This window comes from Geodermatophilus sp. YIM 151500 (assembly GCF_025716945.1).
GTDB lineage: Bacteria > Actinomycetota > Actinomycetes > Mycobacteriales > Geodermatophilaceae > YIM-151500.
Genome location: NZ_JAOVZT010000006.1, coordinates 92,648 through 149,782 on the forward strand (window position 1 = coordinate 92,648; position 57,135 = coordinate 149,782).

Annotated in this window: 54 protein-coding genes (1 of these 54 running past the window's edge); 33 read left to right on the forward strand and 21 right to left on the reverse strand. The window is 75.7% G+C overall.

What is annotated here, in order from left to right; all coding sequences use genetic code 11:
- Positions 1–156: 156 nt before the first annotated feature.
- Complete coding sequence (locus tag OF117_RS12035; RefSeq protein ID WP_263553079.1) at positions 157–966, reverse strand: DUF3097 domain-containing protein; 810 nt, start codon at positions 964–966, stop codon at positions 157–159.
- Positions 967–1,249: 283 nt separating this feature from the next.
- Here OF117_RS12035 and OF117_RS12040 point away from each other — a divergent pair, with 283 nt between their 5' ends.
- The 8 genes from OF117_RS12040 (at position 1,250) to OF117_RS12075 (ending at position 12,272) form a co-directional block, all read left to right on the forward strand.
- A complete protein-coding gene (locus OF117_RS12040) occupies positions 1,250–2,149 on the forward strand; it encodes a PRC and DUF2382 domain-containing protein (protein WP_263553080.1) in 900 nt (299 codons plus the stop codon).
- A gap of 194 nt (positions 2,150–2,343) precedes the next feature.
- Positions 2,344–3,276: an AAA family ATPase gene (locus OF117_RS12045; protein WP_263553081.1), complete on the forward strand. Its 933-nt coding sequence runs from the start codon at positions 2,344–2,346 to the stop codon at positions 3,274–3,276.
- Between the two features lie 130 nt (positions 3,277–3,406).
- Complete coding sequence (locus OF117_RS12050) at positions 3,407–4,450, forward strand: vWA domain-containing protein (protein WP_263553082.1); 1,044 nt, start codon at positions 3,407–3,409, stop codon at positions 4,448–4,450.
- 92 nt (positions 4,451–4,542) lie between these two features.
- On the forward strand, positions 4,543–5,664 hold the full coding sequence (locus tag OF117_RS12055; protein ID WP_263553083.1) for an XdhC family protein: 1,122 nt from the start codon (positions 4,543–4,545) through the stop codon (positions 5,662–5,664).
- Positions 5,665–5,930: 266 nt separating this feature from the next.
- Entirely contained in the window at positions 5,931–7,418 is a 1,488-nt protein-coding gene (locus tag OF117_RS12060; RefSeq protein ID WP_263553084.1) for an FAD-linked oxidase C-terminal domain-containing protein, read from the forward strand.
- On the forward strand, positions 7,418–8,605 hold the full coding sequence (locus OF117_RS12065; protein WP_263553085.1) for an FAD-binding oxidoreductase: 1,188 nt from the start codon (positions 7,418–7,420) through the stop codon (positions 8,603–8,605). Before OF117_RS12060 ends, OF117_RS12065 begins: the two co-directional genes overlap by 1 nt.
- 3 nt (positions 8,606–8,608) lie before the next feature.
- Positions 8,609–10,240, forward strand: a complete 1,632-nt coding sequence (gene glcF, locus OF117_RS12070; protein WP_263553086.1) for a glycolate oxidase subunit GlcF — start codon at positions 8,609–8,611, stop codon at positions 10,238–10,240.
- 88 nt (positions 10,241–10,328) lie between these two features.
- Positions 10,329–12,272, forward strand: coding sequence for an L-lactate permease (locus OF117_RS12075; protein WP_263553087.1), 1,944 nt, complete (start codon positions 10,329–10,331; stop codon positions 12,270–12,272).
- An 85-nt stretch (positions 12,273–12,357) separates the two neighbouring features.
- Here OF117_RS12075 and OF117_RS12080 read toward each other — a convergent pair whose 3' ends face one another.
- Complete coding sequence (locus OF117_RS12080; RefSeq protein WP_263553088.1) at positions 12,358–12,810, reverse strand: SRPBCC family protein; 453 nt, start codon at positions 12,808–12,810, stop codon at positions 12,358–12,360.
- Between the two features lie 174 nt (positions 12,811–12,984).
- On the opposite strand from OF117_RS12080, the gene OF117_RS12085 reads away from it, so the two are divergent.
- From OF117_RS12085 to OF117_RS12100, 4 genes are all read left to right on the forward strand, one after another.
- Positions 12,985–13,251, forward strand: a complete 267-nt coding sequence (locus OF117_RS12085; RefSeq protein WP_263553089.1) for a helix-turn-helix domain-containing protein — start codon at positions 12,985–12,987, stop codon at positions 13,249–13,251.
- Positions 13,248–13,973, forward strand: a complete 726-nt coding sequence (locus OF117_RS12090; protein ID WP_263553090.1) for an ATP-dependent Clp protease proteolytic subunit — start codon at positions 13,248–13,250, stop codon at positions 13,971–13,973. Before OF117_RS12085 ends, OF117_RS12090 begins: the two co-directional genes overlap by 4 nt.
- A 61-nt stretch (positions 13,974–14,034) precedes the next feature.
- Entirely contained in the window at positions 14,035–14,604 is a 570-nt protein-coding gene (locus OF117_RS12095) for an MOSC domain-containing protein (protein WP_263553091.1), read from the forward strand.
- Positions 14,601–16,022 (forward strand): bifunctional 3-(3-hydroxy-phenyl)propionate/3-hydroxycinnamic acid hydroxylase, encoded by a 1,422-nt coding sequence (locus tag OF117_RS12100; protein ID WP_263553092.1) that lies wholly within the window; start codon positions 14,601–14,603, stop codon positions 16,020–16,022. The genes OF117_RS12095 and OF117_RS12100 overlap by 4 nt, the downstream gene beginning before the upstream one ends.
- A gap of 141 nt (positions 16,023–16,163) precedes the next feature.
- On the opposite strand, the gene OF117_RS12105 is transcribed toward OF117_RS12100, so the two are convergent.
- Both OF117_RS12105 and OF117_RS12110 read right to left on the reverse strand, forming a co-directional pair.
- Entirely contained in the window at positions 16,164–16,355 is a 192-nt protein-coding gene (locus OF117_RS12105; RefSeq protein ID WP_263553093.1) for a hypothetical protein, read from the reverse strand.
- Between the two features lie 573 nt (positions 16,356–16,928).
- The gene (locus OF117_RS12110) at positions 16,929–17,369 is read right to left on the reverse strand and encodes a hypothetical protein (protein ID WP_263553094.1); all 441 of its coding nucleotides are present in this window, start codon (positions 17,367–17,369) and stop codon (positions 16,929–16,931) included.
- Positions 17,370–17,667: 298 nt separating this feature from the next.
- Between OF117_RS12110 and OF117_RS12115 the strand changes: the two genes are divergently transcribed.
- On the forward strand, positions 17,668–18,870 hold the full coding sequence (locus OF117_RS12115) for a cysteine desulfurase-like protein (protein WP_263553095.1): 1,203 nt from the start codon (positions 17,668–17,670) through the stop codon (positions 18,868–18,870).
- 6 nt (positions 18,871–18,876) lie between these two features.
- Here the strand turns inward: OF117_RS12115 and OF117_RS12120 are convergent, their stop codons facing one another.
- Entirely contained in the window at positions 18,877–19,356 is a 480-nt protein-coding gene (locus OF117_RS12120; RefSeq protein ID WP_263553096.1) for a pyridoxamine 5'-phosphate oxidase family protein, read from the reverse strand.
- A gap of 202 nt (positions 19,357–19,558) precedes the next feature.
- Here OF117_RS12120 and OF117_RS12125 point away from each other — a divergent pair, with 202 nt between their 5' ends.
- The gene (locus OF117_RS12125; RefSeq protein ID WP_263553097.1) at positions 19,559–20,872 is read left to right on the forward strand and encodes a GAF domain-containing protein; all 1,314 of its coding nucleotides are present in this window, start codon (positions 19,559–19,561) and stop codon (positions 20,870–20,872) included.
- A gap of 126 nt (positions 20,873–20,998) precedes the next feature.
- Positions 20,999–22,255 (forward strand): MFS transporter, encoded by a 1,257-nt coding sequence (locus tag OF117_RS12130; protein WP_263553098.1) that lies wholly within the window; start codon positions 20,999–21,001, stop codon positions 22,253–22,255.
- Positions 22,256–22,346: 91 nt separating this feature from the next.
- On the opposite strand, the gene OF117_RS12135 is transcribed toward OF117_RS12130, so the two are convergent.
- Complete coding sequence (locus OF117_RS12135) at positions 22,347–22,961, reverse strand: GNAT family N-acetyltransferase (RefSeq protein WP_263553099.1); 615 nt, start codon at positions 22,959–22,961, stop codon at positions 22,347–22,349.
- 252 nt (positions 22,962–23,213) lie between these two features.
- Here OF117_RS12135 and OF117_RS12140 point away from each other — a divergent pair, with 252 nt between their 5' ends.
- The 4 genes from OF117_RS12140 (at position 23,214) to OF117_RS12155 (ending at position 28,399) form a co-directional block, all read left to right on the forward strand.
- A complete protein-coding gene (locus tag OF117_RS12140; RefSeq protein WP_263553100.1) occupies positions 23,214–23,774 on the forward strand; it encodes a (2Fe-2S)-binding protein in 561 nt (186 codons plus the stop codon).
- Positions 23,771–26,266, forward strand: coding sequence for a xanthine dehydrogenase family protein molybdopterin-binding subunit (locus OF117_RS12145; RefSeq protein WP_263553101.1), 2,496 nt, complete (start codon positions 23,771–23,773; stop codon positions 26,264–26,266). The genes OF117_RS12140 and OF117_RS12145 overlap by 4 nt, the downstream gene beginning before the upstream one ends.
- 28 nt (positions 26,267–26,294) lie before the next feature.
- Positions 26,295–27,152, forward strand: coding sequence for an FAD binding domain-containing protein (locus OF117_RS12150; RefSeq protein ID WP_263553102.1), 858 nt, complete (start codon positions 26,295–26,297; stop codon positions 27,150–27,152).
- Between the two features lie 128 nt (positions 27,153–27,280).
- Complete coding sequence (locus OF117_RS12155) at positions 27,281–28,399, forward strand: SRPBCC family protein (RefSeq protein WP_263553103.1); 1,119 nt, start codon at positions 27,281–27,283, stop codon at positions 28,397–28,399.
- 85 nt (positions 28,400–28,484) lie between these two features.
- Here the strand turns inward: OF117_RS12155 and OF117_RS12160 are convergent, their stop codons facing one another.
- From OF117_RS12160 to OF117_RS12175, 4 genes are all read right to left on the reverse strand, one after another.
- A complete protein-coding gene (locus OF117_RS12160) occupies positions 28,485–29,630 on the reverse strand; it encodes a Fic family protein (protein ID WP_263553104.1) in 1,146 nt (381 codons plus the stop codon).
- 175 nt (positions 29,631–29,805) lie between these two features.
- Positions 29,806–30,477: an alpha/beta family hydrolase gene (locus tag OF117_RS12165; RefSeq protein WP_263553105.1), complete on the reverse strand. Its 672-nt coding sequence runs from the start codon at positions 30,475–30,477 to the stop codon at positions 29,806–29,808.
- Positions 30,474–31,193 carry an HAD-IA family hydrolase gene (locus OF117_RS12170; protein WP_263553106.1) on the reverse strand — a complete coding sequence of 240 codons (720 nt, stop codon included), beginning with the start codon at positions 31,191–31,193 and terminating at the stop codon, positions 30,474–30,476. The genes OF117_RS12165 and OF117_RS12170 overlap by 4 nt, the downstream gene beginning before the upstream one ends.
- Positions 31,190–31,852 (reverse strand): DedA family protein, encoded by a 663-nt coding sequence (locus OF117_RS12175; RefSeq protein ID WP_263553107.1) that lies wholly within the window; start codon positions 31,850–31,852, stop codon positions 31,190–31,192. The genes OF117_RS12170 and OF117_RS12175 overlap by 4 nt, the downstream gene beginning before the upstream one ends.
- Positions 31,853–31,927: 75 nt before the next feature.
- Here OF117_RS12175 and OF117_RS12180 point away from each other — a divergent pair, with 75 nt between their 5' ends.
- From OF117_RS12180 to OF117_RS12190, 3 genes are all read left to right on the forward strand, one after another.
- Positions 31,928–33,220 carry an amidohydrolase family protein gene (locus tag OF117_RS12180; protein WP_263553108.1) on the forward strand — a complete coding sequence of 431 codons (1,293 nt, stop codon included), beginning with the start codon at positions 31,928–31,930 and terminating at the stop codon, positions 33,218–33,220.
- Positions 33,217–34,767: a phytoene desaturase family protein gene (locus OF117_RS12185; protein WP_263553109.1), complete on the forward strand. Its 1,551-nt coding sequence runs from the start codon at positions 33,217–33,219 to the stop codon at positions 34,765–34,767. Before OF117_RS12180 ends, OF117_RS12185 begins: the two co-directional genes overlap by 4 nt.
- 78 nt (positions 34,768–34,845) lie before the next feature.
- Positions 34,846–36,255: a radical SAM domain-containing protein gene (locus OF117_RS12190; protein WP_263553110.1), complete on the forward strand. Its 1,410-nt coding sequence runs from the start codon at positions 34,846–34,848 to the stop codon at positions 36,253–36,255.
- 64 nt (positions 36,256–36,319) lie between these two features.
- Here the strand turns inward: OF117_RS12190 and OF117_RS12195 are convergent, their stop codons facing one another.
- The 5 genes from OF117_RS12195 to OF117_RS12215 form a co-directional block, all read right to left on the reverse strand.
- Entirely contained in the window at positions 36,320–37,708 is a 1,389-nt protein-coding gene (locus OF117_RS12195; RefSeq protein WP_263553111.1) for an HNH endonuclease signature motif containing protein, read from the reverse strand.
- A 177-nt stretch (positions 37,709–37,885) separates the two neighbouring features.
- Positions 37,886–38,986, reverse strand: a complete 1,101-nt coding sequence (locus tag OF117_RS12200; protein ID WP_263553112.1) for an ABC transporter ATP-binding protein — start codon at positions 38,984–38,986, stop codon at positions 37,886–37,888.
- Positions 38,983–39,837 (reverse strand): ABC transporter permease, encoded by an 855-nt coding sequence (locus tag OF117_RS12205; RefSeq protein ID WP_263553113.1) that lies wholly within the window; start codon positions 39,835–39,837, stop codon positions 38,983–38,985. Before OF117_RS12205 ends, OF117_RS12200 begins: the two co-directional genes overlap by 4 nt.
- On the reverse strand, positions 39,834–40,643 hold the full coding sequence (locus OF117_RS12210; RefSeq protein ID WP_263553114.1) for an ABC transporter permease: 810 nt from the start codon (positions 40,641–40,643) through the stop codon (positions 39,834–39,836). Before OF117_RS12210 ends, OF117_RS12205 begins: the two co-directional genes overlap by 4 nt.
- Positions 40,644–40,764: 121 nt before the next feature.
- Positions 40,765–41,979, reverse strand: coding sequence for an ABC transporter substrate-binding protein (locus tag OF117_RS12215; RefSeq protein ID WP_263553115.1), 1,215 nt, complete (start codon positions 41,977–41,979; stop codon positions 40,765–40,767).
- Positions 41,980–42,167: 188 nt separating this feature from the next.
- On the opposite strand from OF117_RS12215, the gene OF117_RS12220 reads away from it, so the two are divergent.
- Positions 42,168–42,794, forward strand: a complete 627-nt coding sequence (locus tag OF117_RS12220) for a CDP-alcohol phosphatidyltransferase family protein (protein WP_263553116.1) — start codon at positions 42,168–42,170, stop codon at positions 42,792–42,794.
- Here the strand turns inward: OF117_RS12220 and OF117_RS12225 are convergent.
- The gene (locus OF117_RS12225) at positions 42,776–44,236 is read right to left on the reverse strand and encodes a dihydrolipoyl dehydrogenase family protein (protein ID WP_263553117.1); all 1,461 of its coding nucleotides are present in this window, start codon (positions 44,234–44,236) and stop codon (positions 42,776–42,778) included. The genes OF117_RS12220 and OF117_RS12225 overlap by 19 nt on opposite strands.
- 152 nt (positions 44,237–44,388) lie before the next feature.
- Between OF117_RS12225 and OF117_RS12230 the strand changes: the two genes are divergently transcribed.
- The 6 genes from OF117_RS12230 (at position 44,389) to OF117_RS12255 (ending at position 50,289) form a co-directional block, all read left to right on the forward strand.
- Positions 44,389–44,754 (forward strand): ArsR/SmtB family transcription factor, encoded by a 366-nt coding sequence (locus OF117_RS12230; RefSeq protein WP_263553118.1) that lies wholly within the window; start codon positions 44,389–44,391, stop codon positions 44,752–44,754.
- Positions 44,751–45,236: an SRPBCC family protein gene (locus OF117_RS12235; RefSeq protein WP_263553119.1), complete on the forward strand. Its 486-nt coding sequence runs from the start codon at positions 44,751–44,753 to the stop codon at positions 45,234–45,236. The genes OF117_RS12230 and OF117_RS12235 overlap by 4 nt, the downstream gene beginning before the upstream one ends.
- 96 nt (positions 45,237–45,332) lie before the next feature.
- Positions 45,333–46,847, forward strand: a complete 1,515-nt coding sequence (locus OF117_RS12240; RefSeq protein ID WP_263553120.1) for a TldD/PmbA family protein — start codon at positions 45,333–45,335, stop codon at positions 46,845–46,847.
- Positions 46,844–48,244 (forward strand): metallopeptidase TldD-related protein, encoded by a 1,401-nt coding sequence (locus tag OF117_RS12245; RefSeq protein ID WP_263553121.1) that lies wholly within the window; start codon positions 46,844–46,846, stop codon positions 48,242–48,244. The genes OF117_RS12240 and OF117_RS12245 overlap by 4 nt, the downstream gene beginning before the upstream one ends.
- A gap of 321 nt (positions 48,245–48,565) precedes the next feature.
- A complete protein-coding gene (locus OF117_RS12250; protein WP_263553122.1) occupies positions 48,566–48,868 on the forward strand; it encodes a hypothetical protein in 303 nt (100 codons plus the stop codon).
- 380 nt (positions 48,869–49,248) lie between these two features.
- Positions 49,249–50,289, forward strand: a complete 1,041-nt coding sequence (locus tag OF117_RS12255; protein WP_263553123.1) for a C40 family peptidase — start codon at positions 49,249–49,251, stop codon at positions 50,287–50,289.
- A 60-nt stretch (positions 50,290–50,349) separates the two neighbouring features.
- On the opposite strand, the gene OF117_RS12260 is transcribed toward OF117_RS12255, so the two are convergent.
- Positions 50,350–50,928: a YdeI/OmpD-associated family protein gene (locus tag OF117_RS12260; RefSeq protein WP_263553124.1), complete on the reverse strand. Its 579-nt coding sequence runs from the start codon at positions 50,926–50,928 to the stop codon at positions 50,350–50,352.
- Positions 50,929–51,061: 133 nt separating this feature from the next.
- Here OF117_RS12260 and OF117_RS12265 point away from each other — a divergent pair, with 133 nt between their 5' ends.
- The 3 genes from OF117_RS12265 (at position 51,062) to OF117_RS12275 (ending at position 53,306) form a co-directional block, all read left to right on the forward strand.
- On the forward strand, positions 51,062–51,808 hold the full coding sequence (locus OF117_RS12265) for a histidine phosphatase family protein (RefSeq protein ID WP_263553125.1): 747 nt from the start codon (positions 51,062–51,064) through the stop codon (positions 51,806–51,808).
- Entirely contained in the window at positions 51,783–52,679 is an 897-nt protein-coding gene (locus tag OF117_RS12270; RefSeq protein WP_263553126.1) for an NAD(P)H-hydrate dehydratase, read from the forward strand. Before OF117_RS12265 ends, OF117_RS12270 begins: the two co-directional genes overlap by 26 nt.
- A gap of 99 nt (positions 52,680–52,778) precedes the next feature.
- Positions 52,779–53,306 carry a gamma carbonic anhydrase family protein gene (locus tag OF117_RS12275; protein WP_263553127.1) on the forward strand — a complete coding sequence of 176 codons (528 nt, stop codon included), beginning with the start codon at positions 52,779–52,781 and terminating at the stop codon, positions 53,304–53,306.
- 126 nt (positions 53,307–53,432) lie between these two features.
- Here the strand turns inward: OF117_RS12275 and OF117_RS12280 are convergent, their stop codons facing one another.
- Positions 53,433–53,918, reverse strand: coding sequence for a hypothetical protein (locus OF117_RS12280; RefSeq protein WP_263553128.1), 486 nt, complete (start codon positions 53,916–53,918; stop codon positions 53,433–53,435).
- A complete protein-coding gene (locus tag OF117_RS12285) occupies positions 53,915–54,829 on the reverse strand; it encodes a mechanosensitive ion channel family protein (protein ID WP_263553129.1) in 915 nt (304 codons plus the stop codon). Before OF117_RS12285 ends, OF117_RS12280 begins: the two co-directional genes overlap by 4 nt.
- Before the next feature lie 177 nt (positions 54,830–55,006).
- On the opposite strand from OF117_RS12285, the gene OF117_RS12290 reads away from it, so the two are divergent.
- Positions 55,007–55,987: an EamA family transporter gene (locus OF117_RS12290; protein ID WP_263553130.1), complete on the forward strand. Its 981-nt coding sequence runs from the start codon at positions 55,007–55,009 to the stop codon at positions 55,985–55,987.
- Positions 55,988–56,018: 31 nt separating this feature from the next.
- Here OF117_RS12290 and OF117_RS12295 read toward each other — a convergent pair whose 3' ends face one another.
- Positions 56,019–56,741 (reverse strand): hypothetical protein, encoded by a 723-nt coding sequence (locus tag OF117_RS12295; RefSeq protein WP_263553131.1) that lies wholly within the window; start codon positions 56,739–56,741, stop codon positions 56,019–56,021.
- Between the two features lie 40 nt (positions 56,742–56,781).
- On the reverse strand, positions 56,782–57,135 hold the 3' portion of the coding sequence (locus OF117_RS12300; protein WP_263553132.1) for an HAAS signaling domain-containing protein. 147 nt of this gene lie beyond the right edge of the window; 354 of the gene's 501 nt are visible here — the last part of the coding sequence; the start codon falls outside the window, past its right edge; it ends in the stop codon at positions 56,782–56,784.

The window sequence follows — 57,135 nt, forward strand, 5'->3', positions numbered from 1 at the left end:
TCCCCCGGCGGCGCTGAGCCGCTCCGTGCCCCGCGGCGGGAGGCCTCCGGCCCCCGCGCCGCGGGGCACACCGCCGCCAGCTGCCGTCCCCCGGCGGCGCTGAGCCGCTCCGTGCCCCGCGGCGGGAGGCCGCCGGCCCCCGCGCCGCGGGGCACATCAATCCGTCGTGACGAAGTCGATGAGCTCCTCCACCCGGCCGATGAGTGCGGGCTCGAGGTCGGTCCACGTGCGCACCCGCGCCAGGATCCGCTGCGACCAGACGTAGCCCGTGTCGTCCTCCCAGCCGAGGGCGGTGCAGACGCCCTCCTTCCAGGGCCGACCCTTCGGCACGACCGGCCAGGCCCGGATCCCGACCACCGACGGCTTGACCGCCTGCCAGATGTCGACGAACGGATGGCCGACGACCAGGGCGTGCTCCCCGGTGACCTGGGCGGCGATGCGCGACTCCTTCGAGCCGGTGACCAGGTGGTCGACCAGCACGCCGAGCCTCCGTCCGGACGCCGGCCGGAAGTCCCGCACGATGCCCGGCAGGTCGTCGACGCCGTGCAGCGGCTCCACCACCACGCCTTCGATGCGCAGGTCGTGGCCCCAGACCTTCTCGACCAGCTCGGCGTCGTGCTTCCCCTCGACGTAGATGCGGCCCTCGCGGGCGACCCGTGCCCGGGCGCCGGTCACGTAGGTAGACCCCGACGCGCTGCGCGCCGGCCCCGCGGGCGCCGCCCGCTTCGGGCGGACCAGCACGACGGGCCGGCCGTCGACCCAGAAACCGGGCCCGAGCGGGTAGCCGCGCACCTTGCCGAAGCGGTCCTCGAGGTGGACGACGTCCTTCTCGCAGCGGACGACGGCACCCACGAAGCCGCTGCTGGGGTCCTCGACGACCAGGTCGAGCTCGGCCTCGACCTGCTGCACCGGCTTCTTCACGGTGCGCGGGTGGACCAGGTTGTCGTACGGCGAGCGGGGAGGCACCCCGAGACGCTACGCACGGCGCCTCACCCGCTCGTCGACGACACGCCGCCTACGACCGCGGCCGACGGCCCGTCACCGACCGGGTGCGCAGCGTTGGCGCCACGTCCCGAGCCCGCTTCACCGCGCTGACCTGCAGTTCCGTCCAGCAACCGAACCGAGCGACAGCAGGCGGGACCCGTTCGTCACGCCGCATCGCCCGTGCGCCGGCGTTTCCGTCCGGGGACCGCGGTCAATCCGGTACGGGCCAGTTGCAGACGCAAGCACTCCGGAACGAGGGGGATCCATGATCGGCACAGAGACGCTCGACCGCGTGATCGGCAAGGACGTCTACGACGAGTCCGGTGACAAGATCGGCGCGGCGTCCGAGGTGTACCTCGACGACGCCACCGGCCAGCCCGAGTGGATCACCGTGCGCACCGGCCTGTTCGGCACCAAGGAGTCCTTCGTACCGATCCACGACGCCGACCTGACCGACGACGGCGTCCGCGTGCCGGTGAGCAAGGCCACGGTCAAGGACGCGCCGAAGATCGACGCCGACGGGCACCTGTCCCCGCAGGAGGAGGACGAGCTCTACCGCTACTACGGCATGGGCGCCGGTACGGCCGGCACGGACCTGCGCGACGACGCCGGCACGGCCGGCACGGACCTGCACGACGACGCCGGCACGGCCGGCACGGACCTGCGCGACGACGCCGGCACCAGGACCCGCACGGACGCCGGCATCGACACCCACATGGCCGACGACGCCCGGGGCACCACCGGCCGCGACACCACCGGCCGCGACACCACCGGCCGCGACGCCCCCGATGACGCGATGACCCGCTCGGAGGAGCGGCTGGACGTGGGCACCCGCCGCGAGGAGGTCGGCCGGGCGCGGCTGCGCAAGTACGTGGTCACCGAGAACGTCACCCAGACGGTGCCGGTCTCCCGCGAGGAGGTCCGCGTCGAGCGCGAGCCGATCACCGACGCCGACCGCGGCGCGGCGCTGGACGGGCCGGCCATCAGCGAGGAGGAGCACGAGGTGACGCTGCACGCCGAGCGGCCGGTCGTGGAGAAGGAGGCCGTGCCCGTGGAGCGGGTCCGGCTCGACCGCGAGACGGTCACCGACGAGGCCAGGATCAGCGAGGACGTGCGCAAGGAGCAGATCGACACCGACGGGACGGACGCCGGCCGCCGCATCTGACGCGGCCGCCGCACCGGACGCCGCTCCCTACCCGCGGACGGGTCCCTGATCGACGGCGGCCGGCCGACCCACGACCCGGCCGGCCGCCGCTCCCCTGCGCGGGATCCGCAAGCCCACCGACATCCGGACCGTGATGCGGCGGTGTGCGGAGCTCGGCGGCACGGACCATCGGCGCAGGTGGGATGCTCGGCACCGTGAGCGAACCCGTCGTGGAGCGCACGGTCGCGCCCGTCCCGCCGCGCGCCGGAGCCGTGGGATTCGCGGGCCCCACCGAGCTCGCGGCCGCGCTGGAGTCGACCGGCTACCTCCCCGACGAGGGCCTGGCCACCGCCGCCTACCTGGCGCTGGTCATGCACCGGCCGCTGTTCCTGGAGGGCGAGGCCGGCGTCGGCAAGACCGCGCTGGCGCAGGCGCTGGCCGACGTCACCGGCCGGCCGCTGCACCGGCTGCAGTGCTACGAGGGCCTGGAGGCCAGCCAGGCGCTCTACGACTGGGACTTCGGGCGCCAGCTGCTGCACCTGCGCGCGGCCGAGGCCGCGCACGTCGGCCAGGACCCGGCCGCGCTGGAGGCCTCCCTCTACGACCGGCGGTTCCTGCTCGCCCGGCCGCTGCTGCGCGCGCTCGAGGACTCGCCCAGCGTGCTGCTCGTCGACGAGGTCGACCGGGCCGACGACGAGTTCGAGGCCTTCCTGCTCGAGGTGCTGTCGGACTTCACCATCTCCATCCCCGAGCTCGGCACCATCCGCGCGCAGACCCCGCCGCTGGTCGTGCTCACGTCCAACCGCACGCGCGAGGTGCACGACGCGCTCAAGCGCCGCTGCCTCTACCACTGGCTGCAGCACCCGGACTTCGACCGCGAGGTGGCGATCCTGCGCCGCCGGCTGCCCGAGGTCTCCGAGCGGCTCGCGCGCGAGGTGGCCGGGGCGACGGCCAGGCTGCGCACCCTCGACCTGCTCAAGCCCCCGGGGATCGCCGAGGCGATGGACTGGGCGAGCGCGCTGCACGCCCTCGGCGCCCGCGAGCTGCACCCGGACCTGGCGGCGCGCACGCTCGGCGCGGTGCTCAAGTACCGCGAGGACACCGACCGCGTGCACGCCCTGACGCGGGAGGCGCTCTTCGGTGCCTGACCAGGGCATAGGAAGCTCTGCCCCCGTCTCGGAGCCCGCCGAGGGGGGCGTAGCTTCCTATGCCCGGGGAGGCGGGCGGGACGTCGTCGACGCGGTCCTCGGCTTCGCGCGCACGCTCCGGCACGCCGGCGTGGCCGCCTCGCCGGACCGGGTCGAGGCCATGCTGAGCGCGGTCGCGGCGCTCGACGTCCTCGACCCCGGGCACGTCTACTGGGCCGGCCGCCTGACGCTGTGCGCCGGGCCGGACGACCTCGACCGGTACGACGCCGCCTTCGCGGCCTGGTTCGGCGGAGAGGTTCCCCGGGCGGTGCGTTCCGCCGGGCAGCCCCGGCTCCGGACGTCGACCGCCGCGGCCCTCGACGCCGATCCGGGCCAGGGCGAGGAGGGCGAGGCGCCGGAACTGGCGGGGCGCGCCAGCGGCGACGAGGTGCTGCGCCACCGCGACGTCGCCGACCTCACCGCGGCCGAGCGGGAGCACCTGCGCCGGCTGTTCGCCCTGCTGGCGCCCGCCGCGCCGATGCGCCCGGCGCGCCGCCGCCGACCCAGCCCGGTGGGCTCGGTGCACCCGGCCCGGACGGTGCGCCGCGCGCTGCGCGACGGCGGCGAGGTGAGCCGGCTGCTGCACCGCCGGTCGCGGCCCCGCCCGCGCCGCGTCGTCCTGCTGGTCGACGTCTCCGGCTCGATGGCGCCCTACGCCGACGCGCTGCTGCGCTTCGCGCACGCCGCCGTCCGGGCCCACCCGGCGGTGACCGAGGTGTTCACCGTCGGCACCCGGCTGACCCGGGTGACCCGGGAGATGCGGCTGCGCGACCCGGACCGGGCCCTCGCCGCCAGCGGCGCGGCGATCCCCGACTGGTCCGGCGGCACCCGGCTCGGTGAGGTGCTCAAGGCCTTCCTCGACCGCTGGGGGCAGCGCGGCACCGCACGCGGAGCGGTCGTCGTCATCTGCAGCGACGGCTGGGAGCGCGGCGGCGCCGACCTCCTCGGCGAGCAGATGGCGCGGTTGCGGCGGCTGGCGCACGCCGTCGTCTGGGTCAACCCGCACAAGGGCCGGGCCGGCTACGAGCCGCTGACCAGCGGGATGCAGGCGGCGCTGCCCTCGGTCGACGTGTTCGTCTCCGGGCACAGCCTGGCCGCGTTCGAGGAGCTGGCGGGGGTGATCGCCCGTGCGTGAAAGAGGACCCCGTCCCTCACAACCCACGCACGCTCGGGGTGAGCCTCCGGACGGGGCCACGGTGCTGCGGCCACGAGGAAAGGTGCAGTCAGGTGCGTGATGTGCTGGACGAGCTGGTCGGCTGGTGGCAGGCCGGCGAGACGGTCGGGATGGGCACCGTCGTGGGCACCTGGCGCTCGGCGCCGCGCCCGGCGGGGGCCGCGATGCTGGTCGGGCCCGACGGCACCGCGGTGGGCAGCGTCTCCGGCGGCTGCGTCGAGGGCGCGGTGTACGAGGAGGCCCGGGACGCCGTCGCCAGCGGGCTGCCGGTGCTGCAGCGCTACGGGGTCAGCGACGACGACGCCTTCGCCGTCGGCCTGACCTGCGGCGGCATCCTCGACGTCTTCGTCGAGCCGGTGTCGCGCGAGTCCTTCCCCGAGCTCGGCGAGGTCGCCGAGTCGGTCGACCAGCACGAACCGGTCGCCGTCGTCACCGTGGTCAAGGGCCCCGAGGACCGGCTGGGCCGCCGGCTCGTCCTGTGGCCGGACCGCTGCTCGGGCACGCTGGGCCTGCAGCGCCTGGACGACGCCGTCGCCGACGACGCCCGGGGCATGCTCGCCGCCGGGCGCACCGGGCTGCTGCACGTCGGTCACGACGGCGAGCGCCGCGGCGACGACCTCACCCTGTTCGTCAACTCCTTCGCGCCGCCGGCCCGCATGGTGGTGTTCGGCGCGATCGACTTCGCCGCCGCGGTCGCCCGGGTGGGCGCCTTCCTCGGCTACCGCGTCACCGTGTGCGACGCCCGCCCGGTGTTCGCCACCGAGAAGCGCTTCCCCGACGCGCACGAGGTCGTGGTCGAGTGGCCGCACCGCTACCTGCAGGCCGAGGCCGACGCGGGGCGCATCGACGAGCGCACGGTGCTGTGCGTGCTCACGCACGACCCGAAGTTCGACGTCCCGCTGCTGGAGGTCGCGTTGCGGCTGCCGGTCGCCTACGTCGGCGCGATGGGATCGCGGCGCACGCACGAGGAGCGCCTCGCCCGGCTGCGCGAGGCGGGGCTCGCGGACGACGAGATCGCCCGGCTGTCCTCACCGATCGGGCTGGACCTGGGTGCGCGGACACCGGAGGAGACGGCCGTCTCGATCGCCGCGGAGATCATCGCCGGGCGGTGGGGCGGCACCGGGGAGCGGCTCACCGGCACCGGTGGCCCGATCCACCGCACCGCCGACCGCTGAGCCGCACCACCGCACACCGCACCGCCGACCGCTGAGCCGCACCACCGCACGCCGCACCGCCGACCGCTGAGCCGGACCGCGACCTCCGAGCCGCACCGGCCGAGCCGCCGCGCGGCTCGCGGGTGCGCTTCCGCATCGCGGAAGTAGCGCCCCAGGTGGCGGGATGGACGGGCAGTGGTCAGAGTGCGTGTCGTGGCACCCGACGGCGTTCCGGAGAAGCCGGGGGTGGCCGCAGCTCACCGTCGAGCGGAACGGATGATGGCGCCATGACCGCACTGGCCGAGACCCCCGTCTCCTCGCGCACCGCCGACCTGGCCGCCGGACTGCGGGCGGCCGTCGGTGCCGAACGCGTGCTCACCGACCGCGTCCAGACCCGGACCTACGAGTGCGACGGGCTGGCCAACTTCAAGGTCACCCCGGCGATCGTCGTGCTGGCCGAGAGCCGCCAGCACGTCGTCGACTGCGTGCGGCTGTGCTCGGAGGCGGGGGTGCCGTTCGTGGCCCGCGGGTCGGGCACCGGGCTGTCCGGCGGTGCGCTGCCCAGCGCGGACGGCGTCCTGCTGGTGCTCTCCCGGCTGCGCCGGCTCGGCCCCGTCGACGCCGACAACGCGCAGGTCACCGTCGAGCCCGGGGTGATCAACCTGTGGGTCACCCGCGACGCAGCGCCCCACGACCTGCTCTACGCGCCCGACCCGTCGTCGCAGCTGGTCTGCTCGATCGGCGGCAACGTCGCCGAGAACGCCGGCGGCGCGCACTGCCTGAAGTACGGGTTCACGGTCAACCACGTGCTCGGTGCGGAGGTCGTGCTGCCCGACGGCGAGGTCGTGCACCTGGGCGGCCGCGCACCCGAGCACCCCGGCTACGACCTGCTGGGGGCCTTCATCGGCAGCGAGGGCACGCTCGGCGTGGCCACCGAGCTGACCCTGCGGCTGATCCGGGTGCCCGAGGAGGTGCAGACCATGCTGGTCGGCTACCACTCGGTGGAGGACGCGGCCGGCACGGTCAGCGACATCATCGCCGCCGGCATCGTGCCCGCCGCCGTCGAGATGATGGACGCCCTGGCCATCGAGGCCGCCGAGGCCGCGGTGAGCTGCGGGTACCCCGAGGGCGCCACCGCCGTCCTGGTCATCGAGCTCGACGGGCCGAAGGCCGAGGTGGAGGCCCAGTTCGCCCAGGTCGAGGAGATCGCCGGCACGCGCAACGCCTTCGAGGTGCGGATCGCCGCCGACGCCGACGAGCGGGCGCTGATGTGGAAGGGCCGCAAGTCCGCCTTCGCGGCCGTCGGCCGGATCAGCCCCAGCTACTACGTGCAGGACGGCGTGATCCCGCGCACCAAGCTGCCGGAGGTGCTCGCCGAGATGAAGCGCATGGCCGACGCGAAGGGGCTGCGGGTGGCCAACGTCTTCCACGCCGGCGACGGCAACCTGCACCCGCTGGTGCTGTTCGACGACGCGGTGGAGGGCCAGGCGCACGAGGCCGAGGAGCTGGCCGGCGACATCCTCGAGCAGTGCATCACCTCCGGCGGCTCGATCACCGGCGAGCACGGCGTCGGCCAGGAGAAGCGGATGAAGATGGCCAAGCAGTTCACGCCGGAGGACCTCGACACCATGCAGCTGGTGCGCTGCGCGTTCGACCCGGACGGCGTGGCCAACCCGGGCAAGGTGTTCCCCACCCCACGCCTGTGCGGGGAGCGGCCCGGCGTCCGCACGGGCGAGCACCCGGTGCAGGCGGCCGGCCTGGGCGAGGTCTTCTGATGACGGCCGCCACCGCCACCCGCCGTCCCGGGACGCCGGACGACGCGGTCAACGGCGTCGTGCCCGGCGAGGTGGTCCGCCCGACGTCGGTCGAGGAGGTCGCCGAACTGCTGAAGGCGGCGACGGCCGACCGGCGCACCGTCGTGCCGGCCGGCGGCCGCAGCAAGCTCACCTGGGCCGCGCCACCCTCGTCGTGCGACCTGCTGCTCGACACCACCGGGCTCGACCGGGTGGTCGAGCACGTGGCCGGTGACCTGACCGTCGTCGCCGAGGCCGGCGTGCGGCTGGCCGACCTGCAGGCCCGGGTCGGCGACGCCGGCCAGGTGCTGGCCCTCGACCCCCCCGAGGAGGGCGCCACCCTCGGCGGCGTGGTCAGCGCCAACGCCTCGGGCCCGCGGCGGCTGCGCTACGGCACGGTGCGTGACCTGCTGATCGGCATCACCGTCGTGCTCGCCGACGGCACGGTGGCGCACGCCGGCGGCAAGGTGGTCAAGAACGTCGCGGGCTACGACCTCGGCAAGCTCTACACCGGCGCGCACGGCACGCTCGGCGTCGTCGTCTCCACCACCTGGCGGCTGCACCCGGTGCCCCCGGCCCGACGCGTCGTCGTCCTGGAACTGCCCGATGCCTCCGCCGCCGGGCCCCTCGCCATCGCGCTCAACCGGTCGACGCTCACCCCGTCGGCGGTCGAGCTCGTGGCCGAGGCCGGCGGTGCCGGCCGGCTCGTCGTCGTGTTCGAGTCGATCGCCGAGTCGGTGTCGGCGCAGGCCAGGCAGGCCGTCGAGCTGATGGGCGGCGGCGCGGAGCTCGACGAGGTGCCCGCCGACCTCGGGCGGCGCCCGGGCGGACCGGACGACGTCCTGCTCCGCCTGGCCTACGTGCCCACCGGCCTGACCGACGTGCTGGCGGCGCTGCCCGCGGGCACGCACCTGGCGGCCTCGGCCGGCACCGGGGTGGCCTACGCCGCCGTGCCCGCCGCCGACGCGGCCGGCGCGCTGCCCGCGGTCCGCGCGGCGCTCGCGCCGCACGACGGCAGCGCGGTGCTGCTGCACGCGCCGGAGGCGGTTCGGGACCAGCTCGACCACTGGGGGCCGGTCGGTGACGCGCTGGACCTCATGCGCCGGGTCAAGGAACGGTTCGACCCCGAGCGGCTCATGTCGCCGGGACGGTTCGTCGGAGGGCTGTAGCAGATGACGGAGATCACCCCGGGCAGCCACGGTAGGGGCGACTCGCCACCGGCCGGGTCGCCCGGCGCCTCGGCCAACGTCAACCCGGTCCGGCAATCCGCCGCGGACCTGCCCGACGGCGCGTCGACCGGGACCGTGCGGGCGGCCGACGAGGCCCCGGCCGAGGTGGTCGGGGCGCGGCGGGCGCTCGACGTCGGCCAGGACCTCGACCTCCCCGCGGGCACCGGGGCCGCCACGGTGGGGGCGCGGGACGCGCTCGGCCTGGCCCGGACCGGCCAGGCGGTGCTGCCGGCCTTCGACGAGCACCACCCGCCGGACGCCGCGCTGATCGGCGACTGCGTGCACTGCGGGTTCTGCCTGCCGACCTGCCCCACGTACGTGCTCTGGGGCGAGGAGATGGACAGCCCGCGCGGCCGCATCTACCTGATGAAGGAGGGCCTCGAGGGCGAGCCGCTCGACGACTCGATGGCCCGGCACATCGACCAGTGCCTGGGCTGCATGGCCTGCGTGACCGCCTGCCCCTCCGGCGTCCAGTACGACAAGCTCATCGAGGCCACCAGGGCGCAGGTCGAGCGGCGCCACGAGCGCCCGCGCACCGAGAAGCTGTACCGCGACCTGATCTACGCGCTGTTCCCGTACCCCCGCCGGCTCAAGGCGCTGCGCGGGCCGCTGATGGCCTACCAGGCCAGCCGGCTGGGCAACCTGCTCGCCCGCACCGGCCTGATGTCGAGGCTGCCCGCCCCGCTGCAGGCCATGGAGTCGCTGGCGCCCAAGCTGGGCCGGGCTGAGCGGATCCCGGAGTTCACCCCGGCCGTGGGCACCCGGCGGCGCACCGTCGGCGTCCTGGCCGGGTGCGTGCAAGGCACGTTCTTCCCCGACGTCAACGCGGCCACCGTGCGGGTGCTCGCGGCCGAGGGGTGCGACGTCGTCCTGCCGCGGCGTCAGACCTGCTGCGGCGCCCTGCCCGGCCACGGCGGCCGGGAGGAGCAGGCCCTCGACTTCGCCAAGCGGACGATCGAGACCTTCGAGCGGGCCGACGTCGACACCGTCGTCGTCAACGCGGCCGGCTGCGGCTCGAACATCAAGGAGTACGGCCACCAGCTGCGCGACGAGCCGGAGTGGGCCGCGCGGGCGGAGGCGCTGGCCGCCAGGGCCCGCGACATCAGCGAGTTCATCGTCGAGATCGGCCCGGTGGCCGCGCGGCACCCGTTGCCGATGACCGTGGCCTACCAGGACGCCTGCCACCTCGCGCACGCGCAGGGCATCCGGCAGCAGCCGCGCACGCTGCTCCGCGGCATCCCCGGCGTGCAGATCAAGGAACTGACCGAGGCCGAGCTGTGCTGCGGCAGCGCCGGCACCTACAACATGCTGCAGCCCGAGCCCGCCCGCGAGCTCGGCGAGCGCAAGGCCAGGGCCGTGCGCGCCACCGGGGCCGAGCTGATGGTGACGGCCAACCCCGGCTGCTGGATGCAGGTGGCCACGACGCTCGCGCGCATGGGCGAGCGGATGCCGGTCGCCCACACCGTCCAGGTGCTCGACGCGTCGATCCGCGGGGTGCCCGTGGAGCAGTTGCTGGACGCAGCGCTCAACGGCCCCGGCACGGCCCTGCCCCGACCCACCGCCGCAACCCGGTGAGCGCTCCCGGCTGATCCCCCGCCCACCCGTGCGGGGTCGATCCCGCACGGCCGCACCCGACCTGCCCGGCCGATCGAGAGGCGTCGACGTGGACAACCTCGCTGTGCTCAGCCTGCTCGCCCTGGCGCCCATCCTCACGGTCGGCGTCCTGCTCGCCGGGCTGAGATGGCCGGCCAAACGGGCCATGCCCGTCGGCTTCGTCGTCGTCGTGCTCGTCGCCTTCTTCGTGTGGGACATGTCGCCCACGGCGATCGCGGCGTCGGCGGTGCAGGGCCTGCTGGTGGCGCTGACCCTGCTCTACATCGTCTTCGGCGCACTGCTGCTGCTCGAGACGCTGACCAAGAGCGGCGCGATGGCGACCATCCGGGCCGGCTTCACCAGCATCAGCCCCGACCGGCGGGTGCAGGCGATCATCGTCGGCTGGCTGTTCGGCAGCTTCATCGAGGGCGCCTCCGGCTTCGGCACCCCGGCCGCGGTCGTCGCTCCGCTGCTGCTGGCCCTGGGCTTCCCGGCCATGGCCGCCGTCATGGTCGGGTTGATCATCCAGAGCACGCCGGTCAGCTTCGGGGCGGTGGGCACCCCGATCCTCGTCGGCGTCAACGGCGGCCTGGCCGGCGCCGGCCCGGTCGAGGACCGCATCGCGGAGCTGGGCACCGACCTGCCCGGCTTCCTCGAGCGCATCGGGCTGCAGGTGGCGCTGCTGCACGCCACGATCGGCACGTTGATCCCGCTGATCCTCGCCTGCATGCTCACCGGCTTCTTCGGCGAGCGGAAGCGCTTCGCCGACGGTCTCGCCGTCGCCCCCTTCGCGCTGTTCGCGGCGTTCTCGATGACGGTGCCCTACGTGCTGGTCGCCTGGCTGCTCGGACCGGAGTTCCCGTCGCTGCTGGGCGGCCTCACCGGCCTGGTCATCGTCATGTTCGCGTCCAGCCGCGGCTTCCTCGTGCCGAAGCAGGTCTGGGACTTCCCGCCGCGGCAGCGCTGGGCGCACCACTGGATGGGCAGCCTGGTCCCCGAGGACGAGGAGCCCGTCGCCGCCCGGAAGATGAGCATCTGGCTGGCCTGGACGCCGTACGTCGTGGTCGCCGCGCTGCTCGTGCTGACCCGCACGATCGACCCGGTCACCGAGTTCCTCACCACCGGCTGGCGCGTGGTGAACGTCGAGAACATCCTCGGCGTCGAGGGGATCTCCCAGGCGCTGCAGGTCGTGTACCTGCCGGGCTTCCTGTTCATCGTCACCTGCCTGCTGACCTACGGGTTGCACCGCATGCGCGGCCCGGAGATCGCGGCGTCGTGGAAGGTGGCCGGCGGCCAGCTGGCCGGGGCCGCGGTGGCGCTGCTGTTCGCCCTGCCGCTGGTGCGGGTCTTCATCAACTCCGGCGAGACGTACAACGAGTCGGGTCTGACGTCGATGCCGCTGACCCTGGCCGAGGGGGCGGCCTCCATCGCGGGCGACGCGTGGCCGGCCTTCGCCCCGTGGATCGGCGCGCTGGGCGCCTTCGTCGCCGGTTCGAACACGGTCAGCAACCTGATGTTCTCGCTGTTCCAGTTCTCCACCGCCGAGCAGATCGGCGTCACGCCGGAGACCGTCGTCGCCACCCAGGCCGTCGGGGGCGCCGCCGGGAACATGATCACGGTGCACAACATCGTGGCCGCCTCGGCGACGGTCGGACTGGTCGGCCGCGAGGGAGACCTGATCCGCAAGACGATCCTGCCGACCATCTACTACTGCTTGCTGGCCGGGGGGCTCTCGCTGGTCACGATCTACGGCTTCGGGGCGAACGTGAGCACGCTCTGGCTCGCCCTGGTGCTGGCGGGGGTCGTCGGCCTCGTGCTGGCCATGCGCCGCGCGCCGGGCAAGCCCAACGACGAGCTGGAGCCCGCGCCGGCCGCCGCCGGCGGGCGGGGGAGCGCGGCCGGAGCCGGCGGGCGGGGGAGCGGCGGGGGCGGCAGCGGCTCGCGCGCCGGCCGCGACGGCCGGCCGCACACCGACCTGGGCCCGGACCCGGCCTCGGGGCCCGACGAGCGGTAGCGGGGAGGACGCGACGGCCGCCGCCCGGGTTGCCGCTCTCCGGCGCCGGTGCCCTGCCCACGACCGTGGGCAGGGCACCAGCGCGTCAGGACCGCTCCGCCGCGGCGGCGATGTCGACCAGGTCCTTCTCCAGCATCCGGGTCACCGCGCGCCGGCCGAGCGGCCCGGTGACCGCCCCGAGCACCCGATTCAGGGTGGACGTCGGCCTCGCCCCGAAGGTCATCGCCAGGTCGCTCCCGCCGTCGCCGGCCGGCGTCACCGCGACCGTGGACAGGTACCGGACGCCCGGCCGCACCGCCTCGGTCGTGTACGACCGCTGCGGCTCCACCGCGGTGACGGTCATCTCCTCGGTGGCCGAGCGACCCAGCATCGTGCGGGTCTCCCGCCACCGTGTCCCGACGCCGAACCCTCCCGGCGTGAGGACCTCCACCGCGTCGATGCCCCGGATCACCTGCGGGGCTGCCGCGAGGTCGGTGGCCACCGCCCACACCCGCTCCACCGGCGCCGCCACGTGCCGGCGGACCTCCACGTCCTGCATGCTGTCTCGCTCCCTCGTGGTCCTGCCGCCGCCGTGGCGGCATCCGGCCGACACCCTGCCACCGGGGGACGACGATTTCCCGCACCACCGCCGAGGGACCGCGCCGGCTCGACCCGGCCGGGTAAGCCTCGCCGTCGCTGGACGGGATAGCGGAGCAGGTATAGCGTCTCTGCTATGCCTCCGGTGCGCCGGTCGTCCTTCCCGGGCCTCGAGGACCTCGCCGGCCGCCGGCGCGAGCTGATCGAGGAGCTGGTCCGCGCCCGCCGCGAGGCGGCGCTCAGCCAGACCGAGATCGCCGCGCGGATGGGCACCTCGCAGTCGGCCGTCGCCCGGCTGGAGAGCGGCGAGCTCGACGCGCGGCTGTCCACCCTCGAGCGCTACGCGGCCGCCCTCGGTCGCGTCGTCGACTGGCAGGTCCGACCGTCCCAGGAGTCGCCATGACCGTCCCGTCCCGCGCCACGCCGTCCGCCACCGCCGTGCCGTCCGCCACCGCCGTGCCGTCCGCCACCTTCCCGCCGCTGCCGCCGCACCCGCCCGAGCCACCCCGTCCCCGGCCCCATCCCTGGCAGCCCGAGCCGCGCCCGGCGGCACCGGCCTCGGCCTCCGCCAGCGCCTTGCTCGTCGTCGGCGGGCCGGACTGGCTGGCGCAGCAGCTGCTCGACCGCCGGGTGATCGCCCTGGCCGGCCGGCTGGACGACGAGGTCGCCAACCGGACCGTGGCGGAGCTGGCCCTGCTGGACGCCGCCGGGGACGAGCCGATCGCGCTGCGGCTGTCCGGGGTGGACGCGGATCTCGGCCCGGCGCTGACCGTATTGGATGCCCTCGACCTGACCGGCGCGCCGGTGCACGCCACCTGCCTGGGTAGGCTGAGCGGCGCCGCCGTGGTCCTGCTGGCGGTGGCCGACGTCCGGACGGTCGGGTCGCACGCGGTGCTGCAGCTCTCCGAACCGCGGGCGCCCCGGCCCGGCCTCGGGCGCGAGGTCGAGCCCCTCGCCGAGGCCTACGCGCGCGACCTGCGCCGGCTGCAGGAGCGGCTGGCCGAGGCGTGCGGACGCCCGGTCGGCGAGGTCGCCGCCGACATGCGCCCCGGCCGGGTGCTCGATGCTCACGAGGCGGTCGACCACGGCCTGGCCGACACCGTCGGCCCCCCTGCCCGCCGTTGATCGTCGTCGGGCGGTCGCCCGCCGCGCCGGCGCGGGCCGCCGGGCGACCGTGACCGGCCTCGTGGGCGGCCTCCGGTACGACGTCGAGGTGGTCGGCCTGCTCGCCTCGCCCGCGCACCGCTACGCCGGGCGGCCGGGCGGCGAGGTGCCCGCGCAGGCCGGCGACCGCCGCGACCGGCTGGAGGTCCGCGCCGGCCACGGCATCGTCGGTGACCGGTACGCCGGTCACCCGGCGCACCGGGACGCCCAGGTCACGGTGCTGGCCGCCGAGTCGGTCGAGCGGCTGGCGGCCGAGCTCGGCGCCGGCCCGCTCGACCCGCTGCTCACCCGTCGCAACGTCGTCCTGCGCGGCGCCGAGGTCGAGGCGCTGCGCGGGCACACCTTCGCGCTCGACGGCGGGACAGGACCCCTCCTGTTGCGCGGTGGGCGGCCGGCGAACCCGTGCGCCTGGCTGGACGTCGTCCTCGCCGCCGGTGCGCACCGGGGCATGCGCGGCCGCGGTGGCGTGCGCTGCGCGGCGCTGTCGGACGGCGCGCTGACCCTCGGCCCCGCCGTCCTGCTCAGCCCCGTGCCGCTGGACGCGACCCGGGCCGGAGAGGCCGTCCGCCCGGCGGTCCGGACCGTGCGGTGAGCTCCGTGGCGGTCGTCGGCGCCGGCCCCGTCGGGCTGACCGCCGCGCTGCTGCTGGCCCGGCGCGGAGTGGCGGTCACCGTGCTCGACCGGCAGCGGGCGCCCTATCCGCTGCCGCGTGCGGTGCACCTCGACGCCGAGTGCTTCCGCGTGCTGCAGGACGCCGGCGTGGCCGACGCGGTGCGCGACGTGAGCCGTCCGATGGCCGGGCTGCGGCTGCTCGACCGGCGGCTGCGGCCGCTGGCGGAGTTCACCCGCGACCCGACGGTGGAGCCGCACGGCTGGCCGCCGGACGTCCTCCTCCACCAGCCCGACCTCGACCGCGTGCTGCGCGCGGCCGCCGTCGGCACTCCTGGTGTGAGCGTCGAGGACGGTGCCGAGGTCGTGGATCTGCGCCAGGACGGCGGAGGGGTGTCCCTGACCGTGCGCCACCGCGCCGGCGGGGCGGACCGGTCCGTCCGCACCGACGCGGCGCTCGGCTGCGACGGTGCCGGCAGCACGGTGCGCCGGCTGACCGGTGGGTCGATGCGCGACCTGGGACGCCCCGACCGATGGCTGGTCGCCGACCTGCTGGCACCGGACGCCGACCTGTGGCCGGGCACCCACCAGGTCTGCGACCCGCGGCGGCCGGTCACGTTCATGCCGGTTCCCGGCGGCCGGGTGCGGTTCGAGTGGCGGCTCGCGCCGGGGGAGGACGGCGCCGCCGCGGCGCCCGCGCTGCTCGAGCGGCACGGCCTCGGCGCGGCTCCCGTCGAGCGGGTCGCCGAGTACACCTTCCGCGCGCAGGTGGCCGACCGGTGGCGGTGCGGCCGGGTGCTGCTCGCCGGCGACGCCGCCCACCTCACCCCGCCGTTCGTGGGGCAGGGCCTCGGATTGGGTCTGCGCGACGTGCACCAGCTGGCCTGGAAGCTCGCCGACGTGCTGTGCGGGCGGGCGGGCGACACCCTGCTCGACACCCACCAGGCCGAGCGCGAGCCGCATGCCCGGGCGCTGATCCGCGTCGCGCAGCTGGTCGGCGAGCTGATGACCGGTGGGGGAGCCGCGGGCGCCGCCGTCCGTCGGGCGGTGCTCGCCGTCCTGCCCCGGTTGCCCGGCATCGCCGACTTCGCCGTGGCCGGGCGAACGCCGCCGCTGCGCCGCGGACCGCTCGTGGAGCGCCGCGGGCGGGCCGGGCGGCGGCTGGCGGGCGCCCTGGTCCCCCAGCCGATGGTGCGGCTGGACGACGCCGACCGGCGGCTCGACGACGTGCTCGGGACCGGCTGGGCAGTGCTGTCGCTGCTCGGGGACGACCGGATCGCCGTCCGGGCCGACGGGAGGTGCACGGAGCTGTCCAGCCCCGAGCTGGCCGGCTGGTTGCGGACCGGGCGGGCGACGTCGGTGGTGGTACGGCCCGACCGCATCGTCCGCTCCGCCCGCTGACCTGCGTCGCACCGCTCCGGCAGGACGTCCCCGTGTCGACCGCGGACGTCCCGTCCTCGAGCGCGGTCCCGCCGACGGCCCCAGTAGGACTGTCGTCACGCCTCGTGCCCTCGAGGGCGTTCCCGCGGGAACTCCCTCGGGTCATCGGCCCGGCGGGGTCGCGGTGGCGCCGACGGCGGTGCCGATGCCGGTCTCGGCGGTCAGCCGGCGGACGAGGTCGCGGTTGCCCATCAGGACGCCGACGGCCCACGGGATGTTCATCCGTTCGCCGTTGACCGGCATGGTGTCGGGCAGGCCGGCGGGTTCGCCGGCCGGGTAGAGCAGCGCGGACACCGGGGAGTCCGGACCCGGCGCCGGGTCGGGCGGCGCCGCTCGCCGGGGGAGGGCGGCCGCCGTCCGGCGGCTGCGCCGCGGTGACGCCCTCGACCGGCGGGGCCCGGTCGCCGCCCGGGGACGGTGGGCGCGCCGGCCGAGCACCCGGCGGCCCGGTCCGGCCGGCGCCGGGGACGGGCCGGCTGCTGCCGCGGGTGGGGGCGCGGGTGCGGCGGGGCGGGCCGGTCGTCGGCCGCGGGCCTGTCGTCGGCCGCGGGCCTGGTCGATCGGTTCGACGCCGATGAAGCAGTCCGGCGTGCGGTCCTGCGCCGGGGGATCGGCGTCGGCGGTCAGTGGGCCGTCCGGGGCGGTCGGCGTCTCGATCCCGTCGACCGCGCGCCGATCAGCACCGCAGACATCACGTCGGTCGTCCTAGCGCGGGGGCGCCCCACGCCAGCCAATTGGGTCGGGGCGGACACCCGGCCCGCACCGGCGGTGGTCGCGACGTCGGCCAATGCGCGCCGCACGTCCGCGTCGGCGCCCCTCGCCCGCAAGGCGGCTTCTGGTCGCCCGCTCGACAACCCTGGGCTCGCGTCACGACCACGGCGTCGCTGCGGACCAGGTGATGCGCATTCTCTTGGGGTAGTGGTAGTCCTCTTCTCGGGAGCCCCAGCGCCAGAGCATGACCAGCCGGTGGTCGGAGCCCGAGATCGTCCCCAGGTCGACCTCGCCGCGCGTCACGTCCTCGATGACCTCACGCACCACGTCGAGCGAGGGTCGCGGCGGACCCTCGTTGACGTCGATCGGCGTCGTCAGTTCGATGGGTGGGCTGTCGCTGACATAGATGTCGACCCGACCGGAACGGCCATCGAACTGTTCGTAGACCCGAATGGTGATGTCGGCTGCCCCGGGGGCGCGCGGCACGATGCACATCTCCAGGTGCTCGGGCAGTCCCGGATCCGGCTGCCCCGGGACGTGGACCTCGGTGACCTCAGCCGCTCCTGCCGGCAACCCCGCCAGGGTCTCGGCGATCACGCCTCGGATGCCGTCGACGTCGGCCGGCCCGTTCGACAGGGAGGCAAGCCGTCGAGCTTCTTCGCGTCGCTGCCGCCAACCACGGAACATCCGCCCCTCGCCATCCGTCGCGCAAGACTGCCCGAGGCTCGCGCCCCGAGAAGTGTCCCGGAGTGGGCCGCCCAGGGACACGCAGCCCGCCGCCCTCGCTGCATCGGCAGGGAGGCACGTCGGCGTCGCCGGCGACCAGTGCACTGCTCGGTGGGGCGGGCGGTCGGGCCCAGCGCAGCCGGGCGGACGGCGCGGGCAGGATGGGCCGGTGAGTTATGACGTCGCCGCCGTCCGCGCCCGGTTCCCGGCCTTGGGGTCCGGCACCGCCCACTTCGACGGGCCGGGCGGCTCGCAGACCCCCGACGTCGTCGCGCGGGCGGTCGCAGACACGCTGACCGCGCCGATCGCCAACCGCGGCTCGGTCACCGCCGCCGAGCGGTTCGCCGACGACGTCGTGGTCGGCGCGCGGCGGGCCGTCGCCGACCTGACCGCCGGCGACCCGCGCGGCGTCGTCTTCGGCCGCAGCGCCACGCAGCTCACCTACGACCTCGCCCGGGTGCTCAGCGCCCAGTGGGGCCCGGACGACGCCGTGGTGGTGACCCGGCTCGACCACGACGCGAACGTCCGGCCGTGGGTGCAGGCCGCGAGACGGGCGGGCGCCACCGTGCGCTGGGCCGACTTCGACCCGGCCACCGGCGAGCTCGAACCGGCCGCCGTCGCCGCGCTGGTCGACGAGCGCACCCGGTTGGTCGCCGTCACCGGCGCCGCCAACCTCATCGGCACCCGCCCCGACGTGCCCGCCATCGCCCAGCACGCGCACGACGCCGGCGCGCTCGTCTGGGTCGACGGGGTGCACCTCACCGCCCACGCCGCGGTCGACGTCGCCGCGCTCGGCGCCGACTTCTTCACCTGCTCGCCGTACAAGTTCCTCGGTCCCCACCTCGGTTGCCTGGTCGCCGCCCCGCACCTGCTCGACCCGCTGCACCCCGACAAGCTGCTGCCGAGCACCGGCGCCGTCCCCGAGCGGTTCGAGCTGGGCACCCTGCCCTACGAACTGCTCGCCGGGACGACGGCGGCGGTCGACTTCCTGGCCGGGCTCGACGGCGCCGCGTCCGGCGGCCGGCGCGACCGGCTGGTCGCGAGCATGGCCGCGGTCGAGGCGCACGAGGACCGGCTGCGCGAGCGCGTCGAGGAGGGCCTGCGCGCGCTGCCCGGCGTCACGCTGTGGTCGCGCGCCAAGCACCGGACGCCGACCCTGTTGGTCACCGTCGACGGGAGGGACGCGGCCGACGCGCACCGCTTCCTGGCCGAGCGCGGGGTCAACGCGCCGGCCGGCTCGTTCTACGCGATCGAGGCGTCCCGGCACCTCGGCCTCGGCGACACCGGAGGGCTGCGCATCGGCCTGGCGCCCTACAGCGACGACGACGACGTCGACCGGCTGCTCGCCGGGCTGCGCGCCTGGACCGGCTGAGGGAGCTCAGAGCTCGACGCGCTCGTTCTCCCCGCCTTCGTAGCGTTGCCCGGTCACCTTCGCCTTGGCGAAGCTCAGCACGGTGGCGATCCGGCCGCCGGGGGTGTCCCAGTACTCCGCCGACCGGCCCTCGACCTTGATCAGCACGACGCTGTCGTCGTCCGGACCCTGCGGCAGCCAGGCCTCGACGCCGCCGTTCCACAGCTCCCGCTTCTTCGCGACGTCGTCGACGACCACGGCCTCGCCGGTGAGCGAGACCCACGAGTCGTTCGACGACATCGCGACGTTGACCTGCGGCGAGCTGGTCACGTGCTGCACCTTGCGGGACCCGCGCTCGGCGAAGAACCACAGGTCGCCGTCGAACTCCACCTCCTGCAGCGCCATCGGGCGGCTCATCAGCGTGCCGAACGGGTCGCGGGTGGTGAGCATGCCGAAGCGGTGGTCCTTGACCAGCTCGGCGACCTTGCGGCTCTCGGGGCTGCTCATGCGGTCCTCCAGGAGGTCGAGGGGTGTGGGGCCTGCGTGCCCGTGGGCGGCCCGGCCGACACGTCCGGCCGGCACGTCCGGCCGGCACGTCCGGCCGAGGCTGCGCGGGACCGTCGATGGGTCGTGCGCGATCCGCTCTGGTGCGAGGGACGCCGACGGGTCACGATGGCGGCGACATGAGTGCCGACCCGCGGGGCGTGCGGTGCCGCCGACGCTGAACCCCTGGTTGGCGCTGCCCGGCGGCCGGCCGAGCCCGGCGCTGGACCGGCGGCTGCGCGCGGCGCACGAGCGGTTCGTCACCGGCGGCCCCGATCCGGGAGCACCGGTGCGGCCGGTGGTCCGGGAGTCGTGGCGGCGCTGCCTGGCCAGCGGCGTCGACCCGGACGGCGGGACACCGCCCGTCGAGCTCGTGGACGACGACCTGCTCGACTACCGCGCGGCGCACCCGCTGGCCGGCGTGCTGCCGGTGATCCGGCGCCTGCTCGTGGCCGACGCCGAGGTCGACCGCATGATCGTGGCGGTCACCGACGCGGCGGGTCGCATGCTGTGGGTCGAGGGGGACGCCCGCCTGCGGTCGCGGGCGGCCGGGATGAACTTCGTCGAGGGCGCGCGCTGGTCGGAGGAGGTCGCCGGCACCAACGCCCCGGGCACGGCGCTCGCCCTCGACCACGCCGTCCAGTTCTACGGCAGCGAGCACTTCCGGCGGCCGGTGCAGCCGTGGAGCTGCTCGGCGGCCCCGGTCCACGACCCGGTGACCGGTGCGCTGCTCGGCGCCGTCGACGTGACCGGCGGCGAGCACGTGGCCAGCCCGCAGATGCTCACCCTCATCCGCGCCACGGCCGCGGCCGTCGAGGCCGAGCTGCGCTGGCAGCGGCGCGAGCAGGTGCAGCGGGCCACCTCCGCACGGGTGCCCGCGGCCCCCGTCCCGCGCCTCGACGTGCTGGGCCGGGACCGCGCCCGCCTGGCGCTCCCCGCCCGGCGGCTGGACCTGTCGCTGCGCCACTCCGAGCTGCTCCTGCTGCTGGCCGAGGCGGCGGTCACGGGCGAGGGGCGCACCGCCGAGCAGCTCGCCGCCGAGTGCCACGCGGGCGAGGCCGCCGCGGTCACCGTGCGCGCCGAGCTGTCGCGGCTGCGCCGGCTGGTCGGCGCCCAGCTGGTCGGGTCCCGCCCCTACCGGCTGCTCGCCCGGGTCGACACCGACCTGGAGCGGGTGCGCCGGCTGCTCGGCCGGGGCGCGGTCGGCGCGGCGCTCGACGCCTACCCCGGACCGGTGCTGCCCCGCTCGCGGGCGCCCGGCGTCGCCGCGGTCCGGGAGCGGTTGTCGGCCCGGCTGCGCCACGCCGTCCTGGAGAGCCGGCGGCCCGAGCTGCTGCTGCGCTGGTCGGCCCAGCCGGAGGCGCGGGACGACGCCGCGGTGTGGCAGGCCTGCCTCGACGTCCTGCCGTCCGGCTCCCCGCGCCGCGCGGCCGCGGCGGCGCAGCTGCTGCGGCTGCGCCGTCCCGCCCGCGCCCGCTGACCCGGACCGCTCCTCCGGGCGGGATCACGCGGACCCGGCGTGCCGGATCCTGGTGGCGCAGATCACCGGACGTCGGCACGCCCGTGCGGGGAATGCAGTCGTGCGGCCGGCGCCTTGGCCCCGGGTGTGACCTCCCCGGACCGCACCCCCGCCGTCCCGGCGCCGGGCCGCGGGCACGTGGTGGCCGCCGTCGTCGCCCTCGCCCTCGGCGGCTTCGCGATCGGCACCACCGAGTTCGTGACGATGGGGCTGCTGCCCGACATCGCCGCCGGCACGGGCGTCGACATCCCGCGTGCCGGCGGCTACATCTCCGCCTACGCGCTCGGCGTGGTCGTCGGCGCGCCGGTGATCGCCGCGCTGTCGGCCCGACTGCCCCGGCGGGCGCTGCTGCTCGGCCTCATGACCGCCTTCCTCGCCGGCAACGTGGCGTCCGCGCTGGCCCCCGGCCACCTGTCGCTGCTGGCGGCCCGGTTCCTGTCCGGCCTCCCGCACGGCGCCTACTTCGGCGTGGCCTCCCTGGTCGCGGCGTCGCTGGTGGTCCCGCAGCTGCGCGGCCGGGCGGTCAGCTCGGTCATGCTCGGGCTCGCCGTCGCCACGCTGGCCGGCGTCCCGGCCGCCACGTGGCTGGGCCAGGCGCTGGGGTGGCGCGCCGCCTACTGGGCGGTCGTCGCGATCGCCGCGGTCACCGTGCTGTCGGTGGTCGCCGTCGTCCCGCCGTCGCCGGGCCGGCCGGGGGCGAGCGTGCGCACCGAGCTGGGCGCGCTGCGCCGCCCGCAGGTGCTGCTCACCCTGGTCGTGGCCGTCGTCGGCTTCGGCGGCATGTTCGCCGTCTACACCTACATCGCCCCGCTGACCACCGAGGTCACCGGCCTCGCGCGCGGCGCCGTCCCGATCGTCCTGCTGGCCTTCGGCGTCGGGGGCGTCCTGGGGACGGCGCTCGGCGGGCGGCTGGCCGACCGCGCGCTCTTCGGCTCCCTGGTGGGCGCGATGGTGTCCACCGGCGCGCTGCTGGCCGTGGTCCCGCTGGCCGCGCGCAGCGCCCTGACGCTGCTGCCCGGCGTGTTCGCCCTCGCGCTGAGCGCCTCGGTGCTCGTCGTCTGCCTGCAGCTGCGGCTGATGGAGGTCGCCGGTGAGGCGCAGATGCTCGGGGCCGCGCTCAACCACTCCGCACTCAACGCGGCCAACGCGCTCGGCGCCTGGCTGGGCGGGGTCGTGATCGCCGCGGGCCTCGGCTTCACCGCGCCGAGCGCGGTGGGTGCCGGCCTCGCCGCCGCCGGGCTCGTCGCCCTGGGCGCCTCGGCGGCGCTCCGGCGGCGGGAGCTGCGCACAGCGGCGATCACGGCGTGCCGCCCCGCCGCGGAGGCGCTGGCCCCCGCCCGCTGACCCCGCTCGCCCGGGGGATGCCCGGCGGAGGACCCCACGCGGCCGGGCAGGGCCCGGTTTGCGGATCCCCGTGGCCTCCGGGACGGCCGGGTCAGCCGGCCGGCTCCCGGCGCATCCGCCACATCGGCGGGCCGCCGTCCGCGAGCGGGGCGCCCGGCGCCACGAGGTCGAACCCGTGCGTCCGGTACCAGTCGACGTTGGCCGGCTTGCCGGTCTCGAGGTAGGTCACCTCGTCGGCGGCGTCGGCCGCGGCCAGTCCCTCGCGCAGCAGCCGGGCGCCGATCCGGCGGCCCTGCGCGGCCGGCGCGACGCCGAGCACCTGCAGGTAGCGCACCGGGGTCGACGGGAAGGCCCGGTCCAGAGCGTCCCCCAACCGGCGGATGGCCCGGGCCTCACCCGGCCGCCGGACCAGCAGCGGCAGCATCCGCGGCAGCGCGCGGGCCTGCCGCCACGCGGTCATCGGATAGCGCCCGGGCGGCTGCCACACGGCCGCGCCGAGCACCCGCCCGCCGGCCAGCGCGACGCGGGCGTGCCGGCCGGAGTCGGCGATGGCGACGCCGACCAGCGTGCGCAGCGCGGCCCGCCGTCCCCGCCCGTCGGGGAGGACGTGGCTCCAGGAGGGGTCGGCCGCGAGTGCTTCCACGAGCACCTCCCGGGCGTCGCGCAGCTCGGTCAGCGCCGGCGGGCGGACGGCGACGTCGTCCATACCGGGGATGATGCGCGCCCCTCCGGCGGCGCGCGCCGCTGCAACGCCGTTGCAACGTTGAGGTGTCCCGCGGCTGAGGACAGGCCACCGCGATGGACCTCCGCGGCTGCGGGAGGTGACTCGCTGACTCCCGACGGAGGAGCGGCAGCCGGACCGATCCGTCACGCCCAGCCGTGGACTCCGGGCCGCCGCGTTGCCAGACTGCGCCCAGGCCGGAGTGTGACCGGCGCCACGCAACGGAGCGGAGGACCAGTGACGCAGATCAGCGTGCGGGTCGACGGCGTGACGTACGCCGACGACGTCGAACCGCGGACCCTGCTGGTGAACTACCTGAGGGAGCAGGTGGGCAAGGTCGGCACCGTGGTCGGCTGCGACACCAGCAACTGCGGCGCCTGCACCGTGCTGCTGGACGGGGTGGCCGTGAAGTCCTGCACGGTGCTCGCCGTGCAGGCCGACGAGGCCGAGGTGACCACGATCGAGGGGGTGGCCGCCCCCGACGGCACGCTGCACCCGCTGCAGCGGGCCTTCCACGAGCTGCACGGCCTGCAGTGCGGCTTCTGCACGCCGGGCATGATCATGGCCTCGATCGACCTGCTGAGGGACCACCCCGACCCGAGCGAGACGGAGATCCGCGAGGGCATCGAGGGCAACCTGTGCCGCTGCACGGGCTACCAGAACATCGTCCGCGCGGTGCAGCACGCCGCCGGCGAGATGAGCGGGCGCGCCAGGTCCGACGGCCCCGCCTCCGACCGCTCCGCCTCCCCGGCCGACGTCGACACGGCGGCCGCTCCGCACGCGGTGGTGCGGGCATGACCGTCACCGAGGACCGGGCTGCGACCGGCGCCCCGGAGAAGGAGGTCGGCAAGCCGCGCCGCCGCAAGGAGGACGCCCGGCTGATCACCGGCCGCACGCTGTGGACCGACAACCTCGTGCTGCCCGGGCTGCTGCACATGTCCGTCGTCCGCAGCCCGGTGGCGCACGCCCGCATCACCGGCATCGACGTCAGCGCGGCGCAGCAGGCGCCCGGCGTGCTCGCGGTGCTGACCGGCCGCGACCTGGCCGACGAGCAGGGGTCGCTGCCCTGCGCGTGGCCGGTGACGCCGGACATGGTCAACCCCGGGGCACCGGCCGTCGCCGTCGACCAGGTCAACCACGTGGGCGAGGCCGTCGCGGTGGTCGTCGCGCGCAGCCGGGCTGCCGCCGCCGACGCCCTCGAGCTGGTCGACGTCGACTACGAGCCGCTGCCACCGGTGCTCGACATGGAGGCGGCGCTCGCCGAGGGCGCCGACCTCGTGCACCCGGGCACCGCGTCCAACCGCAGCTACCACTGGGTCTTCGACGGCGGGGAGGCCGGCACGGCCGCCGACACCGAGCAGGCCTTCGCCGACGCCGAGGTGGTGGTCAGCCGCCGGTTCGTGCAGCAGCGGCTGATCCCCGCGTTCATGGAGCCCCGCTCGGTCGTCGTCCAGCCCCAGGGCGACAACTACACGGTCTGGTCGGCCACCCAGGTGCCGCACATCCTGCGGCTGATGCTGTCGATGGTGACCGGCATCCCCGAGCACAAGGTGAAGGTGATCGCCCCCGATGTCGGCGGCGGCTTCGGCGGCAAGCTGCAGGTCACCCCCGAGGAGGTGCTCACCCTGCTCGCGGCCCGCCGGGTCGGCCGGCCGGTCAAGTGGACCGAGACGCGCAGCGAGTCGCTGATGAGCGCCCACCACGGCCGCGACCAGATCCAGTACATCGACATCGCCGCCGACCGCGAGGGCAACGTCAAGGGCCTGCGCTGCCGGATCCTGGCCGACATGGGCGCCTACCTGCGCCTGATCACACCCGGCGTCCCGGTCCTGGGTGCCTTCATGTTCATCGGCATCTACAAGTTCCCCGCCTACCGGTTCGAGTGCGACGGCGTCTTCACCACGAAGACGCCGACCGACGCCTACCGGGGCGCCGGGCGGCCGGAGGCCACCTTCGCCATCGAGCGGATCATGGACGAGCTCGCCGTCGAGCTGGGCATGGACCCGCTGGAGGTGCGCCGGAAGAACTGGATCAGGGCCGAGGAGTTCCCGTTCACCACGGCCGCGGGCCTGGAGTACGACAGCGGCGACTACGAGGCGGCCACGCAGAAGGCGCTCGAGCTCATCGGCTACGACGAGCTGCGTGCCGAGCAGCGCCGCCGTCGGGAGTCGGGCGACCCGGTGCAGCTGGGCATCGGCTTCTCCACGTTCACCGAGATGTGCGGGATCGCGCCCTCCCGGGTCCTCGGGTCGCTGTCCTACGGCGCCGGGGGCTGGGAACAGGCGAGCATCCGGATGCTGCCCACCGGCAAGGTCGAGGTGGTCACGGGCACCAGCCCGCACGGCCAGGGGCACGAGACGGCCTGGAGCCAGATCGTCGCCGACCAGCTCGGCGTGCCGTTCGAGGACGTCGAGGTGCTGCACGGCGACACCGCGGTGTCCGCCCGCGGGCTGGACACCTACGGGTCCCGCTCGCTGGTGGTGGGCGGCGTCGCCGTGGTGAAGGCCGCCGAGAAGGTGGTCGCCAAGGCGCGCCGGGTCGCCGCCCACCTGCTGGAGGCCAGCGAGGACGACCTGGACTTCGCCGGCGGCTCGTTCTCCGTGCGGGGGACGCCGGGCACCTCGGTGAGCATCCAGGAGGTCTCGCTGGCGTGCTTCACCTCGCACAACTTCCCGGAGGGCATGGAGCCGAGCATCGACGCCGAGGCGACCTTCGACCCGGAGAACTTCTCCTTCCCGCACGGCACGCACATCTGCGCGGCCGAGGTCGACACCGAGACCGGCAGGGTGACGATCCGCAAGTACGCCTGCGTGGACGACATCGGCGAGATCGTCAACCCGCTCATCGTCGAGGGGCAGGTGCACGGCGGCCTCGCCCAGGGCATCGCGCAGGCGCTGTACGAGGAGGCGGTGTACGACGCCGACGGCAACCTGACCACCGGCACGTTCGTCGACTACCTGGTGCCGTCGGCGGCCGACCTGCCGCACTTCGACACCGGCAACACCGTCTCGCCGGCGCTGGCCAACCCGCTGGGCGCCAAGGGCGTCGGGGAGGCGGGCACGATCGCGTCGACGCCGGCGGTCGTGAACGCCGCGCTGGACGCCGTCCGCCACCTCGGGGTCACCGACATCCGGATGCCGCTCACCCCCGAGCGGGTCTGGCGGGCGTTGCAGGGTGGCGGTGACGGCGGCGACCGGGCAACCGCCGGCACCACCGCCTACGGCGGGGCGCAGACCGAGACCACGGCGGGCGTGTCCACCCCGCAGAGCTCGCTGGGAGGTGACCGGTGATCCCCCGAGTCGACGAAGGAGACGAGCGATGATCCCCGCCCCGTTCGCGTACGCGCGCCCGACCACCGTCGACGAGGCGGTCCAGGCGATCGCCGAGGGCGGCGAGGACGTCAAGGTGATGGCCGGCGGGCAGTCGCTCATCCCGGTCATGCGGCTGCGGCTGGCCGCGCCCGAGACCGTCGTCGACCTCGGCCGGGTGGCCGAGCTGCGCGGCGTCCGGGACGACGGCGACGCGATCGTCATCGGCGCGATGACCACGCACGCCCAGGTGCTCGCCGATCCGCTGGTCCGGCAGCACGCGCCGCTCGTCGCCGCGGCGACCGAGACGGTCGCCGACCGGCAGACCCGCCACCGGGGCACGTTCGGCGGCGCGCTGGCGCACGCCGACCCGGCCGGCGACCTGCCGGCGTGCGCGCTGGCCCTGGACGCCGAGTTGGTCGTCGCCGGCCTCGGCGGACGACGGACCGTGCCGGCCGCTGAGTTCTTCGTCGACTACCTCACCACCGCCCTGGAGGAAGGGGAGATCCTGGTCGAGGTGCGCATCCCGAAGCTGCCCGGCGAGTGGGGGATGCACTACGAGAAGTTCCAGCGGGTGGCGCAGGCCTGGTCGATCGTGGCCGTCGCCGCCGCCGTCCGGCGCGAGGACGGGCACATCGCCGAGGCGCGCATAGGGCTGACCAACATGGGCCCGACGCCGCTGCGCGCCACCGCGACCGAGGCGGCGCTGGCCGGTGCCGACGCGACGGTGGAGGCCGTCGCGGCGGCCGCCGGGCACGCGGCGGAGGGGACCAGCCCGAGCAGCGACCTCAACGCCCAGGCCGACTACCGGCAGCACCTGGCGCAGGTGCTCACCCGTCGGGCGGTCCTCCGCGCGGCCGGGCTGTAGCGTCCAGAAGGACCCCGTTCTCCCCACCCCTCGCACGCTCGGGGCGGTGCACGGAACGGGGGCGGATGGTCCGTAGCCGTTCGTCGCCGGCCGGCCCGCCCCAGACCCGGGCGGGCCGGCCGGGATGCGTGACCTGGAGGTCAGTCGTGCAGCTGGAGAACTCGTTCACCGTGCCCGTGCCCGTCGACGACGCCTGGCGGGTCCTGCTCGACATCGAGCGCATCGCTCCCTGCATGCCCGGCGCGGCGCTGGACTCGGTCGAGGGCGACTCGTTCACCGGCCGGGTGAAAGTCAAGCTCGGCCCGATCAACCTGACCTACCAGGGCCGCGCGTCGTTCATCGAGAAGGACGAGGCGGCCCACCGCGCGGTCATCGACGCCAAGGGCAAGGACCAGCGGGGCAACGGCACGGCGGCGGCCACCATCACGGCGAACCTCGCGGCTGAGGGCTCGGTCACCCGCGTCGACGTGCTGACCGACCTCAGCATCACCGGCCGGCCCGCGCAGTTCGGCCGCGGGGTGATGACCGACGTCGGCAACAAGCTCCTCGGCCAGTTCGCCGATAAGCTGGCGGCCCAGCTGGCCGCGGCGCAGGACGTGGCGGTCGACCGGGTGGCCGCGGGCGAGCAGCAGGAGCCGACCGTGGCGACGAAGGCCGCCGCCGCGGCCGCCACGGCGACCGGCGCGGCCGAGGAGGTCGCCGCCTCGGCGGAGCAGGTCGGCGGCGACGGCGTCGCGGCGAAGGCGGCCCGCAAGGCCGGCACCGCCGCCAAGAAGGCCGCCGCCGCGGCCACCGACACGGTGTCGACCACCCAGAAGGTCGACACCGGCACGAAGCCCACCGAGGCCGCGCCCACCAAGGCCGCGCCCGCCGAGGCCGCGCCCGCCGAGGCCGCGCCCGACACCGCTCCGGCGGCGGCCGGCACCGCTCCCGCGGCCGCGACCGGCCCCACGGTCGCGGAGACCGCGCCGGGCGCCGCTGGTACGCCGTCCGCCCGGCCGGCCCGGCCCGGCGGGGGTCCGAGCGGTCCCACGGCCCCGCCGACCCGGCCGGCCACCGGCGCGCCGGCGCGCAGCACGCCGTCCGGCCCCACCCGGCCGCAGCCGGCCGCCGAACCGGAGCCGATCGACCTGCTCGAGGTCGCCGGCGGCGCCGCGCTGACCCGGATGGCGGTGCCCGCGGCGGGCATCGTCGCCGCGGTGCTGCTCGTGCTCCTCGTGCTCCGCCGACGGCGGCGCCGCCGCTGACCCTCGTACGGCGGCTGTCCATCGACGGCCCGGGCGTACGGCCCTCGGCTCCCGCGCTTGCTCACGCGGAACGGGTCGCTGCGCGTCAACGCAGCAGGACGGCCAGCACGTCCGGAGCGGTGAAGCTGCGGTTGTAGTTGCTCTCGTCGTACTTCGCCAGGACACCGGCTTGGACCAGCTGCCGGACCAAGGTGTTGGCGCGCACGTAGCCCACGCCGAGTCGGTGCTCGACCTGCCGGACGGTGAAGATCGGGCGAGCCAGCGAGAAGTCCACCAGCGACATGGCGGTGTCTGCTCGCATGCCTGCAGCCCTGACCTTGCGTTTCAGCTCCGCCTGCACGGTGAGCAGGTCCTCCAGCCGGGCGGCCGTGTCGTCGGCGGAAGCCGCGAGGGCCGTGGCGAAGAAGTCGACCCACGCGTCCCAGTCGCCACGCGCGCTGACGCCGTAGAGCCGTTCGTAGTACTCCCCCCTCCGCGCCTCGAACCAGGGTGAGACGGTCAGACTCGGCTCCGTGATCACACGGGCCCGAAGCAGCTGGAGGACGACAAAGAGCCGACCGATGCGACCGTTGCCATCGTTGAAGGGATGCAAGGTCACGAACTGGTAGTGCCCCATGGCCGCCGCGACGACAGGGTCGATCTCCTGGCTCGTGTCCCGGGAGACCCAGTCCAGCCAGTCCCTCACCTGGGCTTCGAGCTCGGGACCCGGTGGCCGAGGGACGAAGCGCGCGTCCTGGACCCGCGTGCCCCGGTGCGACCCGATGACGACCTGGATGTCGCGCACGCGGCCGGAGCTGGAGGTCTCGGCGGGCGTCCCCCGGACCAGGCGTGCCTGCAGGTCGATCAGCATGCCCAGCGTCAGCGGGCGCCCGTCGGCCACCCAGGCCAAGGCGTGCTCGGCTGCGCGCAGATAGTTGACGACCTCACGGAGGTTGGCATCGGGCTGGTCCTCGTCCTCGTCCGCCGCGAGCACGTCCTGCAGCGGTGCATACGTCCCTTCGAGTGCCGAGGTGCTCTGCGCCTCTCGTGACAGCGTGGACCTGCGCAGGAGCGAGGGGTTGGGCAGTCGCTTCGCCGAGCTGTCCAGTGAAGCGAGCGCTGCGCGGGCCCGCGCCGCCGCGTTGAACGTCCCCGCCGAGAGGTGGGGGGTGGAGTAGGGGAGCGGGTCGGGGATAAAGGCGACGTGCTGCCAAGGGCCGAAGCGCGGGTCCGTGCCCGTGATGGTCAGCAAAGAGCCTGTTGGGCTGCCCGTGAAGTCCTCAGCGCGCGCACAATGACACAATATGCGCCGTTCAGCGTAGATCTGTCCCGCATCAGCCGCAGGTATGACACCTACGGCACCGGACAGGGACGAGCGCTCGATCGATGCGCGGGTGACGGTCCCCCGGCGAGACCGGACGCTCCTCTCAGGACGTATCCGACGCCGCGACGAGGGTCTCGGCCAGCCAGGAAACGGCCGCGGCGGCCACCACGTGCGGGATCCTCTTCAGCGCGTGGTCACCGGGGACGGCCTGGACCGACGCGCGCGGTCGCCCGGCCAGCACGGCCGCCACCTCCTCGGGGGTGCCGAAGGCGTCGGTCCCGCCCTGGACGACGAGCACCGGGACGCCGACGCCGGTCAGCTCCTCCGCGCGGCTCTTCTCCGGCCGCCCCGGCGGGTGCAGCGGGAAGGCCAGTGCGAGCACGCCGGCCGCCTGGTGCGCCGCCGCCGTCCGGCAGGCCACCCGGGCACCGGCGCTGCGGCCCCCGAGCACCAGCGGCCCGGTGAGACGACCGTCGGCGCGCAGCCGGTCGAGCACCGCCGTCCAGCCGAGGTCGAGCCGCGGCGGTGCGGGCGCGACCCGGCCACCGGCCACCCGCCACGGCTGCTCGACGCGCAGCACCCGCCAGCCGTCGCCGGCCGCGGCGTCGGTGACCGCGACGAGGTCGGGCGCCCCGGCGCCCCCTCCGGCGCCGTGGCCGAGAACCAGGGTGCCGCGCGGCCCGCCGTCCGGTTCGGTGGCCAGCACCCGGGCCGGCCCCAGCGGGGTGGCGACGTCGGTGACCGCCACCGTCCGGGCGTCCGGTGCGGGGCTCACCCCTCGGCGGCGGGCAGGGCCAGCAGCCCCTCCACGGCGCCGAGGATGTCGTCGGCGACGACGGTGGCCGGCTCGTACACCGCCGCGTACACCCGCTCGGCGCGGGGGAACCACGCGCCCGTCAGCCCGGCGCGCACCGCACCCTGCACGTCCCAGGCATGCGCGGCGACCAGGGCCAGCCGCGAGGGCGCGACGCGGCAGGCGCCGGCCGCCCACAGGTAGACCTCGCGGTTGGGCTTCCACGCCCGGATCGACTCGCTGGTCATGGTCCGCTCGACGAGCGGTCGGATGCCGCCGCGCTCGAGGCCCGCCTCGGCGATCCCGGGGGAGCCGTGCGACAGGGTCACCGCCCGCACGCCCGCCTCGGCCAGCCGGCGCAGCGCCGGCTCGACGTCCGGGTGCGGGCTCAGCTCGGCGAAGGCCCCGGCCACCCGGGCGCGGTCGTCATCGGACAGGTCGCAGCTCTGCGCCAGCGCTGCGTCGAACGCGTCGCGGAACCGGCACCATCCGCCGGCCGCCACCGCGGCGAAGCCGGTCAGCAGCGTGCGGGCGAAGACGGCCGGCAGCAGGTGCTCGGGCTGGCCGAGCTCGACCAGCGCCGCGCGCACCGGCGCCAGGTCGAGCAGCGTCTCGTTGACGTCGAAGGCGACCACCTCCGGCCGGACGGCGGTGACCTCGGGCCGCCCGGGGCCGCCCCCGGCTGCGGCGGGCGTCACGCCCCGCTCCCCGGCCCCTGCCGCTGGGTCCGCACCTTGCGGAACCGGCGGACCACGAGGAAGGCGATCGAACCGACAACGGCTGCCACGATGAGGTAGTCGAGGACGCCGACGTACCGCTCCACCAGCTGGTACTGGGTGCCGAGCAGCATCCCGCCGCCGATGAGCAGCGCGTTCCACAACCCGCTGCCCAGCGTGGTGTACAGCACGAACTGCGGCAGCGGCATGCCCACGACCCCGGCCGGCACGGAGATGAAGCTGCGCACGATGGGCACCAGCCGCCCGAAGAACACCGCCGACCGGCCGTGCCGCTCGAACCAGTGCCAGGCCTTGTCGACGTCCTCGGCGTCGACCAGCGGCATCCGGTCGAGCACCCAGCGGCTGCGCTTGGGACCGAGCGCGCGACCGAGCCAGTACAGCGCGAGCGCGCCGAGCAGCGAGCCCAGCGTGGCGAAGAGGAAGACCGGCAGGAGGCTCTCCCGGCCGGTCTGCACCAGGTAACCGGCCAGCGGCAGGATCACCTCGCTCGGGATCGGCGGGATCACCGTCTCGAGCAGGATGGACAGCCCGACCCCGACCGGGCCGAGGGCGTCGATGGCGTCGAACAGGAAGCCTGTGATGCCGCCCGGGTCGGAGGCGGCGGCGAGAACCGGCGGCACCGGGCCACGGTACGCGAGATCGTCGTCCGCCCGTTGCTGGTGCGAGCCGCGCCGCGGTGCCCGTAGCGTCGGCGCATGCCGCGCTTCACCGCGTCCGCGCTCGTCGTCGGCGACCGGGCCGGCACCGTCGTCCGGGACGCGGTGCTCGACGTGGTCGACGGGTCGATCCACTGGGTCGGACCGGCCGCCGAGGCGCCGGAGGCGCCGGACGCCGAGCGGGTGGAGCTGCCCGGCTGGCTGCTGCCCGGCCTGGTCAACGCCCACTCGCACGCGCCCATGGCGCTGTTCCGCGGCCAGGGGGAGGGCCTGCCGCTGGAGCGCTGGCTGCGGGAGGTGATGTGGCCGCGGGAGGCGCGGCTGACGCCGGACGACGTCGAGGTGGCGATGACCGCCGCGTCGGCGGAGATGCTGCGCAACGGGGTGACGACGAGCGTGGAGATGTACTTCCACCCCGATCGCATCGCCGCCGCGGTGCGGTCGACCGGGGCCCGCGCCGTGGTCGCCGCGCCGCTGCTGCCGCTGCCGGGCATGCCGCCGCTGGAGGAGCAGCTCGCGGCGGCCGTCGACCTGGCCGCCGGCGTCGCTGCCGACGGCCACGTCGAGTACGGCATCGGGCCGCACGCGGCCTACACCGTGCCGCTGCCGGTGCTGGGCGCGGCGGGGCGGGCGGCCCGCGAGCACGGCCTGCTGCTGCACCTCCACGTGGCCGAGACCGCCACGGAGGGCGCCGACCTGCTGGCCAGGCACGGCGCCTCGGTGCCGCAGCTGCTGGCCGCGCACGACGTGCTCGGCGGGCGCGTCCTGGCCGCGCACTGCGTGCACCTGGACGACGGCGACCTCGAGCTGTGGCAGGAGTACGACGTCGCGGTCGCGCACTGCCCGGCGAGCAACGCCAAGCTGGCCAGCGGCACCGCTCCGCTGCGGGAGATGCTCGACCGCGGTCTGCGGGTCGGCCTGGGCACCGACGGCCCGGCGTCCAACGACGCGCTCGACCTGCTCGCCGACGCCCGGCTGGCCGCCCAGCTGGCCCGGCTGCGCGCCGCGGACGCGACAGCGCTGTCGGCCGGCGAGGCGTTCTGGCTGGCCAGCGGGGGAGCCGCCGCCGCTCTCGGCCGGTCCGACCTCGGGGAGCTGGCCGCAGGCCGAAGGGCCGACCTGGTGCACGTCGACGCCCGGGACCTGGCGTTCGAGCCGGTCGGTGACGCCGGCGACGTGCTCAGCCACCTCGTCTGGTCCGGCGGCGCCCGGTGCGTGCGGGAGGTGTGGGTCGGCGGGCGCCAGGTCGTCGGTGGAGGCGTGTGCACCACGGTGGACGCCGAGGCGCTGCGGCTGGAGGTCGCCGCCCGCGCCGCCCGCCTCGCCGGATGATCGGACGCGCGGGCACCGCCGCAGGACGTCGCGTGCTCGTCGTCGGCGGCGGGCACAACGGCCTGGTCGCGGCCTGCTACCTCGCCCGAGCCGGCGCCGATGTGACGGTCCTCGAGCAGGCCGACCGGCTCGGCGGCGGCTCGCGCACCGAGGAGGTGGTGCCGGGACACCGCTTCGACCTGCATTCGGCGGCGCACAACATCATCAACGCCACGGACATCGCCGCGGAGCTGCGGCTGGCCGACGCGGGCCTCGAGTACCTCGAGATGGACCCGTTCTCGGTCGCCGTCTTCCGGAACGGGACGGTCGTGCGCTTCCACCGGGACGTCGAGCGCACCGTCGCCTCGATCGCCGAGGTCGACGCGGACGAGGCCCGCCGCTACGCCGCCTGGATCCGCGGCGCGACGCCGGTCGTCACGGCGATGCGCAGCGGCATCGACGGGCGACGCGGGCCGGGCCGGCTGGCGGCTGCGGCGGTCGCACTGGCGCGCAACGGCGGACCGATGGGCCTGGCCGGGCTGCTGCTCTCGCCGTACGGCAAGCTGCTGGCGCAGCGCTTCGGCAGCGACCTGGTGCGCGCGCCCGTCTCGGCCTTCGCCGCGCACGCCTCCGCCGCGCCCGACGCGCCCGGCAGTGCGGTGTTCGCGCTCTGGCAGGCCTTCTACCACCAGGTCGGGCAGTGGCACGCCGTCGGTGGGGCGCAGGGTCTGGCCGACGCGCTGGCGCGGCGGCTGACCTCGCTCGGCGGTCGGTGGCGGACGGGCGCCGCCGTCCGCCGGATCCACCGGCGAGGTGCCCGGGTGAGCGGGATCGAACTGGAGTCGGGGGAGCGGCTCGGCGCCGACGCGGTGCTCTCGGCCGTCGATCCCGGCGTCGCGCTGCTGGAGCTGCTCGACCCGCCGCTGGACGGTCCGGACGCCGCGGCGCTGCGCGCGGTCACCCGGAGCAACGCCGTCCAGATGGTGGTGCACGTGGCGACGGACGCGTTGCCGTCGTACCCGGGGGGCCGGCCGGGCGACTGGAACGGGCTGCAGAGCTACGTCGACAGCGTGGCAGGCCTGGCCGACGGATTCGCCCAGGCCCGGGCGGGTCGGTTGCCGGACGACCCGGTGCCCACCTACGCGTTCACGCCGAGCGCGCTCGACCCGACCCTGGCCCCGCCCGGCCGGCACACGGTCTACCTGGCCTGCCCCAGCGCACCGTTCCGCCTGCGCGGTGGCTGGGCCGGGCAGGCCGCCGGTTTCGCCGATCGGATGATCGCCACCGTGGAGGCACGGGCGCCGGGCTTCACGGCGTCGATCACGGCCCGTTCGGTGCGGACGCCGGAGGACATGGCCGACGAGCTGCGCTGGCCGGGCGCCCATCCCATGCACGCCGACATCTCGCTCGACCAGCTCGGCCCGTTCCGGCCGACGCGCGCCCTGGCCCGGCACCGCACCCCGGTCGCCGGCCTCGTCGTGGCCGGTGCCGGGGTCGCGCCGGTCGGCGGCATCGCCGGGGTCAGCGGCCGGACGGCGGCCCGGGTCCTGCTGCGATCCCTCGGGTGAACCGATCGGTGGCGCACGACCGAACGGGGTGGGAGCGTCGTCGGGGAGACCGGCGCGGAACCGATCCGTGGAGGGCAGATGGCGGAGCGCACACGGCTGCGCGCGCGGTGGCGCGGATTCGTCGAGCGGACCCGCCCGGTGCACCCCGAGACCGAGCGGGTGCTCGCCGAGCGGTGGGCGGCGCTGCCCGGGCGCGTGCGCACCCCGGCGCAGAGCCTCGGCCGGCACGCGGTCGGCTGCGAGGGCACGCACGGCGTCTTCCCGAAGTGCAACCTGACCTGCACCCCCTGCTACCACTCGGCCGACGCCAACAAGGTGCGCGTCGACGGCGGGCACACCCTGCGCGAGGTGACCGCGCAGATGGCCTACCTGCGGGAGCGCCGGGGGCCCTACGCCCACGCGCAACTGATCGGCGGCGAGGTGTCGCTGCTCTCGCCCGACGACCACGCGGCCGCGCTGCGTGGGATGCGCGACGCCGGTCGCTCGCCGATGTCCATGACGCACGGCGACTTCGACCCCGGGTACCTGCGGGCGCTGGTGACCGGTCCGGACGGCGGGCTGCGCTTCGACCGGGTGAGCTTCGCGGCGCACTTCGACTCGCTGATGCGCGGCCGGCGCGGCGCCGTCCGGCCGCGGTCGGAGGCGGAGCTGGACCCGTTCCGGCAGCGCTTCGTGGACATGTTCCGCGACCTCGCCGCCGAGACCGGCCTGCGGTACTACCTGGCGCACAACATGACGGTCACCCCGGCCAACCTCGGCCAGGTGGCGCGGACGGTGCGCGCGGTGCTCCCGATGGGCTACTCGATGATGAGCTTCCAGCCGGCCGCGCACGTCGGCGACCAGCGGCGCTGGAAGGAGAGCTACACGGCGGTCGACGCCGACGCGGTCTGGGCCCAGCTCGAGCAGGCGCTCGGCCGGCGGGTGCCGCACGAGGGCGTCGAGTTCGGTGATCCGCGGTGCAACCGGCTGGGGTTCGGTTTCCTGGTCGACGGTGGCTGGCACCCGTTCGTCGAGCCGTCGGACCCGGTCGAGCTGGCCGCCCGGGACGCCTTCTTCGCGCACTTCGGCGGGGTGGCGTTCAGCGGCACACCGCCCGTGCTGCTCGTGGTCAAGGTGCTGCGGGTGCTGCGCCACCATCCCGGTGACCTGCGGGTCGCCGTCCGCTGGGCGCGACGGGCGCTGCGCCGGGTCGGCGGGCCGCGCCGCCTCGTGCGGGCCGCCCGCGCCGGCCGCGTCGGGTTGATGACCTTCGAGGTGCACAGCTTCATGGACGCCGCGCAGGTGGGTCCGGCCTGGGCGATGATGCAGCGCGGCGAGGTGGCGACCGATCCCGTGCTCGCGGCGACGCAGGAGCGGCTGGCGGCCTGCACCTACTCGATGGCGCACCCGGAGACCGGCCAGCTCGTGCCGGCCTGCGCCCAGCACTCGGTGCTGGACGTGCAGGAGAACGCGCAGCTGCGCACGCTCCTCCCGCTCACCCCGGTCTGAGTACGGCAAGGGAGGGTGACAGACGGGTCCATCTGTTGGGCTGGTTCGGGCCGAAGTGGCTGGACTACGCGTTCCGGCTCGCCCGCCCACTGACCGACCAGCGGGCGTCAGGTGGCTCCCTCGTGGCGGCCAGCCTGCGACGCAGCAGCGTCGAGGGTGCCGAACGCGGCCTCACGTGTCGATCGGGTAGCCCGGGGGCCCGCCTCACACGAGAAGCGGTGCGGCGAGGAGGATCTCGGTGCCGTCGGGACGCCAGGTGCGCCATCGGTGGCCGGGTGGGGCGGTGTCGTCGCGTTCGACGCGGAAGCCGTGGTGGACCTTGGTGTGGTGCCGTTTCGCACAGCAGACCGAGGTTGTCGACGTCGGTGGGCCCGTCGAAGATCCAGTCGAGCAGGTGATGGGCGTCGCACCACCAGGTCGGGGCCTCGCAGCCGGCGAAGACGCAGCCGCGATCGCGCAGTTCCAGGGAACGGCGCTGGGCGGGGGTGACCAGCCGCTTGGTGCGACCGTGGTCGAGCGGCACGCCGTCGGGGCCGATCACGATCCGCGAGACCTGCGAGTCGCAGGCCAGCCAGCGGGCCCGCGCGGCGGACAGGGTGGCGCCCAGGCCGGTGGTCGCGGCGGTGGCGCCGGTGGCCGGGTCGACGAGGTCGTCGATGCCGATGGTGACGACGACGTGCGGCTTCTGGCCACGCAGCACCGGCAGCTGCCCCGAGGCCAGGGCGAGGTCGGCCAGCTGCACCAGCGAGTCGGCCAGGCGCTGAGCACGGCTGCGGGTGTCACCGGCGCAGCGGGATGCGGCAGCGATCGACTCGACGGCGGTGGCCAGCTTCTCGCCGCCCACGGTGTCCAGCGCGCCGCCGAACGTCCAGGACCCGTCGCGGTGCTGGACCAGGCCGAGGGAGCGGCCCTCGGTGGGGTCGGGTTCGGGTCCGTCGGGGTCCAGGGCGGCCAGGTAGTGCCCGACGGCGACCTGCAGGTCGCGGTGCGGCCGGGCCGTGGCCACGCCGAGCAGCGTGGACTCGACCTCGGTCAGGTCGATGCCCTGGTCGGCGGCCTTGTCCAGGTTGGCCGGCTCGGCGAGCCGGGCGAGCACGTCGACAGCGTCGTCGGAGAGCTGCCCGGCCGCGTACGCCGTCGCCGCCGCGGGCAGGTGCTGCAGGGCGCGGCCGTGCCGGACCAGCCGGGAGGCGGTCGCCCTGGAGAGCCGCGCGTGCCCGCGCAGCCAGGCCGGCAGGGTCGTGAGCCCGTCGTGCTCGCTGGCCTGGCGGGTGTCGGCGACCCGCACCGCGGCGGTGAGCGCCGCAGTGACCTTGTTCTGCAGCCGGACCAGCGCCCGCACCCGGTCCAGGGCCTCCCCGTCACCGGCGACCGCGGCCGGGTCGGCGGCCAGCAGCGCGTCGACGGCGGCCTCCAGCGACCCGAGCGGGTCACCGGCACCGGTCGAACACATGTACGGAGACTACCGCCGCCGGGTACCAGCCGCAACACGAAACCGCAGGTCAGGGCGGCGATCCGATCCTGTGGACAGGTGCGGGGAACCGTCAGCGGGGCCTGCTGGGCGCGCAGGTGCGACGCCCCTCTCACAACCGCGGAGGGAGCGTCCAGATCGCCGATCGCGCCGTCCCGGTCAGGCCTCGCTCGGCGACGGCACCGGCTGTGCCGGCTCGCCGGCCCTGCCGTCCACCGGAACCACCCACCGGTCCTCGACCGGCAGCCGCAGCCCGACCGTGCGGCCGGTCGGCACGTCCTGGCGGGGGTCGAGCTCGGCGTCGACCGACGCCGCGCCGGCGGGGCCGGCCACCTCGACCGTCACCAGCGACCGCAGCCCGCGCCGCCGCACGCGCACGACCGTGCCGTCGACGTCGCCGTCCCCGGCGGGCAGCACGGCCACCGCCTCGTGCCGGACGACGAGCACCGCCGGCCCCGACGGCGCGGACGACGGCAGCTCCAGCGAGCCCAGCGCCGACTCGTGCCGCCCGTCGCGCACCACGCCGGTGACCTCGGTGCGACCGCCGAGCAGCCGGCTGACCGAGAGCGAGGCCGGGCGGGCGTAGAGCTCGCGCATCGGCCCGGTCTGCAGCAGCCGTCCGTCGTCGAGGACGGCCACGGTGTCGGCGAGCGCGTCGGCCTCGGCGTGGTCGTGGGTGACCAGCAGGATCGTCGGGTCCAGGCGCATGCGCAGGTCGGCGAGCAGCTCGTGCATCTCCTCGCGCAGCCCGGCGTCGAGCGCGCTGAAGGCCTCGTCCAGCAGCAGCACCCGCGGCTCGGCGGCCAGCGCCCGGGCCAGCGCGACCCGCTGCTCCTGCCCGCCGGACAGCGCCCGGACCGGCCGGTCGCCGAACCCGCCGAGCTGCACCAGGTGGAGGTACTCGTCGGCCCGCCCGCGCGCCTGCCGCCGCGGGACCCCGCGCACCCGGTCGGCGAAGGCGACGTTGTCGCGCACCGTCATGTGCGGGAACAGCAGCGGGCGCTGGAAGACCATCGCCATGCCGCGCCGCTCCGGCGCCACCCCGGCAAGGTCGACGCCGTCCAGCAGCACGCTGCCGCTGGTCGGCTCGTCCAGCCCGGCGGTCAGCCGCAGCACGGTGCTCTTCCCGGATCCCGACGGGCCGAGGATGCCGACGCACGCGCCGCTGGGCACGTCGAGGTCGAAGCCGTCGAGGGCGGGCGGCGTGCCCGCGCCGTGCACCCGGGTCAGGCCGCGCAGCCGCAGCGATCCCCCGCTCACCGGGTCCTCCGTCCACGACGGCCGAGCACGCCCGCCGCGGCCAGCAGCGCCACCGGCGGCAGGATCGAGGCCAGCGAGACCACGGCCACCTGCGCGTCGTTGCCCGTGGCGGCCGCGGCCGAGGCCACGAGCACCGGCAGCGTGGTCAGCTGCCCGCCGCCGACCAGCACGGTGACGATGTAGTCCGACCACCCCACGAGGAAGGCCAGGAAGGCCGCCCCCGCAAGCGCGGGCGCGAGCATCGGCAGCTGCACCGAGCGCACCGCCTGCCACGGTGAGGCGCCCAACGTGCGGGCCTCGTCCTCGAAGCCCCGGTCGTGCGCGGCGTAGGCCGCCCGCATCACGATCACCGTGTAGGGCAGCGCGGCCACCACCAGCAGCACCAGCACGCCGGCCGCGGCCGGCACCCGCAGCCGCAGCAGCAGCACGTCGAGGCCGAGCGCCACCGCGAACGGCGGTAGCACGAGCGGCGACAGCACCACCGCCAGGACGGCGGTCGACGCCGGCACGAGGCGGGAGGCGAGCGCCCGCCCGGCCATGGCACCGAGCGGCGTGGCCAGCACCGCCACCGCCAGGCCGAGCAGCGTCGACCGGCCGAAGGCCGCGCCGGCGTCGCGGGCCAGCGCCTCCCGCAGGCCGCGGGTGCCCCACGCCTGCGGCAGCAGCGCCGGGAAGGCCCAGCGGTCGGCGAAGGCCCACAGCAGCAGCGGGACGACGGGTAGCACCAACCACACGACCAGCACCGCGCGGCCGGCCACCGACGCGGCCCGGCCGGCCCGGGCCCGGGCCGCCCGCGCCCGAGCCGGCCGGGCCCGGGCCGGCCGCGCCACGGGCGCCCGGACGGCGCTCATCGCTCGGCCGCCAGCCGCCGCAGCGCCCGCAGCGACAGCAGGACGACGACCAGCGCCACCCCCGCCGTGGTCACCGCCACCGCGGCCGCCTGCGGCCGCGCGGCCAGGTCGATGGAGGTGAACAGCCGGAAGGCGAGCACGGCCAGCGGCTCCGGGAACGGCCGGCCCAGCAGCGCGGCCACCTCGTACGAGCCGAGCGCGTAGACGAACGAGACCGCGGCGGTCGACCACAGCGCGGGCGCGGCCAGCGGCAGGGTCACGAACCGGAGCCTGGCCCACCGGCCGGCACCGAGCAGCGCGGCCGTCTCGCCGTACGACGCCGAGCGCGACGACAGCACGGCGGTCACCACGAGCGCGATGAACGCCGACTCCTTCCACGCGTACTCGGCGACCACCGCGATCCACAGCCGGCCGCCCACCAGCGACGGCCACGAGGACGGGTCGATGCCGAGCAGGCGGGGGAGGAACCCGGCGTCGGCGAGGAGCAGCCCGATGGCGGCGGCGCCCACCAGGTGCGGGACGGGGATGGTGAGCGACGCCAGCGTGCCCAGCAGCCGGCTGCGGCGGACGGCGGCGGTCGCGGCCAGCGCCAGGCACAACCCGACGAGGGCGGCGATCACCGTGGCGGCGGACGCGATGCCGAGGGAGATGCGCAGCGAGGTGCCCAGGTCCGCGCCCACCGCCCGCCAGGCGTCCACCGACGGCTCGGGTCGTCCCACGAGGGGCGCCAGGCCCGACGCCAGCAGCAGCGCCGATCCCAGCGCGGCGCCGACCACGGCGACCACCGGCACCAGGGCCGGCAGCACGAGCAGGACGGCGCGGCCGCGGGGCCCCGGACGCCGCGGGCGCCGGCCGCCGGCCCCTCCGGATCCGCGGACCGGGCGGGCTGACGGGGACCGTGCCGCGGTCGTCATCACCGTCGGCGCGTCAGTTCGCGGCGATCTGCCGGCGCCAGCCCTCGTCTATCGCGGTGACCCAACCGGCGTCGAGCTCGGGGTCGGCGTCCGCGCTGAGCTCCTCGTACGGCGGCACGACCTCCGACCGCGGCAGCTGCGCGAGCCCGGCCCGCACGTCCTCGGGCAGCCGGTCCTGGTCGAGCACCGGGTACTGCCCCCACACGTCGGGGTCGGCCTTGGCCAGCTGCTGCTCCGGCGAGAGCGCCAGGTCCGCCACCACCATCGCCCCGGCCTGGCTGCCGGAGGTCGAGGGGATGGCCAGGAAGCTGGCGTTGCCGATCGTGCCGTCCTCGACCAGCAGCACGCGCGTGGTCTCCGGGAAGGTGCCGTCGGCGACCAGGTCGGGCAACGTCGCCGGGCCGTAGGTCATCGTGAAGTCGACCTGCCCGTCGGCGTAGAGCGAATCGAGCTCGCCGAGCTCCTGGGGGTAGGTCCGCCCCTCCCGCCACAGCGACGGCTCGAGCTCGGCCAGCCGGTCGAACAGCGAGGGCGCCAGCTCGTCGTACGCCTCCTGCGAGAACTCCAGGGGCACGTTCTGGACGCCTCCGGACACCGCGTAGAGCGCCTGGCGCACGAACACCGAGCCGGTGAAGTCGGGAGGGGCGGGGTAGGTGAAGCGGCCGGGGTTGGCCTCGGCCCAGTCGAGCAGCTCCTCGACGCTGCCCGGCGGGTCCTCGACCCGTGCCCCGTCGTAGACCAGGGCGAACTGCGCCTTGTGCCAGGGCGCCTCGCAGCCCTCGACGTCCAGCCCGAAGTCGCTCGTGACCAGCGGGTCGTCGGGGTCGACGAGGCCGGCGTTGGGCAGCATCGACGTCCAGCCGCACAGCCACGCGCCGGCCTGCTGCCCCGTGGCGAAGTTCTCCCCGTTGACCCAGACCAGGTCGACCTCGCCGTCCTCCACGTCGGCCTGCCGCTCCGAGAGCACCCGGTTCACCGCGTCGGCGGTGTCCGCGACGGGTACCCGCTCGAGGGTCACGCCGAGCTCCGCCGCGGCCGGGGCGAGCACGTCGTCGACGTAGGCGTTGCCCTTGTCGTCGCCGCCGTACATCCACAACCGCACGGTCTGCCCGTCGGCCTCGGCCAGCACGTCGTCCCAGCTGCGCTCGGCCGCGGCGGGCGCGTCGCTGCCCGGTGCCGCGCAGGCGGACAGGGCGGACAGGGTGAGGGCGACCGCACCGGCGGCCACCGCCGGGGACCGTCCTGCGGGGCGTCGTGCGGTCATCGACCTGCGTCCTCCTGGTCCGGTGCGGGAGCGGGCGCGCCTCGAGCACCCGACGGACCTTCGGGCGGAGGGCCGCCTCCGGATGTGGTCGGTGCGGACGTGCGACAAGATCGTGCCCGGCTCATCGGAGTGCCGCCACGCGGAGGTCGCCCGTGCTCGACGCCGCCGCCCGCCGGGTGCTCGACGCCCCTCTGGGCCGGCTGGCCGCCGGTCTCGACCGGCCCGGCGTGACGCCGGACCGGCTCACCGGCCTGGGACTCGCGCTCGGCCTCGGCAGCGCGGTCACCGCCGCGCTGCAGCTGTGGGCGGTCGCGCTGGTGCTGTGGCTCGTCTCGCGCCTGGCCGACGGGCTGGACGGGCCGCTCGCCCGGCGTCGCCGCGCCCGGGGAGCGCCGGGCGACGCCGGCAGCGGCGGCTTCTTCGACATCACCGCGGACTTCTGCGTCTACGGGACGACGGTCGTGGGCGTCGCCATCGGCGCCGCGCGCGGGCACGGCGCTCCGGTGTGGCCCTTCCTGCTCGTCCTGCTGGCCTACTACGTCAACGGGACGGCGTTCCTCGCCTTCTCGTCGATCGCCGAGCGGTCCGGACGGCGGCTCGACGACGGCCGGTCGCTGTCGTTCCTGGGCGGGCTGGCCGAGGGCACGGAGACGATCGTCGTGCACTCGCTGTGGCTGCTGCTGCCGCAGCACGCCGACGTCGTCGCCGGCTGCTGGGCGGCGCTGGTCGCGCTGAGCGCCGGCCAGCGCGTGGTCGCCGGCTACCGCGCGCTGCGCTGACGGTCCAGCCGGCGACCCCTCAGGCGGACGGCGGCCCGCAGCAGGGGGCGGACCGGGAACGAGGCCAGCCGGTCGCGCACGTCGTCGAGCGCCGCGTCCACGACCGCGTCGTTGTAGGTGGGGTACGGGTGCGTCGTGCCGGCGAGGTCCGACGCCCGCAGGCCCCGGCGGACGGCGAGGGCGAGCTCGCCGAGGGTCTCCCCGGCGCGGGGGCCGACCACGGTGGCGCCCACGATCCGCCGCCGCCGATCGAGAACCAGCGTCGTGAACCCCTCGGTCCCGGCCTCGGTGACCGCGCGGTCGACGGTCTCGTGGCCGACCCGGCGGAGCGTCAGCCCGCGCGCCCGCCCGTCCTCCGGTGACACGCCGACGGAGGCGACCTCGGGCGCGGTGTAGGTGACCCGCGGGACGACGCGGTCGACCTCCCGCCGCAGGCCGAGCACGGCGTTGCTCGCCGCGATGCTGCCGTGCACCCCGGCGGTGTGCGTGAAGTACGGCGGGCCGGTCACGTCGCCGGCGGCCCAGATCCGCGGGTTCGTGGTGCGCAGCGTCCCGTCCACGACCACCCTGCCGTCGTCGGCGCGTCGCACCCCGGCGTCCGCGCACCCCAGCATCCCGGTGCGCGCCCGCCGGCCCACGGCGACCAGCAGCGCGTCGAACGCGATCCGCGTCCCGTCGGCGAGCGCGAGCTCCCCGCGCGCGACCGACGCGGCCTGCTGGCCGAGCCGCACGTCGACGCCGTCGCGGCGCAGGGCCGCCGCGACCACCGCGGACGCCTCCGGGTCCTCGCCGCCGAGCAGCCGCCGGGCGCCGTCGACCACGGTGACGCCGGCACCCAGCCGGGCGAAGGCCTGCCCCAGCTCGCAGCCGATCGGCCCGCCGCCGAGCACGACCAGCCGCCCGGGCAGCTCGGTCAGCTCGTCCCAGACCGTCTCGCTGGTCAGCGGCCGGGCGTCGGCCAGGCCGGGCACCGGGGGCAGCAGGGGATCGGCCCCCGTGGCGAGCAGCGCCGACCGGAAGGTGACGGCCCGGCCGTCCACCCGCGCCGTGTCGGGACCGGTCAGCACGGCGGTCCCCGCCAGGACGCGGACGCCGGCGGCCCGCAGGGTCGCGGGGGAGTCGTCCGGCTCGATCGTCCCGATCGCCGCGCGCACGTGCGCGCGGACCCGGGCGAAGTCGACCGACACCCGGGGGACGTCGACGCCGAGGGCACCGGCCCGTCGGGCGTCGGCCGCGGCAGCGGCGGCAGCCAGCAGCGATTTGGAGGGCACGCACCCGGTCCAGAGGCAGTCACCTCCGGTGCGGTGCCGCTCGACGAGCAGCACCCGCGCACCGAGGGCCGCGGCGGTCCGCGCGCCGACGATCCCGGCGGTGCCCCCACCCAGGACCAGGAGGTCCACCACCCCGGTGTCGCCGTCGGCCGTGTTCCCGCTGCTCGGCATGGCACTCCTCGGGGTCGTCCGCCGGCGGCTCGGCGGAGGCCCCCACGCTAGGTGGCGGGCGGCTGCGGATGGTTCAACCGGATGGTTGACGAAGGCGTGCAGGAGCGCTAGCGTCGTCTACAACCGCTCGGTTGAGGAACAGGGAGGGTGTCGTGGCGGCGGACCGGCTCTCGCGGGTGTTCTCGGCCCTGGCCGATCCCACCCGGCGCGACATCGTGGCGCGGCTCGCCGTGGGCGACGCCACGGTCGGCGAGGTGGCCGCGCCGTACGACGTCACCGTCCAGGCGGTCTCCAAGCACCTCAAGGTGCTCGAAGGGGCCGGCCTGGTCAGCCGCAGCCGCCAGGCGCAGCGGCGTCCGGTGCACCTCGAGGCGGAGGTGCTCGACCTGATGACCGCGTGGATCGAGCGGTACCGGCGGCAGGCCGAGGAGCGCTACCGCCGGCTGGACGACGTCCTCCGGTCCATGCCGGACGACGCGAGCACGTCCCCCGCAGCGCAGGAAGGGAGCCCGTCATGACCGCCACCCGGCACTCCGAGACGCAGATCGTCGTCGATCCCGATGTCCCGCTCGTCCGGATCATCCGGGAGTTCGACGCCCCGAAGGAGAAGGTGTTCCGGGCGCACGTCGACCCCGACCTGCTCGTCCAGTGGCTCGGTCCGCGTGGCGTGCAGATGCGCATCGACCGGTACGACTGCCGCAGCGGCGGGTCGTACCGCTACGTCCACACCGGCGACCAGGGGGAGGAGTACGGCTTCCGCGGCTGCTTCCACGAGGTCCGGCCCGACGAGCTGATCGTGCAGACCTTCACCTACGAGGGCGAGCCCGACGGCGTCGCGCTGGAGAAGTTGACGCTCGAGGGCGTCGGCGACGGGCGCACCCGGCTCACCACCACCTCGCTGGTCGACTCCTTCGCCGACCGCGACGCCATGGTCGCCAGCGGGATGGAGGTCGGCGTCCGGGAGGGCTACGAGCGCCTCGACGAGCTGCTCGCCCGCTGACGTCGAGTGGATCCGTGCGCGTGACGCGCACGGATCCACTCCGCACCGTCCGGGCGCGGCGCGGATCCGGTCCGGACCGACTGGTAGACAGGCGGGGTGCCACCCCGCCACCCCGTCGACGAGACCTTCCTCGCCCTGCCGCTGAACGCCCTGGCGGAGGCAGCCCTCACCCGCGCGGTCGACCTCGGCTGCGAGCACGCCGACCTGCGGGTCGAGCGGATCCGCACCCAGAACATCCGGTTGCGCGACGCCCGGCTCGAGGCGCTGGCCGACGCGGAGGACCTCGGCCTCGCCGTCCGCGTGGTGCACGAGGGCACCTGGGGTTTCGCCGCCGGCGTCGTGCTGACCGCAGCCGAGGCGGTCCGCCTGGCCGAGCAGGCCGTGGCGGTGGCGCGGGTGTCGGCCGCGCTGAGCAGCGACCGCGTCGAGCTCGCGCCCGAGCCGGTGGAGCGTGACGGGACGTGGGTCTCCGACTACGACGTCGACCCGTTCACCGTGCCGGACGCCGACAAGACCGGCCTGCTCACCGAGCTGTCGGAGCGGCTGCTGGCCGCCGACGGCGTCGAGCACGTGCAGACCACCTGCATGCTGGTCAAGGAGCAGAAGTTCTACGCCGACACCGCCGGCACCCGCACCCGGCAGCAGCGCGTGCGGCTCAACCCCGACATCACCGCCCTCACCGTCGACCGCGCCACCGGCTCGTTCGAGAGCATGCGCACCCTCGCCCCACCGGCCGGGCGCGGCTGGGAGTACCTCACCGGCACCGGCTGGGACTGGCAGGCGGAGCTGGCCGAGATCCCGGAGCTGCTGCAGGAGAAGGTCAAGGCGCCGTCGGTCGAGGCCGGGCGCTACGACCTGGTCATCGCGCCGTCCAACCTGTGGCTGACCATCCACGAGTCGGTCGGGCACGCCACCGAGCTCGACCGGGCGCTGGGCTACGAGGCCGCCTACGCCGGCACCTCCTTCGCCACGGTCGACCGGCTCGGCACGCTGCGCTACGGCTCCCCGCTGATGGCCGTCACCGGCGACCGCACGGCCCCGCACGGGCTGTCGACGGTGGGCTGGGACGACGAGGGCGTCGCCGGGCAGCGGTGGGACATCGTGCGGGACGGCGTGCTGGTCGGTTACCAGGTCGACCGCAACATGGCCCGGCTGCGCGGCATGGACCGCTCCAACGGCTGCGCCTTCGCCGACGGCCCGCACCGCGTGCCGGTGCAGCGGATGCCGAACGTGTCGCTGCAGCCCGCACCCGGCGGCCCCTCGACGGAGGAGATCATCGCCGGCGTCGACCGGGGCATCTACGTCGTCGGCGACAAGAGCTGGTCGATCGACATGCAGCGCTACAACTTCCAGTTCACCGGCCAGCGCTTCTACCGCATCGAGGGCGGCAGGCTCGCGGGGCAGGTGCGCGACGTGGCCTACCAGGCGACGACCACCGACTTCTGGGGCGCGATGACACGGGTCGGCGGGCCGCAGACCTACGTCCTCGGTGGCGCCTTCAACTGCGGGAAGGGTCAGCCCGGCCAGGTCGCCCCGGTCAGCCACGGGTGCCCCGCCGCGCTGTTCGAGCAGGTCAACGTCCTCAACACGGTGCAGGAGGGAGGACGGTGACCGCCTCGTCGAGCAACGTCCCGGCCCAGGACCTCGTGGAGCAGGCCCTGGCGGCCTCGACCGCCGACGAGCAGATCGCCTACGTGGTCGAGAGCTCGGAGGCCAACCTGCGGTGGGCGAGCAACAGCCTGACCACCAACGGGGCGATGCGCTCCCGCCGCGTCGTGGTCATCAGCTTCGTCGACGGTGGCGCCGGCATGGCTGCCGGCACCGTCGCGCGCACCGGCACCCCGGACGTCGCCCAGCTGGTGGCCGCCAGCGAGCAGGCCGCGCGCGACGCCGGGCCGGCCGAGGACGCCATGCCGCTCATCAGCGAGAAGCCGCCGTCGTCCGGCGACTGGGACGCCGATCCCGCCGAGACCTCGATCGAGGTGTTCACCGACTTCGCGCCGGCGCTGGGCCAGGCCTTCGGCGAGGCCCGCGACCGCGGCCAGCTGCTGTTCGGCTTCGCCGAGCACACGATGGAGACGGTCTACTTCGGCTCCTCGACCGGCCTGCGGCTGCGCCACGACCAGCCCACCGGCCGGGTCGAGCTGAACGGTAAGAGCGCCGACTTCGGCAGGTCCGTCTGGGCCGGCGTTGGCACCCGCGACTTCCGCGACGTGTCGGTGCCCGACCTGGCCGCCGAGGTCACCCGCCGCTACGAGTGGTCGCAGCGGCAGCTCGAGCTGCCCGCCGGACGCTACGAGACGCTGCTGCCGCCGTCGGCCGTCAGCGACCTGATGATCTACCTGTACTGGACGATGGAGGCGCGGGACGCCGACGAGGGGCGCAACGTCTTCGCCCGACCCGGCGGCGGCAACCGGATCGGCGAGCGGCTCGCCGCGCTGCCGCTGACCCTGCGCAGCGACCCGTTCGCGCCCGGCCTCGAGTGCGCCCCGTTCCAGGTGGTGAGCGGTTCGTCGGGCAGCGCGTCGGTCTTCGACAACGGCATGGCCGTCCCCGCGACCAACTGGATCGAGGACGGCACGCTCACCAACCTCGTCCGGCCCCGGGCCTGGGCGCTGCGGACGACGGCGCCGGCCACCGCGGCCGGCGACAACCTCCTCCTGGAGGACGCGGCGGCGACGGCCTCCCTCGACGAGATGGTGGCCGCCACCGATCGCGGCCTGCTGCTCACCACGCTCTGGTACATCCGCGAGGTCGACCCGCAGACGTTGCTGCTCACCGGGCTCACCCGCGACGGCGTCTTCCTCGTCGAGAACGGGGAGGTGACCGGTGCGGTGAACAACTTCCGCTTCAACGAGTCGCCGGTCGACCTGCTCGCCCGCACCGTGCAGGCGGGCCGGACGGAGCGCACGCTGCCGCGTGAGTGGAACGACTGGTTCACCCGGACGGCGATGCCGCCGCTGCGCGTGCCCGACTTCAACATGAGCAGCGTCAGCCCCGCCAGCTGAGCCGGGATGCGCGTCCCCTCTGGGTCCCGCCGGGACCCCGGGGCGGGTACCCCGGGCGTGACCACGCCGACTGTGCGGTTCCACAACAGCGGGTCCGCACGTCTGGCGACAACTGCTGGCGACAGCCGCCGTCCGCCCCCTTACGCTCGGTGCCGGAACCACCACCGAAAGCTCTCGTCGATCGGGTTGGCTCCGCAGGGCTCAACCGGAGCGGCCGTCATGCCGATACCGGATGCAGCACCTCCGCGTCCGGCCCCGGACGCCGACCCGCACCGCGCAACGCGACCTCCCGCACCGGGAGCCGTCGAGGGGAGGACTCCCGTGACCAGGAGTCGCAAGCCGTCCGTCTTCCAGATCGGCAAGGTCCGCGACGACGGCCGCACGGTGGTCATCTCCGGCTGGGGATTGGGCCTGTGCGCCGCGGCCTGCAGCTGCCACCGCCACCCCTCCGCCGGGCACCTGGCCATCGCCGAGGACCAGGCGGGCGGCAAGCTCGGCCTGGCCAGCTTCCGCGACGGCGGCTGCGACTGCTGCGAGCCGTGGACGGCCGAGGAGCTGTCCGCGATCCTGCGCGACTTCACCGCACTCTCCGGGCTGGACGCCCAGGAGCCCCTCGCCGGCTGACCGCCCCGGTCCGGCGGATGTCCCCGCCGCCCGCCGCCGGTCCCGGCCGCTCGTCACCGCCCCGGGACCGGCTCGTGTGCCCGGGCCGTTCGCGCCCGTCGGGCAGTCCTGCCCCGGCCCGCCCGCTCCGCCCGGCTCGCTCGCCCGGCGCACCGCGCGGCTCGCCCGCCGGGCGTGCCGCGCGATGTCCAGAGGTACCGGCGGGCCGGCTGTGACGACCGGGACGCCGTGCGATCGGTGTGACGCCCGGGACGGTGACGCCTCCGTCGTCCCGCGCGCCACCCGCTACGTGCAGGCGGTCTCTCCCTACCGTCCGTCCCGACGCGCCTCTCTTCCCTGCCCGGATCCCGGGCACGGGCGCCGACGGACGGAGGACGACGGTGCAGCACACGCGGACCACCCCCCGCCGCCGGACCGCCCGCGCCGCGACCGCCGTGGGTGCCGTGCTCGTCGCGCTGGCCACCGGCGTGCTCGCGCCCGCTCCGGCGTCGGCCGAGCCGGCCACCGTGGCCGAGGCCGGGGCCCAGGTCGAGCAGGCCGCGCTGCAGCTGACCCAGATCGACGAGCAGGTGCACGAAGCCGAGGTGACGGTGGCCGCCCAGCAGGCGGCCGCCGCGACCGCCGCGCAGCACGCCGCGGAAGCGCAGGCCGCGCTGGCCGCGCTGGAGCCGCGGCTGGCCGCGATCGCCCAGAGCGGCTACACGGGGCGGACGCAGTCGCGGATGGCGGCGTTCCTGACCAGCGAGTCCGCCACCGAACTCGTCCAGCAGATGACCACCCTGGACATGATCGCCGACCACACCGAGGCGGTGGTCGCCGAGGTCGCCGCCGCGCAGCGCGCCGCCGCCGAGGCGCAGGCAGCCGCCGACCAGGCGGCGGCCACCGCGCGTGCGGGGCTGGAGGAGCTGCAGGCGCAGAAGGCCCAGCTGCAGACCCGGGTGGCCGAGTACCAGGCGATCTTCGCCCGGCTGACCGCGGCCGAGCAGGCCCGCGTCACCGAGCGGCTGGCCGGCCCGGCGCTGGAGGCGCCGGCGACCGCGGAACTCCCGCCGGCGCCCAGCGGCGCCGCGGGGGCCGCCGTACGGGCCGCCCTGGCCCAGATCGGTGCACCGTACGAGTGGGGCAGCTCCGGGCCGCGCGGCTTCGACTGCTCCGGCCTGACCCGCTTCGCCTTCGCCGCGGCCGGCGTGGAGCTGCCGCACTCCAGCCGGGCGCAGGCCGGCATGGGCACCAGGGTGTCGCGCGACCAGCTGCAGCCCGGTGACCTGGTCTTCTTCTACTCGCCGATCAGCCACGTCGGGCTCTACATCGGCAACGGTAAGATGGTGCACGCCCGCACCTTCGGCCGCCCCGTCGCGGTCACCAGCGTCGACCAGCGCGGCTACGCCGGCGCCGTCCGCATCTCCGCCCCCGCCGGCTGACCGGGCCCCCGCCGGAGCCGCCGCGCTCCCACCCGGAGAGCGTCGGCGCACCGCCGGCGCTCAGTACGGGCGGCGGCCCTCCCTCAGCATCTCCACCAGCGCGCCGATCCGGCGTGCTCGGGTCGCCGGCGTGCCGGCGGTGTGCACCCGCCACAGGACGGCGTAGCGGTTGCTGCCGTCCAGCGCCTCGAACGCCCGCTGCGCCGCGGGGTCGGCGGCCAGCGCGGCGGCCAGGTCGTCGGGCACGGTCGCCTCGGCCTGCCCGGGGTAGGCGCGGTCCCAGCGGCCGTCGGCGCGTGCCGCCTCCACGGCCGCCAGCCCGGCCGGGCGCATCCGGCCCGTGGCGGTCAGCGCGGCGACCGTCTCGACGTTCTTCCGCGACCAGACGCTCCGCGGCCGGCGCGGGGTGATCCGCTGCGCCCAGAACCGGTCGTCCAGCCGCTGCGCCCGCCCGTCGATCCAGCCGAAGCACAGCACCGCCTCGACGAGCTCGGTCTGCGTCACCGACGGGATCCCGGTGCCCTTCTTCGCGAGCCTGACCCACGCGCCGGGCGCGGCGGCGTGCTCGGCCTCCAGCCACGCCTCCAGTGCGGCCCGGTCGGCGAAGTCCAGCAGCGGGAGGTCGTCGGGGACGGTCACGTCGCCGATGGTGGGCACCGCGCCGGACGGCGTCCACCCCCGTCGCCCCGGCACGGTTTGGCGCCGCGGCCGTCCGGCTATCCGTCGGCATCGGACGCCCGAGCAGGTGGGCGAGCGGCGGACGGGGAGGCGCGTGGGACGACGGGAGCCCGGCCCGGTGGCGCTGTGGCTGGTGCGCCACGGCGAGAGCACCGGCAACCTCGCCGACGTCCGGGCGCAGGAGGCGGGGGCGGGCCGGCTCGAGCTCGACGTCCGCGACCCCGACGTCCCGCTGTCCGACACCGGCCGCGGCCAGGCCGAGGCGCTGGGCCGCTGGCTCGCGGAGCTGCCGGACGACGAGCGGCCCACCGCCGTCCTCAGTTCCCCGTTCGTCCGCGCGCGGACGACGGCCGAGATCGCCGCCGGGCAGCTCGGCCTCGCCGTGCGGGTGGACGAGCGGTTGCGCGAGCGCGACCTGGGCGTCCTGGACGGCATGACCGGCACGGGCATCCGTGAGGAGTTCCCCGAGGAGGCACGCCGCCGCCGCGCGCTGGGCAAGTTCTACTACCGGCCGCCGGGCGGCGAGAGCTGGGCCGACGTCGCGCTGCGGCTGCGCAGCCTGCTCACCACCGAGGCGCTGCGGCACGACGGCGAACGGCTGCTCCTGGTCGGCCACCAGGCGGTCATCATGGTGTTCCGGTACGTGCTGGAGGAGCTCAGCGAGGAGCAGGTGCTCGACATCGACCGCCGCGAGCAGATCGCCAACGCGTCGTTCACCCGGTACGAGAGCGCCGGCGACGGGGGGCTGGCGCTCCGCGCGTTCAACTGCGTCGACCACCTCGTCGTCGAGGACGAGGACGTCACCGAGGAGCCGGATGAGCAGCTCGACGGCCGTGGCTGACGCCACGCTGGTCACCCCGCAGGTGCTCCGGGCCTGGCGGCTGCCCGAGCCGACCGGCGGCAAGGAGGCCCGCGGTTCGATCCTGGTCATCGGCGGCAGCTCCGAGACCCTGGGCGCCGTGCAGCTGGCCGCCGAGGCCGCGCTGCGCGCCGGGGCGGGCCGCCTGCAGGTGGCCACCGCCGCCAGCGTCGCCCCGTTCGCGGCCACCGCGCTGCCGGAGGCGCTGGTGCGCCGCCTGCCCGAGACGTCGCGCGGCGCCATCCGCGCCGACGACGCCGCGGAGGTGCTCGACCTGGCCGAGGCGGCGTCGGCCGTCCTCATCGGCCCGGGCATGATCGACACCGAGGAGACGCAGGCCCTCGGCGCCGCGCTGCTGCCGCGGCTGCGCGGTCCGCTGGTGCTCGACGCCCTCGGCCTGGCCTGCGTCACCGCCGACGAGGGGTGCGTGCTGCACCTCGAGGGCCGGGCGGTGCTCACGCCCAACCCCAAGGAGCTCGCTCTCTCGCTGCACCGCGACCCCGACCTCGACGACGACGACCCGGCCGGCTCGGCCCGCGAGCTGGCCGGCAGGGCCGGGGCGACCGTCGGCCTCGGGGGTGCCACGTCGTGGATCGCCGCTCCCGACGGCCGGCTCTGGCGCGACGAGAGCGGCGGCGCCGGGCTGGGCGTCTCCGGTTCGGGCGACGTCCGCGCCGGGATCGTCGCCGGCCTGCTCGCCCGCGGCGCCGACCCGGTGCAGGCGGCCGTGTGGGCCGCGCACCTGCACGGCCGGGCGGGGGAGCGGCTGGCGGCGGCGGTCGGCCGGCTCGGCTTCCTGGCCCGGGAGCTGCCTCCGGAGATCCCGCGGGTGGCCGCCGAGATCGAACTCTGACCCGCCGGGGGCGGGCGCCCGGCGCTGTGCTGGGGTGGACGGCACCCTCGACCGTCGCCCCCTCGACCGTCGTCACCGCCGATCCGGAGGAGCCGCACCGTGGACCACTTCATCGCCGAGCACGAGTTCGGCGCGCCGCAGATCCACGACGAGGCCTTCGTCGCGCCCACCGCCGTCGTCGTCGGCAGGGTGACCATGGGCCCGCGGGCGAGCATCTGGTACGGCGCGATCGCGCGGGCCGACTCCGAGATCATCGAGATCGGGGAGGACAGCAACATCCAGGACGGCAGCACGCTGCACTCCGACCCCGGGTCCCCGCTCGTCGTGGGCAGGGGCGTCACCGTCGGCCACCGCGTGGTGCTGCACGGCTGCCGCGTCGACGACGACGTCCTGGTCGGCATGGGCAGCGTGGTCATGAACGGCGCGCACATCGGCAGCGGCTCGATCGTCGCGGCGGGCGCGGTCATCACGCAGGGCACCGTGGTGCCGCCAGGGTCGATCGTGGCCGGCGTCCCGGCGAAGGTGGTCAAGCAGGCCGGCGACAAGGAGATGGCCCACATCACCCGCAACGCGAAGAGCTACACCGACCGCATCCCGGCCGCCCGGAAGGTGCGCCCGCTCGCCTGACTGGACGGTCCCCGGGTGGCCACGGTCGAGCGAGCAGCTCCGGTCGTCCACGCGGCGTGTTCGCGCGCGTCAGCGCCCACGGATGCGCGCGCTCGGTGGCAGGGCGCCCTCGACCGAGGGACCGCGTCACGTGGTCGGCGCGCCCTCCTGGGTCGGCGCCGGGGCGCTCGTGCCGGTCGGCGACCCGCCGGTGCCCGTCTGCGGCGTGGTCCCCGTGCCGGTGCCCGTGCCGGTGCGGGGGCTCGTGCCGGTCGTCGTCCCGGGTGACGTGTCCGTCGGCGTCTCCTCCGGGGACGTCGTCGTGGGGGACTCCGGTGACTGCTCGGTCGTCTCCGGCGTGGTCGGCGGGGGCGTCCCGGCCGGCGCCTCGGTGACCGGGGCCGGGGCGGCCGGTGTGCCCGCCGAACCCGTGGGCACCGGGCGGACCAGCAGGTACAGGACGGCGACGGCGACGAAGGCCACCGAGAGCAGCACCGTGGAGGTGCGGGCGCGGCCGAGGTGCGCGGGCACCGACCCCCACTGCCGACGCCAGCGCGACCGCGGCGGCGCGGTGCTCACCGTGGGGACGTCGACCGCCTGCTCGCGCGGGTGCTCCTCCTGCGGCGTGCTCACCGCAGCACCTGCGTCGGGGTCTCGCCCGCCTCCGCGGGCGCCTCGTCCGCCGCCGGCGCGGACGGCAGGTGCATGCCCTGCCGGCGGAACGCGAGCACCACGCGGGCCCGCAGGTCGCGGCCCACCTCGAACTGCCGGCCGGGGAGCGTCCGGGCCACCACGCGCACGTTGACCTGGTCGAGGTCGATGCTCTCCACCCCCATCACGCTGGGCGGATCGAGCAGCAGCGGGCGCATCGCCGGATCGCGGAACGCCTCGCGGCCGACCTCGCGCAGGATCTCGTTGACCCGGTTGACGTCCATGCTGGTCGGCACCGGGACGTCGACCACGGCGCGCGCCCAGTCGCGGGAGAGGTTGACGACCTTGACGATCTGCCCGTTGGGCACCGTCATCACCTCGCCGTCGGCGGAGCGGACGCGGGTGATGCGCAGCGTGACGTCCTCGATGGTGCCGTTGGCCGGTTCGGCCGCACCGATCACGCTGATGGCCACGACGTCGCCGAAGCCGTACTGCCGCTCGGTGATGATGAAGAAGCCGGCGAGCACGTCCTGCACGATGCGCTGCGCGCCGAAGCCGAGCCCGACGCCGAGCACGGTCGCCGGGGCGACCAGCCCGGTCACCGGGACGCCGATGCGGTCGAGCACGAAGAAGACCGCGATCGTGTAGATGAGCACGATGGCCGCCCAGGTGAGCACCTGCGTCAGCGAGTGACGGTGCTTGGCGGCCTCCGAGCGCACCAGGGCGTCACCGCCGGTGGCGCGGCGGTCGATGCGGTCGGTGATCCGCACGCCGACCCACTGCACGAAGCGGGTCAGCAGCACCGAGCCCAGGATGATGAGCAGGATCTCCAGGCCACTGCGGCGCAGCCAGTCCCAGAGGTCGGTGAGCGGGGTGATCGCGAGGGCGTCCATCGTCGTCCACCCTGTCGCCTCGGGCCGACCACCGCCAGCGCTAACCGGACCGGCCGCCCGACCGGCTGACCCGCCGGCGTCGTCCTGGCCGACCGGCCGACCGGCGGGCCGGACGGGCCCATGCCCCCGCGGGGTCGGTAGGTGGCATCTGCCCCGACGACGGCTACAGTGCGGCACGTGCCCCGTCCCGCCCACCCCGGCCTCGGCTACGCCTGCACGCTGGCCGCCGCCGGTTTCTTCGCCGTCAACGGCACCGTCTCCACCCTCGCCCTCGAGGCCGGGCTGCCTCCCACGCGGTTGACCGCGCTGCGCTGCCTCGGTGCCGCGGTCGGCCTGGTGGCGGTGCTCGCGCTGGTGGCGCCCGGGCGGCTGCGGATCAGCCGGCGCGAGGTGCCGTTCCTGGCGGTCTTCGGCGTGGTCGGAGTCGCGCTCACGCAGTTCCTCTACTACGTGGCGATCGGGCGGCTGCCGGTCGGCATCGCGCTGGTGTTCGAGATGACCGCGCCGGTGCTCATCGCCCTGTACGTCCGGGTCGTCCGGCGCGAGCAGGTGCGCGGGCGGCTCTGGATCGCGCTGGCGCTGTCGCTGTCGGGCCTGGTGCTGGTCGCCCAGGTCTGGCAGGGCGGCGGCTCGCTCGACGCGGTGGGCGTGGCGGCCGCGCTGTGCGCCGCGGTGTGCCTGGCCACCTACTACCTGATGGGGGAGCGCGGCACCGGCACCCGCGACCCGGTGACCCTGACCTGCTGGAGCTTCGTCGCGGCCGGGGCCTTCTGGTCGGTGGCCGCACCCTGGTGGGAGTTCGACGCCGCGGTGCTCGGCGAGCGGGTCCCGGTGTCGCTCGGCGCCCTCCAGCTGCCGCTGTGGGTGCTGGTCGCGTGGATCGTCGTGCTCGGCGCGATCGTGCCCTTCTGGCTGTCGATCGCCGCGCTGCGCCACCTGCCGCCCACGACGGCCGGCCTGGTGGCGACGACCGAGCCGGTGTTCGCGTCGGTCGTCGCCTGGCTGTGGGTCGAGCAGGTGCTCACGGGCTGGCAGATCGCCGGTGGCGCCGTCGTCCTGCTCGGCATCGCGCTCGCGCAGACCGCCCGCCGGGCGCCGGCGCCCACCCCGCTGCCCGAGGTCCCCCTGGCGCTGATCGGAGTGGATCCGTCGCGGTGACATCGCGGTGACCGCGACGGATCCACTCCGGTCACTTCTTCAGGCGGCGGCTGCCCGCGTGCCAGTCCTCCTGGGTGCCGACCTCGCCGCCCGCCACGCCGAACGCCGGTAGCTGCGGCCGCTCCCGCAGGCTGCGCTTGAGCTCGGCGAAGCCCGGGAAGGTGGCCAGGCCGACGACGTGGTCCCACAGCCGGGCGGCCTGCTCCTCGTCGGGCAGCCGGCTGATCACCGGCCCGAAGAACGCCGTCCCCTCGTCGGTGCCGGGGCGGAAGTGCAGGATCGGCGTCCCGACGTCCTTGCCGGTCAGGGCCAGCGCCTCGTCGGTCTCGGCCCGGATCTCCAGGTCGTGCGACTCGTCGTCCAGCGCGTCGAGCAGCGGGACCGGCAGCCCGGCCGCCGCCAGGATCGGGGCGACGAACTCGCGGGTGCCCCGCTCGGGGCGCTCGTCGTCGCGACCCTGCTCGAAGATGCGCTCCCCGCAGGCCTCGTAGAAGCGGCCGACCGCTGCCTGCCCGTGCTCGGCCCGGACCCGGGACGCCACCCGCAGCAGCCGCAGCCCGGCGGTGTGCCCGGCCTCGTAGTCCGGCGGGAAGTGCGTGTCGTAGTCCACGTGGGCGTTGAGCAGTCGCAGCGAGATGAACCGCCACTCGACGGTGTAGTCGCGCTGGGCGACCACGGTGCGCACCCACTTGCTGGTCATCCAGGCGAAGGGGCACACCGGGTCGAAGTAGAAATGCAGGTCGGTGTCGGCCATGCCCGCGAACGTAACCCGGGCCGCCGCGTGCCGCCGGGCGTCAGGAGGACAGGGCGACGACCGCCACGCCGACGACGAGCGGGGCAGCGAGGGTGCCGGCCACGGCCCACGGCACCCACCGCGGGACGGGGAGCATCTCCTGCCCGGTGCGCGGGTCGCGGATGACCGAGCTCCTGCGCCGGACGTGTCCGATCGTCGGGACGCCGATCGCCACGCCGAGCAGGAGCGCCGCCCACGAGGGCAGGGGGCCGGCCGGAGTGCCGCCCACCAGCCCGAGCAGACCGACGGCGACGAGGTAGCCGCCGACCCCGCTGGCCACGGCCACGAGGAGTTCGTGCCAGCCCCACCGGGACCGGCGCCCGCCGGCGAAGCCGGCCGCGTAGTCCCTGGCCGG

Bases quoted from the DNA above. Each gene is read 5' to 3' on its own strand.
- OF117_RS12120 (WP_263553096.1), bottom strand. From the start codon at position 19,356: ATGAGCAGCCCCGAGAGCCGCAAGGTCGCCGAGCTGGTCAAGGACCAC.
- OF117_RS12135 (WP_263553099.1), bottom strand. From the start codon at position 22,961: ATGGACGACGTCGCCGTCCGCCCGCCGGCGCTGACCGAGCTGCGCGAC.
- OF117_RS12145 (WP_263553101.1), top strand. From the start codon at position 23,771: ATGACCGTCACCGAGGACCGGGCTGCGACCGGCGCCCCGGAGAAGGAG.
- OF117_RS12225 (WP_263553117.1), bottom strand. From the start codon at position 44,236: ATGCCGAGCAGCGGGAACACGGCCGACGGCGACACCGGGGTGGTGGAC.
- OF117_RS12060 (WP_263553084.1), top strand. From the start codon at position 5,931: ATGACCGCACTGGCCGAGACCCCCGTCTCCTCGCGCACCGCCGACCTG.
- OF117_RS12190 (WP_263553110.1), top strand. From the start codon at position 34,846: ATGGCGGAGCGCACACGGCTGCGCGCGCGGTGGCGCGGATTCGTCGAG.
- OF117_RS12080 (WP_263553088.1), bottom strand. From the start codon at position 12,810: ATGCAGGACGTGGAGGTCCGCCGGCACGTGGCGGCGCCGGTGGAGCGG.
- OF117_RS12065 (WP_263553085.1), top strand. From the start codon at position 7,418: ATGACGGCCGCCACCGCCACCCGCCGTCCCGGGACGCCGGACGACGCG.
- OF117_RS12085 (WP_263553089.1), top strand. From the start codon at position 12,985: ATGCCTCCGGTGCGCCGGTCGTCCTTCCCGGGCCTCGAGGACCTCGCC.
- OF117_RS12195 (WP_263553111.1), bottom strand. From the start codon at position 37,708: ATGTGTTCGACCGGTGCCGGTGACCCGCTCGGGTCGCTGGAGGCCGCC.
- OF117_RS12270 (WP_263553126.1), top strand. From the start codon at position 51,783: ATGAGCAGCTCGACGGCCGTGGCTGACGCCACGCTGGTCACCCCGCAG.
- OF117_RS12235 (WP_263553119.1), top strand. From the start codon at position 44,751: ATGACCGCCACCCGGCACTCCGAGACGCAGATCGTCGTCGATCCCGAT.
- OF117_RS12040 (WP_263553080.1), top strand. From the start codon at position 1,250: ATGATCGGCACAGAGACGCTCGACCGCGTGATCGGCAAGGACGTCTAC.
- glcF (WP_263553086.1), top strand. From the start codon at position 8,609: ATGACGGAGATCACCCCGGGCAGCCACGGTAGGGGCGACTCGCCACCG.
- OF117_RS12150 (WP_263553102.1), top strand. From the start codon at position 26,295: ATGATCCCCGCCCCGTTCGCGTACGCGCGCCCGACCACCGTCGACGAG.
- OF117_RS12185 (WP_263553109.1), top strand. From the start codon at position 33,217: ATGATCGGACGCGCGGGCACCGCCGCAGGACGTCGCGTGCTCGTCGTC.
- OF117_RS12285 (WP_263553129.1), bottom strand. From the start codon at position 54,829: ATGGACGCCCTCGCGATCACCCCGCTCACCGACCTCTGGGACTGGCTG.
- OF117_RS12180 (WP_263553108.1), top strand. From the start codon at position 31,928: ATGCCGCGCTTCACCGCGTCCGCGCTCGTCGTCGGCGACCGGGCCGGC.
- OF117_RS12090 (WP_263553090.1), top strand. From the start codon at position 13,248: ATGACCGTCCCGTCCCGCGCCACGCCGTCCGCCACCGCCGTGCCGTCC.
- OF117_RS12205 (WP_263553113.1), bottom strand. From the start codon at position 39,837: ATGAGCGCCGTCCGGGCGCCCGTGGCGCGGCCGGCCCGGGCCCGGCCG.
- OF117_RS12295 (WP_263553131.1), bottom strand. From the start codon at position 56,741: ATGGCCGACACCGACCTGCATTTCTACTTCGACCCGGTGTGCCCCTTC.